Source organism: Acinetobacter sp. YH12239, assembly GCF_013417635.1.
In the GTDB taxonomy this organism is placed as follows: domain Bacteria; phylum Pseudomonadota; class Gammaproteobacteria; order Pseudomonadales; family Moraxellaceae; genus Acinetobacter.
This window is the reverse complement of sequence record NZ_VPDP01000001.1, coordinates 230,687-288,357: the sequence shown is the minus strand read 5'-3', so window position 1 is coordinate 288,357 and position 57,671 is coordinate 230,687. Positions and strand designations below refer to the sequence as shown.

Sequence of the window (57,671 nt, the reverse complement as noted above, 5' to 3'; positions counted from 1 at the left end):
CAATAGATTTTTTAATCTTTCAAATCACTCATCAAAAGGCTCATGAATGAGCCTTTTGATTGATAACTTACAAGGTTTTTCACTTATGAGTTTCTATCATTTGATTGTTTAACTGACATCAAAATCTATCATCAAGTACATGAATCGTTGCTCGACACTAAATTTTATCAAATAAATACATATTTTTAAAAATCGCTTTTTTTTGAATGATATTCATGCCAGAACAATCATCATTTAATCCTTATTGTTAAAATTTAGAATGATGTTGAAATCAATAATTTCATCAGCAATTTCTGTCGCCATACGTTCATGAGAAATCATAATAACCGTTTCAACTCGATCTTGAATAATTTTTAAAATTTTCGAACTTGTTTTCTCATCTAAGGCTGCTGTAGGTTCATCTAAGATCAGAAGCTCTGGTTGTTTTAATAATGCACGAATGATGTTCAATCGTTGTTTTTCACCACCAGAGAAGTTTTTATAAATTTCTTGTATATCATCGTCTAACTCAATTTTATTTTTTTCCAACAAATGAAGTAAATCAAACTCTTTTAGCCAATGTTTAAGCTCCTCATCAGAATATTTGATCTCAGTATTTTGAATCAAATTTTGTCTTAATGAGCTTGAATATACGATCGGAGTTTGGCTGACCACAGCAATCTGATCAAATATCTTTTCTGAAAATACTGAAGTGATCTCTAAATTTCTAAAGAATAGTCGTCCAGATTTGATCTTTTCTATTCCCACCAAATAATTAAGAAAACTTGATTTTCCAATACCTGTTCGACCTTGAATTAAATATATTTTTCCACACACGATGTCTAAATTAAAATTTTCAATCGTCTGCTGACCTAGATCAAATGTCACATTTTGAAATGAATACCCCACCTCACTTTCTTTCTGTTCCTCAGCTGTTAGATCATTCGTACTGAATGACTCATGTTCCAATTCAAAATATTCTAGGTACTGATCAATAGCCACAATATGACCCTTCAAATGAATGATATTTTGAGACATCATCATTAAAGGAATGGTTAAACCTATAATATAGGTACTGACTAAAACAAAATCACCTGAACTAAAACTTTGATATTCAAACATATAGACTGATAAAACCATGAATACCAAAAGAAAAAATGACACAAATAACAGTTGATATATCATGAGATACTGAAGTTTTTTATAGGTATCCTGAGTCTTTATTTTATAGTCATCGATTCTGCGGCTAAACTCTTCAAATTCGTAATATTTCGAATGACTGAGTTTGATATCATAAGTTTGTTGTAGTTTTTCAATCACAAATTGATTCAGTTGATTTCGAGCACCATACATAATCGTAAAGATATCTTGTGTCTTAAAGGTAATGATGAGCGATAAAGCAACTGTACAAGCTGAGAATACGAAAAAATACACACCAAATTCAAGATTGATCGTATTTCCGAGCACATACACCATACCTAAGATTTTAAATACCGTAGGTACAATAACAAAAAATATAGTAAAAATAATTGTACCAAGTGCTTCGCTGCCACGAATTAGATTTGCATTAAATACACCGATATCTTGTTGACGTTGATCTTTTAATTTCAAATCGAGAAAATTAAATACACCAGCTTTAAGCATGGATGCATCAACATTTCTGATCATCATAGACATGGCAAAATTATTTACATTCTTCATCCCCTCATTGATAAACCAAGCGAGTGCATAAGCCACGGCGAATAAATAGAGCAGATGAATTTGAAAAAAGTCTTGAATCGAATAGTAATGATCAGGCTCACTGGTCTGGTCAATCAGCAACTTAAACAAATACGGTAAACCAACACTCGTACCAATAATTAAAATTTGAAGTATGGCTAAAACGAAGAATACACTTAATCCATTTTCATCATGTTGACGGAATAACATCCACGCCTTTTTAAATTGTTTAATCTTTTCGGTCATCATTCTTGAAATTAGTTATTTTTTGTGATGATTATTTTAAACAATACTAATCAATAAGTTTGGATATTGATCGTAGAAGCTTTGTTCTTATAAGGTAGCTAATCGTTGATTCTAATGTCTAAACTAAGTTCAATCAGCCCAACTAACGATATTTACCATAAATACGCCACGTGTTGTTATCCGCCAATGGATCGCTATATGAGTCATTTCGTTGCTTACGTGGTTTATCGCGAGCATCAACCAACTCGAAATGAGGCTCAACACTTAAGACAATACCATTTACATAAAATCGTGTTCGCGTATATTCACTTTGTCCATGCTGAAATACATAAGTTCTTAAATCTATAAATTCGCGATGCGCAACTAATGCAGCAGTGTCATCATGATCCAACCAGCGACTCATTGCTAAAACTTGTTCAGGTTCAAACTGCCCACACTTCTCTAACACACTGGCAATACCACGAAAAGTCTTTGATTCCTTTGCACGTGTTTTATTAATGCGAATTCGATCTACATGAAAATAAAACAGCGGTAAATTTAGATGACTCGGTAAATGAATGGCATCTAAAACCTCGTCTTCCATAAAAGGTTGAAATAAATCTTGTGCCCTTTCGATTAGACCTGTCCACTGCTGGTAATATGCAGCAACTTGCTCTTTGGTTCCATAATAAATGGGTAGACCTTCGACATTCGCAAGATCGACAGGTGGCCAAATATTCTGTCTCAGTAACGCAATATCACTTTTTAAAATTTGAACTGCGATAGCATCTTGCATAGAAAGGCTCATGAAAATTACTTAGGCTATTTTTAGATTAAGTGAAAGGTTTAGTTTATGCAAGCCTTTGCCTATAATAGTGCTTGAATTAAGTTATTTATTAGGAACAATTCATGGTTCAAAAGATTCAAGCGACTGATGTCACTGAAGAAGAAGCATTGAATGCGATTTTCTTCGAACGTGCTGATGAATTTATTAAGCAAGCCAATGAATTTTGCCGTGTTGAAAAAGGTTCTACTGTTAAACCAGCCGATGCTCGTGGTCAAGTCAGTGCTGCGATGCTATTTGGTACTGCTCGTTTTAACACATGGGTTGCTGCCAATAACTTTAAAGATGGCAATGAAATGCGTGATGCTAAAGAACAAGTGATATCTTATATCATGCAACAGTTTCATATGATGCTTGAAGATAATTATGACGAATACTGCGAACAGTTTGAGAACTACCTTCGCTTCCGTCGTAATGAAGAGTTTCATGCAAATAAACATGACCACGAACATTAAATAGATTTGCATTGTGTGCATTGAGCCTCCTTTAGGGGGCTTTTTTAATGCTTAAACTCTAATATTCAAACGAAAATGCAATTCAAAAATTGATCAATTTCTCGTATGTTATTCTTATTGATGACTCAACTAAGGATAGCGATGAATCAACTCAACTTTCCCATCGTCGATGCTCATATACATCAATGGGATCCTTATCACACACCGCATGCTGCCGCTTTAGCTGTTAAGCTTTTTGGAAAACATCCGAAAATATTGGATAAAGTCGTTCGTCTCGTAAAACCTAAAGATTTAATTGATACAGTAGGACTTACAGATTACATCACAGCACCCTATTTACCAGCGGATTACCACAAAGACATTGGACACTATACTGTGAGCCGTGTTGTACATGTCGAAGCCAGCTGGCATCATCAAAAAGGGACTGGCGTTGTAGAAGAAACGCAATTTATTCAGCAGCTTCCTTTTTCTCAAGAAAATATCAAATTGGCTGGAATCGTTGCAACAGCTGATCCTCGCGAAAGCAATTTCAAAAAAATTCTTAAAATGCATAAAAAGGCATCTCCGCATTTTCGTGGTATTCGAAAAATGGCTGCACATCATGAAGATCCCGGAATTCATGCTTGGAACGATGATCCCCATCTCTACACTGATCGAAAGTTTTTAAAAGGTTTTGAAGCCTTAGCCCAGTACAATTTAAGCTTCGATGCTTGGGTTTATTCTAGCCAGCTTAAAGATGTTATTGCTTTGGCAAAACGTTTTCCTGAGACTTCGATTGTCTTAGACCATTTAGGCACACCAGTAGGTTTATTCGGCCCAGTAGGTAAACACACAGGAATCACCCAAACTGCGCGAGACAATATCTATTTCCACTGGAAAGAAGATCTTGCTGAATTAGCTCAATGTCCGAATGTATATACAAAAATGTCTGGACTCTTCATGCCAGTTTTGGGTCATCAATTTCATACACGACGAACCTTAGCATCTAAACAACAAATCATTGAATTGGTCTCTCCTATGATTATTCATGCTTTACAATGTTTTGGGCCTTATCGTGTCATGTTTGCATCCAACTTCCCGATGGATAAAGTGAGCACATCACTCACAAATATCATTGATGCCTTTAGCGACATTGTCGCTGCCTATAATTCAGATGTTGTTGAACAGATATTTTGTAAAAATGCGCAGCAATTTTATAAGCTTTAAAAAAAAGGCTCATTCACGATCGAATGAGCCTTTTTGAATCGTACTTTGTGGTTCTAAGTTTTAGGCTTTGAAATCATTTCAGGTTGTGGTTTACCATACTGATCTGCCATAACTTCAACCAAAAACTCAGGCTTAATATATTTTTTGATCACTGCATCTATATCTTTCTTTGTCAGTTTTGCAAATGCCTGATCTCGCTCTAGTCTTGAAAGCTGTGTTTTATTTTGCTCAAGCTGACTGTTCAATCCACGATGAATACGGCGCTCATCCTCTAAATTCGTGACACGCTGTTTCATAATATTGGCTTTAGCCGCTTCAAGCTCTTGCTCCGTCACACCATTCTTTAATAAGTCAGTGAATACTTTATGCACACCTTGAGAAACTTGAGCTGATTTTCCTGCTGCATAATTAGCACTTACACCTAGAGCACCAGCATTGATAAAATTATCCAAACTCAAACTACTTCCAAAGCTGTAAACCAACGCATTTTTTTCACGTAACTCCATGGCAAGGCGTGATGATAATTGTGACTCGCCTAGAATATGGCTCAACACATATAATGCTTCTGCATCAGGATGATTATTACCTACTGGAATGGCAATGACCGCTTGATAATTACCAAATTGACGCTGTTCAGCCAGCGCATGAACTTTTTGAGCAGGATAATCTATATGACTGCCCTGCAAACGTTGGTATGGTTCTTTTGTCTTAGACTGACCTAAAGATGAATTCAAATATTTCAGAAGGGCTTTGTCATCAAAATCACCAGTCACCGATATTTGACCATTTTGAGTTGTAAAATACTTTTGGTACAAAGCTTTAATTTGATCATTGGTGATGGTTTCAATTTGCTGCTTTGCTAGCTCAGGTTCAAAATGATATCGCAAATCACCTGGTTCATATCGTTCTACGATTCTAGCGATAGTCAGTCCCGCAACAGTTTCAGGCTCTGTATATGGTCGATTTAATGACGATAATGTTTGTGATTTGATCAGGTCAAACTGACTTTGCTCAAATTTCGGATTATTCATAACGTCGACAATAAACTTGAAGAATTCTGGAAATTTTTCTTTCTTCGCAGATACGTTAATCACAATACCATTATCAACAGCTGAAGCAGATGCTCGTCCACCAGCCTCGATTGATTTGTCTGCAATATCTTGCAGGCTATACTGCTCAGATGCTCTCAATAGCAAATAAGACATAAAGCCTAGTGCTTCACCTTGATGCTTGAGTGATTGTGCTGTCCCAAAATTTAAAGATATCGATGCGTAAGTTTTGTCATCGCGTGTTGACGTTGGGAATAGTGCATACTGCATCCCATTTTTCAAAGTACCACGCTTGATTTTTTTCTCTAACTTTTCAACATACTGTTTGGAATTTTTTAGGTGCTCAGCCACTTCAGCTTTATACACAGCTGGGTCTTTTAAAGGCTCTTCTTGAGTTGTCACTTGATCTAAAGTTTTTGATTCTTGCTCATGAGCGTCTAGCTCGAGTGCCTTTTTTTGATCCTCAGGCGTAGGTTGTATGTCTCCCGAAATGCGATGCTCAGCAACCAAGAATTGATTTATTGCCTGATTAACCTGATCGACATTTAAACTTTGTATCTCTGCTTGATCTTTAAAATATTTTGTCCAATCCCCATTGGATGAAACCACATAATCACTAATGAAACCACCCACAGAAGAGGCATTGGTCATCATGCTCTCTTGACCATTTTTAATCATGTTTTTGACACGATTTAATTCTGTTTCATTAAATTGATGCTTTTTCTCAATTCCTTTTTCTAGAGACAGGGCAACTTTTTTCTCGTCGTGATTAGGAGCATACACTGCCCCCATAAAAACAAGATTAAAATCAGGTGTTAACCATGTCGTCGATTGAACCTGTGTAGCTGTACCTGTTTCTACAATATCTTTGTACAAATGACCACTAGGTTGCATTGTAAATAAATAAGGTGCTAAAGCGAGTGCGGTCTGTGTTTTTTGCTGGGCGCCATTGAGATAAATATTGTATTTACCTAAATCACTTCCCTTTTGCACGATAAATTGACGCTCTTTAATCCTGGTCGAATCAAGCATTGGAACTTGGGTTGACTCAGGAATTTGACGCGCAGGAATTTGATTAAAATTTTTATCCACTGCTCTCAGAATATCCGCTTTATTAAATTTACCTGCAATCACTAGAACTGCATTATTCGGTGCATACCATTGTCGGTAAAATTGATTCAGTTCCTTCATGTTGATTGACTGAAGCTCAGTTAAATCACCAATCGGTAGACGACCTAGATACTGATTTCCGTAAGCAGATTTCCAAATTTGATCCATCAATACTGAAAAAGGTTGATCCATTCGAACCTCACGCTCTCGTTTTACGATTGCGATTTCTGACGGAACAAATTTTTCCTGAAGTACGAGCTTATCCATTCGCTCTGCCTCCAGATACAACATTTCATCAATGGCTTTTTTTTCTGGACGGATGACACTCATATACTGGGTAGAATAGTAGTCAGTCATCGCATTACTCATGAGCGTATGCTGATCTAGACGACGTTGAAACTCATCTCCTTTTACATTTTCTGTGCCTTTAAACGCGAGATGCTCAAGTAAATGTGCTAAACCACCTTTACCTTGTGGGTCATTCAAAGCTCCCGTTAAATACACCATATTCATAAAAATTTTATTTTCTTTAGGTATCGGTGCCAAAATTACCCGTAAACCATTTTCTAGTTTGTATTCTTCAATATTTTGTTCAGTCTTGACCAAAATAGGTTGTGCTAAACCGCTAGAACTGACCGCAACGATCATTAAAGTAAGTGAAAGTTTTTTAAAACGAGTTAGCATTGTTCTTCCAATTATTGATATAAAAAAATTGATCACACGACTGCTAAGGGTGTGATCAATAGGGTTTATGTTTTAAAGGTAAATTTCAGCTTTCATATAAAGTTTGGCATAGCCAGAAATTTCAATTCTTTGATTCTCTTTAAGCTGGCAATACAACACGCCACCTCTTTCTGAGCTTTGAAAAGCAATAAGTTCTGTTTTATTCAATTTCTCAGCCCACAAAGGTGCTAATCCTGTATGCATAGAACCTGTTACAGGATCTTCATTGATGCCTTTATGTGGTGCAAAATAACGTGCCACATAATCATATTGTTCTGAAGCTGCAGTTATAGCAATATCGGGATGATCGGATGCTGTAATGCAGGTACTGACCTCATATGCTTCAGCAATTGCATTAATATTGGCAAAATTAGGTTTGGCATCAAGCACATCTTGTTCACTTTCCAAGACTAAAATATAAGCTTGTTGATTTAGATAAATTTCCTTGATTGGGCGATCGACCACTTCTTTTAATAATTCAGGAAACTCTTCAGTTAAATGAGGGATTCGAACTGGGAAATTCATTGTGATTTTTCCATCGTCTTGTCGCGTGATGGTAAAAATTCCTAAATCTTTAACATGAAATTTAATGTTTTTCGCTTGAGTATACTCATTAAAAAGTACATAACTGCTCGCTAAAGTGGCATGACCACAAAAATCGACTTCAACTTTAGGTGTGAACCAACGGATTTCATAATTTTCATCATCAATAATTTTAACAAAAGCCGTTTCAGCCAAATTATTTTCAAATGCAATATTTTGCATGAGTGATGTATCAAGCCATTCTTCATTGACCACTACAGCTGCAGGATTCCCCTTAAACAACGCTGTAGTAAAGGCATCAACTTGATACATTTTCATAAATACACCCTAATATTTCCAAACTTCTAATTGAGAATAATAATCTTTTATTATTTCAAATCATAGATTAATTTCACTCTTGACTATAAATTATTGCTTCACAGAGATTCGTTCATGAACTGTATATTTCTAATGATCTTCCATAAAAAAACCCTCACATGAGGGTCTTTTACTATTTACGCTTTTTGAGCGCTTTCTTTAAATCTTTTAACTTAGATTCATGTTTAGAAATTTTCTTAAGTCTCGATTTAATTTGATCTTTTAAATCTTTAATTTTTAACTTGGACTTATTCGCCATATCTTATCTTCCTCGTGTCATTCACTTTAAATTGTTAATGCTTGAATTTACTGACAAGAATGGGGTTTCATCCCTAAATTCCCATTCAATTCATGATTAATGGATTAACTATTTTGTTGATCTAAATCAGATTGCTGTTGTGATTGTTGACGGGACTGTTGCTGATTCTGCTGCTGTTGATCTTGTTGCTGTTGCTGCTGATTCGGTTGTTGTTGATGTGGCTGTTGACCTTGTTGACGTTGCTGGTGATTTTGTTGCTGTTGCTCATTTTGATCTTGATTGTATTGATTACTCATTTCATATCTCCATGATTATCAGTTTTTTGATACTGATCTTAAATTCTTTTTCACTTGAATTAGAATTAGACCAGTACAAATAACCATAAACCTTTTGCACGAAACTGCGAGCATAGAGCTGTATCAAAATACTGCATCGTAACTTCCATTGTGTAAGCTATTTAAATTTCAGAGGATTAAAATTGATATATGTTACGAGGCTTACAAGGCTCTCTAATTTGTTTACTTGTATTAACGTGACTTATTCCTCTAGTTTTAAATAAGGATATGGATTTGTAGCACCACTCGTTAAATAAATCCCATAATGTAAATGCGGAGGTGTATTGATCGCATTGCCAGTATTTCCCACATATCCTAATACTTCACCGACTTCAACCCAGTCACCTTCTTGGATGTGTGCTGCATATTCATCTAAATGTGCATAGTAATGGCGACTTAACTGAGGTCCTACCACCCAGACGACTTTACCTCCCAAACTATTTGTGCCGATACGACTTACAATACCTTGTGTTGCACTCAATACAGGCGTACCTCGTTTGGCAAAAATATCAATTCCTTGATGTGTACGACCATTTGAACGTGCCGCGCCCCAAGTATCTGCTAATTGAGTTTCTTTTACGCCTTCAACAGGTATCGCTAATGGCACTGTCAACGCTTGCTGTTGAAGTTTCCAGTATAAATATGGATATTGTATTCCTGCTGTTTCGCCTGAAGTTGGGGGCTGACAAGCAGTAAGCATCCAACTGATTGCAATGAGTGATCCGATACTCCTTTTTTTCATATACAACCCAACATCTTAAATTGATTTAAATTTTAGCATCTGATCGACGTTTGCATTGTATTGATTAAATTAAAAGCACTTGTCAGAAACCAATAAAAGCCTGCTTATACCGATTAAATCGTCAGAATTACATATTTTTTTTGATCAATACGATACTTTCTTTTTTGAATCACGCATAATAGTCACCAATTCCCCTATTTATTTTGTTTGACTTCATTGATCGAATCCTCAGATCAATTCAGGATGTTCATAAATTCTTGATAAGTCAGACCTTTCACTATTTGCACATTATTGAAGTTTTTATATGAAAATCGTCATTCTCAATAAACCTTATGGCGTTCTCTCCCAGTTTCGTAAAGACGAAGCACATATGACAATGTCTGATTTCGTTAACGATCCGACTTTACGTCTTGCTGGACGTCTAGACATGGACTCTGAAGGTCTAGTGTTTTTAACCGACCATGGTGGTTTAAATCAGTACATTACCAACCCTGCCAATAAGAAATTTAAAACTTATTTGGTTCAAGTTGATGGTGATGTGACTGAAGAGGCTTTAGAACAGCTTCGTAAAGGTGTAGAGCTTAAAGACGGTATGACTCTACCTGCAAAAGCTGTAAAAGTTGAACAGCCTGAGTGGTTATGGGATCGTGATCCTCCTGTTCGTTTCCGTGCTTCTGTACCTACTTCTTGGGTTGAAATTTCGATTTGCGAAGGTCGTAACCGCCAAGTTCGACGTATGACTGCAGCAGTGGGTTTCCCAACTTTACGTCTTATTCGTACTAAAATTGGATCAATTGACTTAGTACAGATGGGTCTTGAATCTGGCGAAACTAAAGAAATTGAACCATTACTTTATCCTGACTTTCAAAATGTTCCTGCCGAAGAGCCATACCGCTCACGCTCTTATGTGAAGAAACCAGGCGGTACAGGTGGCAAGCCGATTAATAAGAAAGTCAATAAAGATGGTACTAAGAAAAAATCGGGTACTAAACGTATTTGGCAAATGGAAGAACATGAGAAACCACGTCGTAAGACCAATGGTACTACTCGCCCAAATACAAAAGCTCCACGTGGACGCGCACGCTAAGCTCAAGCTATTGTATAAAAAGTAAAAAGGATGCGATTGCATCCTTTTTTTATACATAAATTAACTTAAATAATCTCTCGTTTTAAGTACACTTTTTCAATTATTTGCTTACTGTGAGTTGATATTTATGAAAAAATTTACACTTGCTCTTTCAGGTTTTGCATTTTCAACATTCACTTTGGCAAATCCTTTAAGTGTTCATGTGCTTAATCAAGAAACTGGTCTTCCGTCTTCTAATATTGCAGTTACACTTGAAGCGCAGCAGGGTGAAAAATGGATAAAGCTCAACGAAGCAAAAACGGATGAAAATGGTCGTATCAAGGCTCTATATCCAGCCGAAACAGATCTTCAAAAAGGTATTTACAGAGTAACTTTTAAAACTGGCGACTGGTTTAAAGCAAACAACAAGCGTACTTTCTTCCCAGAAGTGCCAGTGGTTTTTGTAATTGATGGTAGTTTAGATCATTACCATATTCCGTTGTTACTAAGTTCATATGGTTATTCAACCTATCGGGGGAACTAATGTTTTTTGTTAATCATTTATGACACAAATTTAGCTCACATTATGTGAGCTTTTTTTTTCTTTATTAATTTTAAAAGTTTAATTATCCTATTCAAAAGAATAAGGATTTCTTATGAACATAAAAAAAGCTTTCCTAAAGGCTATTACGCTTCTTTTATTTTTATCAATTCTTTACTACTTCTTTTATGCATTGAATGAAAACAAGTTATCGCACTATTGTGATAACTATATTTGTCTTGAAATCTTATCTTTAGCTGAATTTCTTGGGATAATCACAGCTTGGATCAGCCTATATTTCGTACTGAAGTCCCTAGAATCATGGAAAGATGCCTATAAATTCAATAGAACAATTGAAACTTTATCCAAGTTTGAAGAACTCAAGATTATTTCAAATCAATATCACACCATCTTATACCAATTAAAAAACTCACTCATCCGCGCTAAAGGTCATGAATTACACAGCTCATTTGATTTAGAAGAGCAAAAATACGAAGATAAATTCAATAATCTGTATTACTACGACAAATTAATAAATCTTCAACAGTGGCTTAATCAAGAAAAAAATGTGAACAAGCATAAAGATTTTAAAGAAGTTTTAAGAACTTTTGAAACTGCTATAGATTCTGCTCATAGACTTGTTTCAGAAGCTCATTTAAGTGAGGTAAATTATGGTCAAAATTACGCTACAGAAACCGACATAAACAGAAGAAAAGAATCTATAAAAAAGGTTCAAATTGCTTTTGAAAAATACACAAAAGACAAAACAATATTTGAAAAGCGTTTGGAAGTTCTAAGACGAAAACTGGAGTTATGAAAAACCCATAGCTAAGCATGGGTTTTTCATGAACTTTATAGTCTAAGTAAATTAAGCTTTAAGCCATTTCTCAACTTTAGATTGATCCGAAACCTTAAGATCTACTTCAGTGAGTTCACTAGCACCCGATTGAACTTCAAATTGCATTAATTCATCACGACGGAAAGCATGCACATTAAAAGTACCTTCCAATTTTGCATACTTGTCGAGTTGCTTAGTGGTCGCCTTTAAACCATCAACTGCGATGATAATATCATGAGCAGAAAGCCCAGCTTTAACACCAGCGCCATCACGACGAGCAGACTGAATTAATACACCTTCAGGTTTATCTACAAGTTTTAAACCAAATGGTAAAGATTTATCATGCTTTAAAACATAGTCTAAGCCAAATTCAGGGAACAATTGATCAAGCGGTAACTCATCCGTGGTATTAATCAAATGATTAATTTGTTCAGACCAATCATCACCTGTTAATTCTTGGCATAGTTCATAGATGGTACGTTCATGAACCTGTATACCCTTTTGCGCATTTTCATACAGCTTACGCATTAATGCATCAAGACTTGAACCTCTTAAACGTAAACCTAAATCTAGACACAGCGCTACTAAGCAACCCTTGTTATAGTAACTTGTGCCAGCATTGTTAGAGTTTTCATCTTGACGATAGAATTTGACCCATGCATCAAAACTTGACTCTGCAACAGTTTGAACAAAACGACCTGGATTTTGCAAATAACGATCGATCTGCGCCTTTAACAACTTCAAGTAAGATTCCTGAGAAATCACACCACTACGAAGTAGAATCAAATCATCATAGTAGGACGTAAAGCCTTCAAAAATCCATAACAAAGAGGTATAGCCTTCTTTGTCTAAATCATAATTCACAAAATTTTCAGGGCGAATAAATTTCACCAACCATGAATGAAAATATTCATGGCTACACAACCCTAAGAAACGCTGATAATCAGCGGAAGGTTCAAAAGGCTCATTGGACTTAGGTAGATCATCACGTGGAGAAATCAAACTGGTTGAGTTCGGGTGCTCTAAACCACCATAACTGTTACCCGTCGCGATGGTCATAAAAGTGTAGTTTTCAAATGGTGCTGAACCAAACATGGATATTTCTGTCGCACAGATTTTTTCAATGTCTTGTTTCATACGTTCGACATTCATCGCATGTTTGCCAGAAACCACAAACTCATGCGGAATACCATTTGCTTCAAAAGCAAAACGAGTTTGATTTGCAAGCTCAAACGGTGCATCAATCAATTCAGCGTAGTTTTTTGCCTTAAGCGTATAGCGACCACGCACTAAACTTTTAGATGCCAATCCTGTAGCGAGTTGGAAATGTTTCAATTCATCTGGCAAAAATAACTCAACTTCTACCGCTTTATCTTCTTGTCCTTCTAAACCTAAACATGCACAAGCAGGATTCACATATAAGCGTGTTTCATCAACATAAGCACCACGTACTGAGAGGTCGTATGCATAAACGTCGTACTCAACCGTAATCAGCTCAAAATCAGTATTAAATAACTGCCACTTATTTTTTTCATTTTTACGAATCTTGAGTATTCGACCATCTTCATCATAGGCACGAACAGACTCAATATGTTTAGAAAACTCTCGAATGAGATAACTTCCAGGAATCCAAGTTGGCAAGCTCAATACTTGAGTTGGTTGAGCAACGAAACGAACAGTAACGTGAATGAGATGCTGACGAAAGTCGTCAAATTCGATCTGATAATGCAACATAATGTCTTAATTGAGAAACTATAGAACCAACTTGTATTTAGATTAGCATTTTTTTACTTGGAGTTGCGCGATTCGTATTAATTGTCTACAAATCTGACTAGAGTTTCAGAAAAAAAAGGCATAGCATGCGGTGTGCTTGATGATCTATGCCATTGGATTGGCTTATATAGGTAAACCCGTTGAAACTCTACTCTGCTCTACTCATAATTTTTAGTTTTTTTATAGTAAATATCACACATGCTTCCTTGTTCGAAGTTGCACCAGAAAGTTTAGAAGCTGAAGCATGGACTGTCTTAGATCCACAATCAGGTCAAGTCATTACTGAACACAATAGCCATGTCCAACGTGCACCAGCTTCGTTAACCAAAATGATGGTGGCTTACATCGCGCTGAAAGACATTCAAGCGGGTAAAATTAGCAAAAATGAAGTTATCACTGCCACACCAGTTGTCAATGTAGTTCAATGGGATGAGTCTCAGATGTATCTGAAGCCGACTCAACAAATTACGATTGATCAGCTTTTGGCAGGCTTAATTATCATGTCTGCCAACGATGCTGCTGTCACATTGGCTGAACGAATTTCAGGATCAGTGCCTGCATTTGTTCAACGCATGAATCAAGAAGCCAAAGCACTTGGCATGAAAGATACAAACTTTGCCAATCCCGCGGGCATTACAATGGATATGCACTATTCAACAGCGCATGATTTATCCGTGCTCGCACAAGCACTCACCAATGAAACACCCGATTACCTTGACTACTCGAAACAGCAGAGTTTTACTTACAATCAGCATTTTCACCGTGCAACGAATATCTTACTTAAACAAGATGCTACTGTTGATGGTTTAAAAACAGGGTTTACTCGTGCTGCAGGCTATAACCTTGCACTTACAGCCAACCGACCAACTCAACAATTTGACCTCAATCAAAGGAGACTTATTGTTGTGGTACTCGGTGCTCAAAGTGGCTTTAAACGCGCTGAAATCGCACATCAACTTTTAAACCTATCCTATGCCTATACACGCAATGAAATTGCAATTAAAAATAAGCAACTAATTGCTGAACTCCCTGTAGTCGCATCTACCTTAAAAATGTTCAGAGTCGAAACTAAAAAGCCAAGTATCGTGACGACCTCTTTGTATAACGCGAATCAAATGATTGATATGCGTAATTTTGACAATCAAACTCATCGTTTGATTCAAGCAGATGCTTTTGGATTCACTTCAGCTCTTGAGCCTTTACAGCAAACTCAAACGCATATGAACGTCGAGCTACTAACACAATCATTAACCGCACCTATTGCGCAAATTCAGCAGTTGGCACGTATTCATATCTATCAAAATAACCGGCTCATTCAAACGGTATTGATTGAGGATGAACTTCAAATTGATGAATCATCATGGTTTGAAAGTATTTTGAATTGGTTTAAACAATTATTTAGTTTCGGATCTAGCAGTGCAAATCAAGCAAAAATCTATCCTTTAAACTGATTGCAGTTTTTTATTGTAAATCTGTAACTTGTAATACAAAAAGAACAATTCTTTTAAAAAAGAGATGGCATATTAAACCCCATCTCTTTTTTATTTATGACGCTATAAAAATAGGAATATTAAATGTCGAATCTTCATCATATTGTCATTGTGGGTGGTGGTGCTGGTGGCTTAGAACTAGCAACACAACTGGGTGATACGCTGGGCAAATCTAAAAAAGCAAAAATTACATTAGTTGACCAAAAGCTTACACATATTTGGAAACCACTCTTACATGAAATTGCAGCAGGTACGTTAAGCCCTAGTGATGAAGAAACAAACTATTTTGGTCATGCTGCGAAGCATCATTATGAGTTTGTATTGGGTAAATTCGAACAATTAGATCGTAAAGCCAAGACCATTCAATTGCTCAAACCTGTTGCATCGACCTATGACCAATCTACTGATCATTTAACGCTAAGTTATGACACTCTTATTCTGGCGGTTGGTTCGGTTTCCAATGATTTCAATACTTCAGGTGTGCAAGAACATTGTCACTATTTAGATAATCCGAAACAGGCTGAACAGTTCCAGCAGCATCTACTTCATCTTTATATCGAAGCTCAAAATAATAATGACCATCGTGAGCTGCATATTGGCATTATAGGTGCAGGTGCAACTGGCGTTGAGCTTGCAGCGGAATTAGTTCAAGCCAAACAAAACTTCTTTAAATACGGTCTTAATAAAATTGACCCTAAAAACGTCAAAATTTCACTAATTGAAGGCGCGGATCGTATTCTACCGGCTCTTTCTGAAAAAATGTCAGACCACAGCACTAAGCAGCTTAAGCGCATGAATGTGGATATTTTAACGTCTAAGCGTGTCGAAAAAGTGGATGCTGATCAAATTTACTTTAATGATGGAAGTTCAATTCCAGCACAATTAAAAGTTTGGGCTGCAGGCATTAAAACTCCAGCAGTGATTCAAAACCTAGAAGGCTTCGAAAAAGATCGTATGGGTCGCCTACACGTATTTGCAACACTCCAAACAAAAGCAGATCCGAATGTTTTTGCTTTCGGTGATTGCGCATACTGTATTTTAGATGCCCGTGAAACAGCTTTAGGACCGCGTGCGCAAGTTGCAAGTCAACAGGCTGCTTTCCTCGTTGATGCAATGAAAGCACGAATTTCAGGAAAATCACAACCGATGTTCAATTTTTCTGACAAAGGTTCACTTGTATCTTTAAGTGAGAATAAAGCAGTCGGTGAATTACTTGGTCAGGTCAATGTTCAAGGATTTGTGGCGAAGTCGATGTATGTATCGCTTTACCGACTGCATCAAGCCACGATTTATGGTTATGCACAGGCAGGGTTACTCACAGCCAAAGATTTTGTGACCAGAAAAATAGCACCTAAAATCAAATTGCATTGAAAAATCTCAAAGACGCCCCAATGTAATATTTAAGCGTTATAAATTATCGAAACTGCATTTTTTTTAGAAAATTGTCTACAAAAATTGGTTTTCACTTTATGATGTACCCTTAAAATATTTGAATGGATCATTAACATGACAGTTATTGCAAATGACCTTGTGGTTTTATTTAACTATAAATTGACTAATGCAGAGGGTGAAACTCTCGATCAATCTCAAGGTGAACCACTTGCATATTTGCAAGGCGCTGGCAACATTATCCCTGGCTTAGAAAAAGCAATGTTAGGTAAAACGACTGGTGACAAATTCACAGTAACGATTCCTGCTGCTGAAGCTTATGGTGAGTACAACACTGATTTAGTTCAAGAAGTACCTAAACAAATGTTCCAAGGCGTAGACAACATCGAAGCTGGTATGCAATTCCAAGCACAAACTGATGATGGCGTTCAAATTGTGACTGTTAAAGCTGTTGAAGGCGAAAACGTAATCGTTGATGCTAACTTCCCGCTTGCTGGTCAAGACTTAACATTTGATGTTGAAATCGTCGAAATCCGTGAAGCAACTCAAGAAGAGTTAGATCACGGTCACGTTCACGGTGTAGGTGGTCACCACCACTAAGATCTACGGATTTTAGGACAAAAAGGTGAAGCTTCTGCTTCGCCTTTTTTTTATGCAAAAAATTACAATGCTTAACGATTTAAATGATTCAAATTCTTATAATTTCCTGAGGATATTTGGATATTAATCATATGAATCTCATTTGGTTTCGTCAGGATTTAAGAGTTAGGGATAACATGGCGTTAATGGAGGCAAACCGGCATGGGAATACTTGTGCATTGGTGATACTTTCGCCTGAACAATGGAAATTGCATGATGATGCAGTGATTAAAATTGACTTTTATCTTCGCCAACTTAAATCACTTGAAAGTGAGTTAAAACAATTCAATATCCCACTTGTGGTGGAAATCGTGCCCCGATGGGACGATGTACCAGCTAAAATATTAACTTTCGCAAAAAAATATCAAATTACTGCGATACACGCCAACATCGAAATCGGCGTGAATGAGTTGAATCGTGATGCGCAAGTCCAGACCTTATTAGAATCGCATCAGGTGACTGTCGAGTATTATCATGACCGCACAATTTTCCGACTTGGATCAATTCGTAATAAGATGTGCCAGCCTTATCAAGTTTTTGGTGCTTATAAACGTGCATGCTATGAAATCTTGAGTATCTCTGTTCCTCAACCACTCGCTGTACCGAAAGTACAACCTCATGAGCTTATACAACGCTTTCTTACCTCCAAAATTCCATCGATATATGATTTTTATCCTGATGCTCAGGTTAAATATCAATGGCCTGTTGGAGAGTCATTTGCACTACAGATGCTCGAGAAATTTGTTGATGAGAACTTAGAGCCCTATAAACTACAACGCGACTTTCCAAACATTGATGCTACCAGTCAATTATCACCGTATTTAAATCTAGGAATTATTTCGATTCGACAATGTTTGGCTGCAATTTTTAGTCGCTCAAATGGCAGTTTTCATCTCTACTCTGATGGTCAACAAACTTGGTTAGATGAGTTATTATGGCGAGAATTTTATCAACACATCCTATTTGATTTTCCAAGATTATCGAAATATCAACCATTCAATTTAAATACGTCTAATGTGCCATGGCGTGATGCACCCGATGAATTAAATGCTTGGAAATTTGGACAAACGGGTATTCCAATTGTGGACGCTGGAATCCGTCAAATGCTTCAAACAGGTTGGATGCACAATCGTGTCAGAATGATTGTCGCCATGTTCCTTAGTAAGAATTTGCTCATCGACTGGCGTAAAGGCGAACAATGGTTTATGCAACATTTGATAGATGGGGATTTAGCGGCAAATAATGGTGGCTGGCAATGGTGTGCTTCAACAGGTACAGATGCTGTACCTTATTTCCGTATTTTTAACCCCATTAGTCAATCACAAAAATTTGATAGTCAAGGTGATTATATTCGCAAATGGGTACCTGAATTAGCTCATCTTGATGCGAAAATCATTCATGAGCCTTATGCTAAAAATCCGAACCTTAAACTCAATTATCCAAAACCTATTGTTGATTTAAAGATGAGTCGACAGCGCGCATTAGCTGCTTTCAAATCAGCCTAACGAATGCTCGCTCTAAATTTTGTTTGGCTTGATTTTCTAAAGTGTCATGAAAATATGCTGTTTTATAAATGGATTCCATTTGATAAAAGCTATTAAGAACTTCATTTCGTTTTAGTGTATAAATTTCAGAGGGTACCCAACTGAATTCTTGATGAATTTGCTGCTGATATTCTTCAAAACGTTTGGCGTTTGAACCGAGAATTGCAAGATCAATATCAAGTAAATAGTTAAGGTCTGAATCAACTGAAGCACGATGCTCTTTGGTCGCTAATATCCACTGATAAATTTTCTCACATCTCCTCATCTCCATGTGGGGAGATATGATGTTCAACATCATATCAGCACTTTGTTGTTCATTATCGTGTGCCTTAGGCTCATAAATGACATCATGAAACCAAAGAGCTATAGAGACTGATAAAGGATCTTTTAAATTTGGTAGAACCAATTGTAAGTGATCCATACATTCAACGATATGCTGCACTGTATGATAGTGACGATGAGGCTCACTGTAATGAACTTCTAATCTATCAAGAATAGATATGGAATCCTCTGAGGATAGTTCAAGCTGTTGTGCAGTAGCGGCCCAGTATCTTCTCAACTGGTTTAAGTATGAATCAATCATCAGACACCTTGCCCCGCTACCGCCTATTTATTTTTAAGCCGCCTGCTCATCACGTTTAAAAATGAGCTCACCTTTCAAAGAACTTTCAGCATCGAAATAATAGCCGTCTGTATTGAATGATTTAAGATCATCCACAGTATTAGGTTTATTTTCGATAATATAACGTGCCATCAATCCACGCGCTTTTTTAGCATAGAAGCTTATCACTTTATATTTCCCATTTTTCTGGTCTAAAAACACGGGCTTGATAATTTCAGCTTCAATTTTGCTTTCTTTCACCGATTTATAATATTCATCGGATGCGATATTGACCAATAAATCACTCTTGGCTTCTGATAAATCTTGGTTGATCAATTGGGTAATTTCATCTCCCCAAAATTCGTAAAGATTGTGACCGCGTGGATTTGCTAATTTCGTGCCCATTTCTAAACGATAAGGCATCATCAAATCCAGTGGTCGAAGTAATCCATAGAGACCCGATAGCATTCTTAAATGGCATTGAGCATATTCTAAATCAGCTTGCGTAAGCGAATACGCATCCAGCCCTGTATAAACATCCCCCTTAAAAGCAAAAATTGCTTGGCGTGCATTTGATAAATCAAAATCTGATTGCCAATCTCTAAAACGCTCCACGTTAAGATTCGCAATCTTTTCACTCACACTCATTAACTTGGCGATTTCTGAAGCAGACAATTTACGACTTACGTCTATAAGCTGTTGTGAGTGGTCAAGCAATCTTGGTAAAGTATGTTCATCAGTTGGAAGTGTAGATTCATAATCTAATGTCTTAGCAGGAGAAATTAAGGCAAACATAGAAACCTGATCAAAAAACAATTAATCAAACTATAACAGTAGACTTATTTTATTTCCAATTGTGTTTTTTTTAATTATTGACGTTAAAATATACGATTCTCCTGCACGTTAATCGGTATTTTTATGTCTGAACTAATGTTCATTCAAGGCCCTGTTGGCAAAATTGAGGTTTTTGTAGATTATCCTCAGTCTGAAGTAAAAGGATTTGCGGTCGTTTGTCACCCTCACCCGCTTCAAGGTGGTACTCCTCAGCACAAAGTTCCCACTCTGCTAGCTCAAATGTTTCTTGAGCGTGGTTATATCGTTTATCGTCCAAGTTTCCGTGGATCAGGTCAAAGTGAAGGGGTTCACGATGAAGGATTTGGTGAAACAGAAGATATTTTAGAAGTCATTCGTCAAGTACGTGCAAAACACCTTACATTGCCTTTCTATGTTGGAGGCTTTAGTTTTGGTGCACATGTGATGGCGAAAGCATATCATGCACTACCTCCAGAAATTCAACCTGAACAAGTCATTCTATGTGGTTTACCAACAGCTACAGTTGCTGGTATCCGTCACTATGTTACTCCGGCAATTAAAGGTGATATTCTGTTTATTCATGGTGAAGCAGACGAAGTCACTTTATTGTCTGATTTAATTGAATGGGCAAAGCCTCAACGCCATATTATTACAGTGCTACCAGGTGCTAATCACTTCTTCACAGGTTATTTAAAGCAACTTCGCGTCGCGATCACTCGCTTCCTTACGGCTTAATATAAATATTACGTGTTTCAGAAAAACCCAGTGTAGATTCTTTACATTGGGTTTGTTTTATTCCTCGTTAGGATTTCCACTCTAGCGATTGGAACGACTCGTCTTCTCTTAATGTCTGCTCTACTGCTTGCGCAAGTTGCTTAATCACACTCTGCGTCTCAATTTTTTGGAACCAATCCTGTTCCTCATCTGCATGCGCACTTATTTCACATACAAAATGTCCTTCGCCATCTGGTTGATTACAGTTCACTCCTAAAGCGATTGGGTGATCAGAGATACTGACTTCCAATTCATGCGGATTCGTATTTTGAGTGTGAAATCCATGTTGCACTAACTGTTCAGATAACAATGCTGTAACGTAAGTTTGTGCATTATCATGAGAATGACTTGAATGAGCCTTAGCGTATTTCGTTTGATCAACTAAAAATTGTAATTTTTTCATTTCCTCGTCCAAAGGCTTTTTAATTATATAGAATTAGAATAAGCAATATAAACAAAACAGCCAAGCTTTTGCTTGGCTGTTTGAAAAGAAATATACAAATCTTTGGTCGTATTATTCACTAACTTGAATAGATAAACCCGCTTGTTCAGTGAGTTGAGTAAAAGTTGGGAAACTTGTTGCAACGGTTTCAGTTCCCACAATTTTAATTGCGCCTGAAGTACGCAGACCCGCAATGGAGAAACTCATGGCAATACGATGATCATGATGTGACTCAATTTCACCACCTGTAAAGATAGCAGACCAATCACCAGACTTACCTTTACCTTCAATAATAATGCCATCATCCGTAGGCGTACAATCAACACCCATTGTTTTCAATCCATCAGCCATCACTTGGATTCGATCGGACTCTTTTACACGAAGTTCAGCTGCACCAGTTAACACTGTTTGACCTTCAGCACAAGCTGCAGCAATAAATAATGCTGGGAATTCATCAATCGCTAAAGGTACTTGATCTTCAGGCATGTGGATGCCTTTCAAAGTACGAGTGCCACGAATTCTAATATCAGCGATTGGTTCACCACCTGCAATTCGTTCATTCTCGACTGAAATATCAGCCCCCATTTGCTTCAAAATTTCGATCACCCCAGTACGAGTAGGGTTAATACCCACTGCCTCAAGTGTTACATCTGAATTTTCAGTAATGGCAGCACCCACCATAAAGAACGCAGCAGATGAAATATCTGAAGGCACTTGAATATTCGTGCCAACTAACTTACCACCACCTTGTAAAGAAATACGATTACCTTCAGTTTTCACATCATAACCAAATGCACGTAACATACGCTCAGAATGGTCACGTGTAGGTTCTGGCTCAGTCACCGACGTTTCACCGTCTGCCCATAAACCAGCGAGCAGAATGCCAGACTTCACTTGTGCAGAAGCCATCGGTAAATCGTAATGAATACCTTTAAGTTGCTGATTACCTGTGATCGATACTGGCGGTGTGCCACGCTCACCCGTTGTTTGAATTTGAGCACCCATTTCACGGAGTGGCTTTGCAATACGTTCCATAGGACGTTTGCTCAACGATGCATCACCAGTCATTACTGAGTCAAATTTTTGCGCAGACAACATCCCTGACAGAAGACGCATTGAAGTCCCAGAGTTACCCATATAAAGCTCACTTGCTGGAGCTTTAAGGCCATGCATTCCTACACCATGAATCGTGACTTCACCATTTTTTGGACCTTCAATATTTACACCCATATCACGGAATGCTTGAAGTGTTGCTAAGGCATCTTCACCTTCTAAGAAACCAGTAACATGTGTTGTACCTTCAGCGATCGCACCAAACATGATTGAACGGTGTGACACAGATTTGTCACCTGGCACGCTAAATTTTCCAGAAAATGATTTAGCACCCGGCAGAATAGTAAATTGCTGTGTCACAGTTTTGTTCTCCATTAAAGGTTTCTTGGCAAGCATATGGTTAAAATGTCGGCGTGCTGCTTGAGCATGTCCAAGCAATCCCATGAGTGCTTTTGAATCTTCGTTTTCAATGAGCTGTCGAATATGAGCCAATTGGTTCTCAAAGCCATCAACAGCATTCAAAATCGCTTTTTTATTGGCAAAGAATATGTCATGCCACATTTGTGGATCACTCGCCGCAATGCGAGAAAAGTCTCTGAAACCACCAGCTGCATAGCGGAAAATGTCCAGATTATCTTCACGATTTGCCAGTTGCTCAACCAAATTGAATGCCATTAAATGTGGCAGATGACTTGTATGCGCAAGCACTTCATCATGCTTTTCCACATCCATACAAATTACTTCAGCTTGAGCAGCTTGCCATAAATGAATCAGTTTTTGCACTGCCCACTCAGCACTTGTTGCTAACGGCGTTAATATCACTTTGTGGTTAGCAAATAAATCTACTTTACCTGCATGAACACCAGTATGTTCAGCACCAGCTATTGGATGCCCTGGAACAAAACCTACGGGTAACTGCTCACCAAAAACCGCAATTGCAGCCTCAACCACATTGCCTTTGGTACTGCCCACATCTGTAATTATGGTATCAGGAGTAATCACAGATTTGATCGAGTTTAATACAGATTGTGTAGCTCTCACGGGTAAAGCAAGAACAATTAAATCTGCATCAATCACTGCATCTTTGGCATCAGCATATCCGTCACTAATCAAACCTAAAGCTTTAGCATCTTCTAGCGTTTGAGCAGATCGCGTAGATGCCACAACATTTTCAGCAAGACCATGTGCTTGAATGACACGTGCTAAACTTGATCCAATCAAGCCTAGCCCAATAAATGCAACTTTTTTAAATAAAGGTTGAGACATATCTAAGTTTCAACTCTTTTTAAAGTACCGCAATCGGGTATGAACCAAGAACACGGATTTCTTTGACTAATGGACGAATTTCTTCGACAGCCGCACGTACGTTCTCTTGTTCGATATGCCCTTCTAAATCGATAAAGAATACATAAGCCCATTTTTCAGGCAATGCGGGTCTTGTTTCGATACTGGTCAAGCTAATGTTATGTTTAGCGAACGGTGCTAAAATTTCTAATAACGCACCTGCACGGTCATGTGCAGAGATCAATAAAGAAGTTTTATCATTACCACTTTGTGGTACTTTTTCACGCCCAATAACTAAGAAGCGTGTTGTATTTTCTGGATTATCTTCAATATTGCTATGTAAGATTTCTAAATCATATAAGCTCGCAGCTGTTTCAGATGCGATTGCCGCAGAATGCCATTCATTACGAATACGGCGAGCAGCTTCAGCATTCGAACTCAAAGCCACACGTTCAACACCTGGATAATGCGCATCGAGCCAGCCACGACATTGAGCTAAAGTTTGTTGATGCGCATAGATTTGTTTAATGCTGTCTTTACGCGTATTTGAAGAAATCAAAAATTGATGATGAATACGTAATTCAACTTCACCAATTACATTTAAATGTGACGCTTTAAAACAATCAAGCGTATGGTTAACCACGCCTTCTGATGAGTTCTCAACAGGAACTAAACCATAGTGTGCGCTGCCTGCTTCGACTTCACGAAACACTTCATCAATTGTAGGAAGTGGGCGCACAACCGCATCATGTCCAAAATGCTTCAGTACTGCCGAATGGGTATAAGTTCCTACTGGACCAAGGAAAGCAATGCTTTGTGGTGCTTCTAAAGCAAGGCACGCAGACATAATTTCTCTAAACAAACGCGCCATCGTCACGTCAGATAAAGGACCTTCATTACGCTCCATCACATTACGCAAAACTTGTGCTTCACGCTCAGGACGATAAAACATTGGATTTTCTTCAGAAGCAAATTTTGCTTTTGCTACAGCTTCAGCAAGTCGTGCTCGACGGTTAATCAGTTGTTGGAGTTGTTGATCTACTGAGTCGATATCTTCGCGGATTTTAGCTAAGTCTAAAGAATTCGTCGTGTTTTGATCATCGTTGATCATTGTAATGTCGCCTTACAGAATCAGTTATGTAAACAGTATAACAATAGTTAGCTTTCAAATGTTAAGCAACCAAACTTTATGGCAATAAGACTTAAAAATATACAGTTGAAATAATCATCAATCCAATATGCGCTATAAATTAAAAAAAAGACAAGAACATTGAATAGGATAGCTTTAATCTTTTTTTTAAATCAGTTCGTTCTATAAGTTTTAAAATTGAAAACACATTTGAATACATCTCGCTTGTATTCCTCAAGCGAGATGTAAATATGGATAGAAAATTAACGTCCTAGCATGCCACGTGCTACGATTTCTTTCATGATTTCGTTTGTTCCGCCGTAGATTCGTTGAATACGTGCATCCACAAAGAAGCGTGAAATAGGGTATTCCGTCATATAGCCATAGCCACCAAAGAGTTGCAGTAGGTTATCCGCCACTTTCATTTGCATATCTGTACTAAAACTTTTTAATGCAGCTGCTGTTTCAACATCCAATTTCCCTTCTTTATACAATGCTAGATTTTGATTATAAAAAGCGGCTGTAGCCAGTTCATCGATTTTCGCTTGTGCTAAAACAAAACGAGAATTTTGGAATTGTCCAATTTTTTGACCAAAGGCCTGACGCTCTTGGACATATTGAACTGTCACATCAATTGAACCTCGAATTGCTCCTAATGCTGTCGCAGCAATCGCTGTGCGCTCACGTGGTAATTCTTGCATCAAATATGCAAATCCCTGACCCGCTTGACCTAAAAGCTGATCAGCTGGAACTTTGACATTATCAAAAAAGAGTTCCGAGGTATCTTGCGAATGCAAACCGATTTTGTCGAGATTTGTGCCTTTTTTAAACCCTTCTAAATGAGTATCAACCAATAGAAGTGAGACGCCTTTAGCACGTGCCTGAGGATCTGTTTTAACGGCAAGCACAACCAAGTCTGCATGCTGACCATTTGAAATAAAGGTTTTAGAGCCATTCAAAACATAATGATCACCATTCAAAATGGCATTCGTACGGATGGCTTGTAAATCAGAACCAGCACCTGGCTCTGTCATTCCAATTGCCCCGACCACTTCACCAGAAACCATTTTTGGCAACCAGTATTTTTTTTGTTCTTCGTTCGCGATATGTAGAATATATGGTGCTGCAATTTCTGAGTGACATGAAATACCTGTCGATAATGCGCTATAACCTGCACGTGCCGACTCTTCAACCAACATTAAAGAATATTCTGTTGGAACACCATAACCACCATATTCTTCAGGAACATCTACGCACAAGAAGCCATTTTCACCAAGTGCATTCCACACTGAACGTGGCATTTTTCCCTCACGTTCCCACTGCTCATAATGAGGAGCAACGTGTTCACTCATAAAACGTTTGAAATTATCACGGAATAATTCTAAATCTGCATCATATGCCAACATTCTTGTGTTCCTTACACTTCGTTTTTTTATAAGTTTTCATGCTATCCCCTTTTTTTCCAGTTGTCATGGACAAAAGCGCTTGAAAATTCATACAATTTGGTCAGTCTCAACAGCTAAAAATAATGCTTGATCATTAAGTTTTATATTTAGCTTTTATTCCAAGCATCATTCCACGTTACACTGTCATTAAGAACATCCAACTGCATTGATCATGAATACAAAACGTAATTTATATAAAGACTTTGAACACCCATTTGCGCAATTTGTTCGTATTCTTGGCAAAGGTAAAAATGGTGCGCGATCACTGACCTATGAAGAAGCCTATCAAGCATTTGAGATGATTTTAAAAAATGAGGTATTAGACGTTCAGCTGGGTGCTTTTTTAATGCTCTTACGAGTGAAAGAAGAATCTGTAGATGAACTGGCTGGCTTTGTTCAAGCGACTCGTGATCAACTTAAATTTAGAGCTATTGATGTCGACCTAGACTGGTCTTCTTACGCGGGGAAACGCAAACACTATCCGTGGTTTATCTTATCGGCGTTAAGCTTAGCAAAACATGGTCATCGTATTGTAATGCATGGGGCTTCTGGACATACCATCAATCGATTATATACAGAGCAAGCTTTACAGTATTTAGGTTATACCATTTGTCAAAATGAAAACGAAGTGGCATCAGAACTTAATCAGCATAACTTTGCCTATATACCACTCGAAGTCATTTCACCGACCTTGAGTGATTTAATTGCATTACGCAATATCATGGGCTTACGCTCACCGATTCATACGCTTTCTCGACTCATCAATCCCTTCAATGCCAAAGCCACTTTGCAAGCGATATTTCACCCTGCGTATCGCAGTTCTCATCAACAGACTGCTGCCAAATTAGGTTACGTTAACAGTGCGGTGATTAAAGGTGAAGGCGGTGAATTTGAACGAAACCCAGATGCAAAAACCTTAATTTGCGGTATACGAGACGGTGAACTGTATGAGCTTGAACTTCCGAAACTCACAGCTGTTCGTTCAGCAATTGAAGAAGAGTTGAACTTAGATACTTTCAAAGCCGTATGGTTAGGTGATGCCCACCATAGCTATGGACAGGTGGCTATTATTGAAACTATGGCAATCGCACTCTACACCATGAATTTGGCTGAAACATTTACACAAGCACAGACCTTGGCTCAAGAATACTGGCAGTCACGTCATCGAGTTTAAATTCGGATTAAAAAAGACACCATCAGGTGTCTTTTTTTACATAGAAGATTATACAAAACGTATAGGTTGAAATTCTGGCTCTGGAACATGTGAATCACATTCATCACCTTCCTCTTTATGACCTTTATCTATATAGCCTGATCTTTCTGTTTCTGGCAGATTTTTAGCTTCCCAAGCAATGACTGCTTGCATTGAAATCTGACACTGCTCTTGAGTTAAAGCTACACCGTTTGGCCATTTACCGATTTCAACGGCAGTTCTTAAACGAGCAACGATGTCTGCATCCAAAACTGATAACATTTGTTCAATATTCATGTTTAGTCCTGCTGATGAAATGAATCGTAATCTTGATTCCATCCTAGTTTGGTACGACATGCCATATAAAAGTCGTATCCAGGTGGATGTAATAAAGTAAGTTTGAAAGGATGTTTGCGAATATGCAACCAATCACCTTCATTTAAAGAAACACTGTGTTGCCCATCAGCACTCACCATTGGCAACACGCGATTCTTACGAATTTGAATTTTAATTTCACTTTGACCACCCACCACAATCGGACGAGAAGAAAGCGTATGCGGGTGCATTGGCACTAGCGCGATCGCATCCATACTTGGGTGCAAAATTGGACCGCCACCAGAAAGTGCATATGCTGTTGAACCCGTAGGTGTCGATACAATCAAACCATCACTGTGTTGACGATAAACATACTGACCATCAATATGAAGATCAAACTCAATCATATGGACTGACTTACCTGAATGCAGCACCACATCATTCAATGCTATTGCATCATAAATTAGTTCATTTTTACTACGAACTTCGACTTCTAATAAAAAACGGCGATCTAGCTGAAACTCACCTTTCAAGACTTGATCTAATTTAAATAAAACTTCGGTTGGTTTGATATCTGTTAGGAAACCTAAACGCCCACGGTTTACCCCGATGACGGGAGTATTGTATTTCACTAAAGATCTAGCCGCTTGAAGCAATGAACCATCACCACCTACGACAATCACCAAATCTGCAACTTCGCCCAATAAAGCTCGACTGACCGTTTGCGAATTTTTATAAGGGACCAATTTAGCGGTTTCTGAATCAAAAACTGGATGCAAACCTAAACTAATCAAATGGTCATGAATTAGACTTAAAGTCTCAACCACAGATGATTTATCTGGTCGTCCAATTAATCCAATATTACGAAATGACTTTGCTGAAAGTTGCACGTATGCTACGGCTCCAGATGAATTGTTGAGTATCATATCATCATCATTCTGTGACTTACATATTTCAAGCCTGTTTCATGTTATGAATTTCACGAATAATTTCACATTTACCCAACTTAAAATCTTAATTTTCTCCTTAATATTGAATTAGATAAATCATTACATTTATCTAAAAAGGCATAAATTCACAGTTTAATTATTGCAAATTATAAAAAAGCTTCGCATGATGAGCGCAATAAAACAGGGTTTTGCTTTTTGATCTATGAAGTTTGAACGTGGTATTGGCTTAATTGCATTGATTTTCTCAGTGCTGGTGATTTCTGCATTTGTGGCTTTTAGTATTTATCTAATCCGTTTAGATAATATTATTCGCGATAAATTTGAAGGCAATCGTTGGGATATTCCAGCGAAAGTATATGCACGCCCCTTGGAAGTTTATGCTAATGCACCCGTGGAGCAACAAAACTTCATTCAAGAGCTAGGTCTGTTGGGTTACAAAAACGCTGAAGACTATACCAAACCAGGTAATTTTTTGGTTCAAGGCAATACTATATATGTCCACACGCGTGGTTTCGATTTTGGTGATAGTGTAGAACCAGAACAAATCCTCCAAGTCAGTTTTGGTGCTAGTCAAATTTCAGAGATTAAAGCAACAAAACCATCGAGTACGGGGATTGCCCGTCTAGAACCAATGTTAGTTGGGGGAATCTACCCTCAACACAACGAAGACCGTGTTCTCATTAAACTCAATCGTGTTCCTAAACCTTTAATTCAAGCGCTTATTGCGACTGAAGACCGCAACTTCTATCATCATCACGGCGTCTCATTTCGTGGTACAGCACGCGCAGTTGTAAGCAACGTTACTGGTGGTAAGCGACAAGGTGGTTCTACACTCACGCAGCAATTGGTTAAAAACTTTTATTTGACCCCTGAACGCACAATCAAACGTAAAGTGAATGAAGCATTTATGGCGTTGTTGCTTGAGTTTCATTATGACAAAGATGAAATTCTGGAAGCATATTTGAATGAAGTTAATTTAGGACAAAATGGTAATTATTCGATCAATGGCTATGGTTTAGCGTCTCAATTTTATTTTGGTTTACCACTTAGAGAATTGAGTATAGCGCAACAGGCTTTCCTTGTCGGACTCGTTCAAGGTCCTAGCTTATACAATCCTTGGAGAAATCCTGAAAGTGCATTAAAACGCCGTAATGTTGTTCTAAACAATATGTTAGTCATGGGATATTTGACTGAAGAGCAATATGAAACTGAGTCAGCTAAACCTTTAAACGTGATTAAAAAACCGACTTTAGGTCCAGCTCGCTTCCCTGACTTCCTAGACATCGTTCGTCGTCAACTCAAAACAGAATACCAAGAAAGCGATTTAACAAAACAAGGTCTTCGAATTTTCACCACATTAGATCCAATCGCACAAATCAAAGTACAAAAATCGTTTACAGATTCAGTAGCAAGACTGTCTAAGGCCAATCCTGCACGCTTGAAAGAGCTTCAAGGCGCGGTATTAGTTTCTCACCCTGAAAATGGTGAATTGATTGCGGCCGTAGGTTCAGTATCTGACTTCACAGGCTTTAACCGCGCAGTTGATGCAAAACGTCAGGTAGGCTCATTATTAAAACCTGTTATTTTCCTAACTGCTTTGGAATCTGGTCGTTATAACTGGGCAACAGCAATCGAAGACTCGCCAATTAGTGTGCCAGTCGATCGCAATCAGACTTGGACACCCAAAAATTATAGCGGAACTTCGTATGGTTACGTCCCAATGGTTCAAGCTTTAGCCAATTCGTATAACCTATCTACAGTTCGCTTAGGACAAGAATTTGGACTTTCTTCATTTACCAATCATTTAATGAAGTTTGGCGTGACTTCACCTATTCCAAATTACCCATCGATTTTCTTAGGGGCTGTTGAAATGTCGCCTATGGAAATCATGAATATTTATGGCAACTTTGCAACTGGAGGGTTTAAGTATCCTACAAAATCTATCCGAACAGTTGTTGATACCAATGGGCAGCTCATTAATCGCTATAGTTTAAATGTTCAGCAAACGATCGACCCATCGGCTGCTTACATTTTAAACTACGGATTACAACGTGTGATGTCGGCAGGTACAGGACGTGCTGCTTACAATGGCCTAGCTCCGAATCTAAATCTAGCAGGTAAATCAGGTACGACCAATGATACAAGGGACTCGTGGTTCGCGGGGTATTCAGGTAATCATTTGGCAGTTGTCTGGCTTGGATTAGATGATAATAAAGTGACAGGCTTAACGGGCTCATCTGGCGCTTTACCCGTGTGGACCAATGTAATGAAGCAACTGAAGCAAAAACCTGTCAATTTACGTCAACCTGATGAAGTACAGTGGCATTGGATTGATTCAAATAGCGGCGAGCTTTCAGCACAAGGTTGTCAAGGTGCGCTCTATGTACCGATACTTAAATATACTGTTCCTCGTCGCGCAACAGCATGTGGCTTACCACACTACCAAGTAGAGCCGACTTACGTTCCTGAAACGAATGCAGAAGAAATTCCAGCAGAAGACAGCATCGACCAATATATTCGTGAGAGCGAAACAGAAATGGAACGGGATTTAAATACGAATGCCACTCGAGTACTTTCAAGTGGAAGTTATAATCCTTAAAATAAGTTTAGGAGGAGTTAAGGTTAATGACAAAACTGAATTTTAGCGTACTATTCGCCAGCATATTACTCTTAGGCGGTTGCCAAACTTTAACCTCCTCTCAAAACTCACAACCGTCTCAGGAACCTAAACAAGCCGAGACTAAAACAACACCATCCCAAAAAGATGCCGATGGTATTAAAATTACGCCTTACGATCGACCTGAGATTAAACGGGAACAATTACAAATTGTTATTCCTGAACAGAAAAGCTCAAATCAAAAATTCGATGATGGCCGCGAACTTCCCGCATTTAAAAATTTAATGCAACAAACCCATGATGCATTTCGTCAAGCAAAATGGAGTGAAGCTGAGAAAGCCGCACTCCAAGCACAAAGACTTGCCCCTCAATCTGCAGAGACCTATATGTATCTCGCGATGATTGCCAATCAAAAAAATGAAGCAAAAAATGCTGAATCATTGGCAAAACGAGGTCTCAGTTATGCTAAAACAGCAACGATGAAACGACAACTTTGGCAAATTATTTTGAAATCAGGTCAACTCCAAAAAAATCAGAAACTTATCCAAGAAGCACAAAATCAAATCAAAAAGTTTTGATTTAAGCATGAATTCTGCTTTTTAATGCCTTTTAAAAAGCACGAATACCAGCAATTCCATAAGCTCCATGCTGTATGGCCTGATCTAATAACTCAGGCTTCATACCGCCTAGCGCATAAACCGGTATATGAATATCTTTTGTTAACAATTCAAACTGCGTCCAACCTAAGGGTTCTTGCTGAGGATGCGATGTTGTACTCAGTACTGGACTTAAAAATATTGCATCAAAACCTAATGCTACAGCACGACTGACACTAGAATGGTCGTGACAAGATGCGATGCGTTTAATGCCCTTCCATTCCTGCATAAATAAATCAGAATTTAATTGCATCAATTGTTCATGTTTAAATTGAACAGCAAATACTTTTTTCTGATTTGATTCTGATAATCCCATCCACACATCACGATTGATAATGAGCTGATCCAGTTGATTATACTGGTTGAGTTGCAGCACAAAATCTAAAACATTTTCAGCTCTCAAATAACTAACTTGATTAAGATCAACAGACGTATCGAGATGATCTATATTTTTTATTGCAATTTTTTTCGGCCAAAGTAGGCGTTTAACAATGGCATCATTGGCTTTAGGAAAGTTCAAAATGCTTAGTACTGAACGATCATGCCATGTCCAAGGACTTTGAATACGATCTAGTAGAGACTGATCAACATAAGCCTGATAAATATGCAATTTTACGATTAGATCTTCATATTCATGCGTAATAACATCAAATAAATAGACATGATCTAGAAAAATTCCCACCTCTTCTTGAACTTCACGCTGGCAAGCTTGTTCAGGAGTTTCTCCTAACTCCACTTTCCCTCCAGGAAACTCAGCTTTACCCCCCTGATGTAAAGAGGCTTCTCTCCACCCGACAAGAACTTGATTTTTATGGAATAACAACGCTATAGAAACATTAATCGTTTTTTTTGACATGATTATCTTTCAAAAAATGAGTGCTTAATTGTAAGCATTTTATGTTTTTTTATAAATGAGAAAAATTATCGTTGACAGCTCTATTCGATAATGATTATCATTTAAATCGTTCACCACATACCACGGAGTCCAAGGAATGAACGCACCATTTAGCTTATTCACACGTAATAACGAAAACCACCAAGCATTACCAATGCTTCACTCAAATAATCTATTTGCTCTAGGCAGAGAAATTCGCATCATGCATGCAGGAGAAGAATATCGCCTTCGTCTCACACGAAATAATCGACTCATTTTGACAAAATAAAAATTCTAAAATTTGATAATAATAATCGTGGAACTAAGCAGTATGAATCAGCACATACTGCTTCTTTAATTTTATTTCTTCAAATTTATTGATAATTAATTTTAATGAAATTTTATTTCAACTTTTAACCCACCTAACTCTGATTTCTTAAATACAATCTCGGCTTGATGCAATTCGACAATTTTACGGCAAATTGATAATCCTAATCCTGAGCCCGTTGTACGTGTGCCTAACTGACGATAAAATCTTTCTCCCAGCCGATCAATCACTGTTTGCTCAATGCCGTGACCTTCATTTTCAATCACAAATAGAATTTCATTATTATTTTGTTTGATTAAAATATCAACGATTCCATTCTGTGGCGTATAGCGGATTGCATTATCGACTAAATTTCGAATGCAGCTAAACATTAACTCAGGATTTGCCTTAATCGCATGGTTTCCTAACTCAGTTTTAAACTGAATATTTTTTTCTTGGCTCAAAGGTTGTACTGAATGTAAAACCTCTTTCGTCAAACGGTCTAAATCTATGGACTGTATCGGTACATCTTGCGTTGAAGACGGATCAAGTCTGGCCAACAAGAGTAAATTTTCTAAAATATTTGAGCCCCTACTCACATCTTTTAGAATCTGCTCTAAGTCTTGTGACAAATCCTCATGATCAGACTGGTATTTTCGTTTTAAAAGTTGTAACCGCATTTGAATCGCGGAAAGTGGCGACCTTAATTCATGGGATGCATCAGCTGTAAAACGTTGTTCCGCAGTAATTGCCCGATCTAAACGCTCCATCATTTGGTTTATTTGACTCACAATAGGTTGCAGTTCTTTTAGTTCTGGTTTTGAAGGTGTAATCGGTGATAAATCCTTAACAGTCTTTTGCGATATTAATTTTGAAAGTTGGTGAATAGATCGAAACTGACGTCGTATAATAAAGTGTAGAATAAACCATTGAACGCCCCATAAAATAATGAGAACACCACCGTAGCCCAGCAAACTTTTGAATAACTGATCAACACGCGCTGACATGGGTTGAAGCATAGTTAGAATTTGCTGATCACTTTGCTCACTGTAATAACGAAATAATCGCCCTTCTAGCCAAACAAAGCCAAAGTGATCATTCTGAAAAAACACCTTGGAACCAATTTGATTGAAAGCAAGGTCTTGCGATTCAATCAAAATAAGTTCATCGAGCTTTAACTCATATTTGATATCAAATTGTTCACTTAAATCATCTAACTCATTTCCCACATGACTTGAAATATCACTGACCAGAATTAAATCGGCGATTTCATCCATCATATTGTCATGGGTCTGCATGTTCTGGTAAAGCGAGATCACCAATAAAAGAATTAATGCGACAACGCCCGCCAACATCGAACTGAGCATTGAAGACTTAACAAGACGATTTTGTAAAGAAATAGGGTGCTGATGCAACGCTGTTCTACCTTAAGCCTGATCTAAATTCATTCTATAACCTAATCCACGAATCGTTTTAATCATGGTTGAGCCTATTTTTTTCCGAATCTGATAAATAAAAACTTCAACTGCATTACTTTCAATTTCATCACCCCAAGCATATAAGGACTCTTCTAGTTGCTCACGTGTCACAACACGTTCAGGATGTTGCATTAACTTATATAAAATTTGGTACTCTTTCGCTGTGAGATTGACAATTTCTGAATTTAATTTAACAACCTTGGCTTGGGGGTCCAAACTCACGGATCCAAACATTAGGATTTGAGACGTGCCTTTGTGCTGAGTACGTAATTGTGCTCTAACTCTCGCCGAGAGCTCATCTAAACTGAATGGCTTAACTAGATAATCATTAGCCCCCAAATCAAGTCCTCCGACACGATCTTGGATACTGTCTTGAGCTGTAATAAAAATTACTGGTGTATTGTGTTGATGTTTTCTTAAATGTGTCAGAATTTCATCACCAGTTGCTTTCGGCAATCCACGATCGAGTAATAAACAATCATATTGATGCTGCTCAATTGCTAATATCGCATGATCTCCACGCTCGACCCAATCGACACTATATCCATCCATTTCTAACCAAGCTTTGATACTTTCAGCTTGTGACACATCATCTTCTGCTAATAATATACGCATGTCTCTCTTCACTAAGCCACAATTCATTCACTATAAAGTTTTTCAAAAAAAGATGCATAAAAAAACCACATTTCTGGAGAATGTGGTTTTTTTGGTTTGAGTACTTGAAAGCCATAAATCAAATACTCAATTTAGTAGATAGCTCATTAAAATTGAACTTGATCTACATCAATTTCTACACGCTTAGCAGGCTTATAATCAATATCCACCTCACCAATTAATACCACAGGTGTTTTTGCGGAGATTGGTTTACCTTGCCAGAGTTCATCATCAATATCCACAGTGATCACACCCGTGCTATCGCGGAATTGATATTTTTCATCACCAGTTGCCTTAACAATATAGCCTTTTAATTTCACTGGGGTATCATCTTTGGCAGTTAACGCACTTTTAACAGTCGTTATTGCTTGCGGTGCAATTGCTGCATGATTAACAGCACTTTGGTTCACTGCCGTATTAGCCATTGCAAATGTAGTTGCACCGACTAAAGCTGTCGCGATTAAAGCTTGATTTAACATTTTCATTTTCTATACCTTTTCAAGTGATGTTTGTTTCGATGAAGCTATTAAAACAAACAAAGCTGAAGCGAATCTTAAGAAATATGAATATTTATTAATCGTTGACAATTAACTTAGTGGTACGACTCTTAGCACCTCTTCTAATGTCGTTACCCCTTCAAGGACTTTTCGAGCACCCGCAATACGCAACGGCTCTACACCTTCTTTTTTTGCGTGAGCACGTAATTCATCTAAATTAAGATTAGCACTGATTTTTTGTTTTGTTTCTAGAGACACAGGCATAAACTCATATATACCCACCCGCCCCTTATACCCTGTGTGACGACAATGTTCACAGCCTTTGGCATGATACACTTGAGCAGGCATCTTCACTAAATAGCCATAGGTCAGATGCTCCCATTCTTGAGCATTAATTTCCCGTTTTTCTTTACAATGAGAACATAATTTTCTGACTAGCCTTTGCGCTAAAACCCCTAAGATTGTTGCCGCTGTTAAAAATGGCTGCACCCCTAGATCATGTAAACGAGTCAAGCTTGAAGGTGCATCATTTGTATGAAGTGTTGAAAGTACGAGATGACCTGTTAATGCAGCTTGAATCGCCATATTCGCTGTATCTTGGTCTCGGATTTCCCCTACCATAATAATGTCTGGATCTTGGCGCATGAGGGCACGTACACCATCGGCGAAATGAAGATCAATGGCAGGGTTTACCTGCATCTGATTGAAGCTCGGCTCTATCATCTCGATAGGATCTTCAATCGTACAAACATTTAATTGCTCAGTCGCAAGTTGTTTCATTGATGAATACAAGGTTGTTGTTTTACCTGAACCAGTTGGACCTGTCACTAAAATGATACCGTGACTATTTTTGGTAATGGCATTCCATTGTTCTAGCAGTTTTCCTTCAAAACCCAGTTGTTGGAAACTCCTCACTAATACTTCAGGATCAAAAATTCGCATTACCATTTTTTCGCCTGCTGCAGTAGGCAGAGTTGATAAACGTAGTTCAGTTTCTTGACCCTTAGGTGTACGCGTTTTTAATCGCCCATCCTGAGGACGTCGTTTTTCTGCAACGTTCATACGACCCAGAATTTTAATACGAGAAATTACTGCCGTGAGTGTATTGCTAGGCATGTTATAAATCGTGTGCAGCACACCATCGATACGGAATCTAACGCGTCCTTTCTCCGAACGAGGCTCAAGATGAATATCACTCGCACCCTGTTCAAAGGCAAATTGAAGCAACCAGTCGACTAATTTTACGATGTGCTGATCGTTGGCATCAGGATTTTGACTATCACCCAATTGTAAAAGGGATTCAACACCTCGGCTCTGTCGGTCGTAAGCTCCTGAATATTGAGAGGAGTTTACTGCTCGGCTCACTTGATAATATTCAATCAAGTAACGTTGTAACTGCTCTGGATTCAATAAAACCTTAACAATTTTTTTAGGACTTAAGCTCTTTTCTAAATTCTTGACCCAATCATCCAAGAATGGTTGATCTGTACCAATTAAGATCTGATCAGGATGCACTTCCACAGCAAGAATTTTATTTTTGAATGCATATTCTTGTGACATGACCTGAGTCAGTGCTGCAACATCTGCTTTAAGCGGGTCGATCACATAATATTGGAGTTGTGTTTTTAATGCTAACCACTCGCATAAACGTTGCAGTGTTAACTTATGTTGAGGTTGAACTTGATCTACCAATTCAAAATGAGCAATCCACTGCAATGGATGCCATTTAAATTGATCTTTTTGGCGGTGTCGGGTTTGTATGAGCAACTTATCTCGCTCTAAAATACGACCATCTTTTAGTAGTTGTTCTAAACACCATGTTGTATCAATTTCAAAATTAAAATTCATTCAAATTGCCCCATTCCTTGAGCACAACTATAGCAAATTCTTTATTCAACATTAGCCTTTAGCCTATTCAGAATTTACAATTAAATTCATTAGATCAAATTCAGCTTTAAATACATCAGTCCAACAGTTTATTCGTTTGCACAAAGTTCCAGTGCAACGATCTCAACCTCAGTATCCACTTTAAATTTGACATTTAAGAGGCCGAAACTTAGCCCATAAATTCGCTCAGGATCATTTTGATAAGATGGTCTTGGATCAAATGACAAAACCTGTTCTAATTCCTTGATTAAACTTTCAGCGACACATTGTTGATCCAACAGTTGATTTCGCTGAATTTCAGCAGTTTTTGACCAAACAACATTTTTTTGAATTGGCTTATCCTGTGCATAACCGCTCGTCGCCTCAACCACGGCATCAGAATATAGAATATATGGTTTGATATCGATAACGGGTGTTCCATCTAATAGATCGCTGCCTGACACATACAGCCTCAAAGAATCACCTTCTTTAAAAAGTTTTTTGAATTGTACGACTGACATGCCGATAGGTGCTGGACGGTACATGCTTCTTGTCGCAAAGACTCCCACTTTTTTATTTCCACCTAAACGTGGTGGTCTAACTTGAGGCTTAAATTTTTGATTATCCTGATTTTTATTATCGTGAAACTGCCAAATCAGCCATAAGTGACTGAAATCATGTATACCTTCAAAAGCCAGTTCATCATTATATGGCGCCAATAGTTCAATATAACTTTCAACATTTACTAAATTTGGCTGACGTGGAATACCAAACTTTTCTTTGTAGGGAGATCTCATTATACCAATCACAGGTAAAGTCAGCTCATTCATAATCACTTTTTTTGATAAGTTCAATTAAATATATTCAGTTTATCGAGAATGGTTTTAGTTTAGAATAGCAAGCTGTTCTAATTTGATAATTTATTGAGACCTTTAATGGCTGCTTTTAACGTCGAAAAGATTACTCACGTACACCACTGGAATGACACATTATTCAGTTTTAAAACGACTCGCGATACAGCATTGCGTTTTAAAAATGGTCAATTTGTGATGATTGGTTTAGAAGTCAATGGCAAGCCTTTAATGCGTGCATATTCGATTGCTAGCGCGAACTATGAAGAAGAACTTGAGTTTTTCTCTATTAAAGTTCCAGATGGTCCTTTGACATCAATCCTACAAAAAGTAAAAGTTGGTGATGAAATTTTAGTTTCTAAAAAACCGACTGGTACACTTGTTCTTGATGATTTAAATCCTGGTAAAAACTTGTATCTTTTATCATCAGGTACTGGTTTAGCTCCTTTCCTTTCGACTATCCGTGATCCAGAAACTTATGAGCGTTTTGAGAAAATCATCGTTGTACACGGTACACGCTATATCTCAGAACTGGCGTATCAAGACCTTATTCAAAATGAAATTCCAAACCATGAGTTCTTTGGGGAACTTGGTGCGAAAGAAAAGTTAATTTATTACCCAACAGTTACACGTGAAGACTTCCATACTCAAGGTCGTGTTACAACTGCGATTGAAACTGGTGCTCTTTTCGAGAAAATCGGCTTACCTCGTTTTAATCCTGAAACTGACCGTGCAATGTTATGTGGTTCTCCTGCATTCCTCGACGATGTAGCTGCACTTCTTGATCAACATGGCCTAAAAGAATCTCCACGTATGGGTGTTCTTGGTGATTATGTGATTGAACGTGCTTTTGTTGAAAAATAAAATTACGTACAATAAAAAAACCGAGCTTTTTTGCTCGGTTTTTTTATTGAGTGTTATATTTACCCTATTATTTAAATCGATTTTATCTTGATTTAACTCAGTAGTAACTTTATTCAGCAATGCTGAACTAGAAGCAATATCGTCATTTCAGATATTCAACATTCACAGTAATCACTAACACTTAGTTTCTAATGTATTAACTTTAATACTAGTAAACAATAGGGTTCTTTCATAAATCATTTTTTACTCAGTTCTAAATTATAAATCCCTGCGATTAAACTGAATCTCAATCCCAATCTTTTGCCACGGTTGCGATATCGCTCAGCAAGGATTTTGAAGGTTTTCGTAGTCCCAAATACATGCTCAATCCCAATTCTTCTTTTATTGATTTCTTGATTGTAAACTTTTAACTCAGGTTCTAGTTTACAGTGCTTTTTTGCTTTTAATGGCAATAGACTATTTGGATACACCGTATAAATCCCTTGATAGCTTTTATCTGCAAGGATAAAAGACCCTTTAGGAATTTGATTCAGGTTACGTTTGAAGAGCTCGAAATCATGTACTGCACCACGACTCGTGCATAAACTTAGAACTTGCTGTGTTCTATAATGGATGATGGCTTGTACTTTGAAAGTATGTGCCTTCTTCTTACCACTATAGCTTTTCTTCTGTTTTTTTAGGTCTTTGTATTGGAATTTCTGTGGCATCTACGATCACCACATTCCAGTCGATACCTTCGCCTTCAGGCAAACTCTTGGGTAAATTAAATAGATTGGACTTGATCAGGCAATCCTCTACGTGGCGGACGATTCTTGAAGCAGTAGGCTCTGACACACCATAACTCGTTGCGACATGAAACAATGTTCGATATTCACGCCAATAACTTAAGCACAGAAGGATTTGATCTTCTACACTTAACTTAGATGGTCTACCTTTAGCAGGTACAAGCATTTTTAGCTGTTCAGCCATTAAATCAAAGGTTGACCATGAGATGCCTGTATATCGCTTAAACTGTGTTTCAGAGTGCTTCTTTGAGTCGATGTATTTCGTTCGCAAATTATGCATGAATATTTAAAATTATTCGGTACAAATAGTCAGCAAGGGATAGATCTTTTTTTGATTTATGAAAGAGATCTAATAGAGCTATTATTTTCTAATAATATATTTTCCCAATAATTTATTGAATCCTTATCTTTTTTATTAAGACTTTCATAACCCTTACTCATTTTAAATTTTTTTATTTTTAGAATTAAATTTGTATTATCCCTCTTTGATAATAATTCATTTAAAAGCAACAAACCACCACCATTATACTCTAAATTTTTTGAGCCCAATATTATTATTGAATAGTAAAAATCATCTTGGTCTTTTTGATTTTTTCTTTCAATTTCTAATGACTGCTTTTCTAACCCACCAAATAAATAAAAATCTTTAAGGAAAAAAGAAATTAAAACTTTAGATGACTCTAATTGAAACCTCGAATCAATCGATTTAAATTTATATAATAAAGCTAAATATAATATCAATATAGCCAAAATTAATACAAAAAAAATGTAAGAAATTTTTTTTAAAATCATAACATATTCCATTCTAATTTATTTAACATGTAATATTCCATAAAGTTTAAGCTGTCTATTCTTTCTGTACCATTTATCCTCATACTCAATCGTTGAAGTCGATGTTTTGTCAAGCATTTCCTTTAATTTACCCCAACTCTCTCTCCCTTGTTGATCAAAACTACTGATTGTTACACAACCATGACTAACAGTACCCGGATGAAGGCGAAAACCGAATCGTTTATTACCATATTGGTCTATAGTCTCATCATCTATTTTTTCATCAATTTTTAATAACCCGTACCAATGATTATTATTGGGTCTGTCTGGATTAGGATATTCCGTTATATAATATGATCCTGGTGGTATTGGTTTTTCGAAATTATTTCCATTAGCGTTAAATACTCCCTCTTGACTAATATGACCACCAGTGAAAGCACCTATCCTCATTGATTCTTTCGTATCAACATCTGTAATAATCATTGTATTATTTTTACTACTAAATCCTATTCCAACTTGCAACCCCATTGGATCGACCCATTGATTCGGATCACTTACATAAGCTGAGTTATTTAAACCACCTAATAGACCAATCGGATCTTTACTTATATACCGTGCACTAAATGGTTCATAATATCTGTAACGGTTGTAATGTAATCCTGTTTCCTCATCGTAATATTGCCCTTGGAAACGGATATCACTTTTTTCTAATGGATTCTCTTGGTTCTTTGTTTTGATCTGTTGTGTTTGTCCCCATGTATTCAGGGTTAACTCCCAGATACATTCACCTTGTTCATTACTTAAGGCTTGAGGTGTTCCTACTTGGTCACAGTGGTAAAACGCAATCCGTTCTAACTCTGCTCTATTCTTTCTTGTATCTGTTCTCCATACTGGATCTTTATGGATGGAATACGGTTCCGTTTTAAATCTTTCGTAATTCGGTGTTTCTATCAATTTAATAAAACTTTGATATCCTGCTTGTAAGAGCGGTACAAAGCTATTCGGCTCATAGATATAGTGTTTGGTATAGCTCTGATCTGTATTGTTTATATCTGTTGGATTTGAACTAGTTTTTGATTCCCAAATCATTAAATCACCATCCCAGCCAAATAAGGTCAGGCTGTTATTTGATTTATTGGCTTTATAAAGGCGTCGTCCAAATACATCGTAGCCATATTCAGTGATTTGCCCGTTGTGGTCGCTTTCGATTAAGCGATTTAAATTATCCCACTTCAGTTTTAGTTCATGCCCCACCTGTTGGGTTTTAATTACATTACCTTGGGCATCATATTTATAGTGCTTACCTTGGTAATGTTTTACTAAATTATTTTTGATTTCTGCACTTTGCGTTGCAATTGGGTCTATTAAGTTGCCCGCTGGGTCAAAATGGTAACGTTCAGTTTGCTTTGAGCTTTGCGCTTGTATTAAGCGACCAATCGCATCGTATTGATAACTAAGTATGCCTTTTTGACTGTCTTGAACTTGAGTCAACAAGTAGTTGGCATCATAAGTGTATTGGCGTTGTGCCTGATGTTGTGTTCTATTGGCTGTTTCTTGTTCTACGTGTATATGCTGTGCAATCAGCAATCCAACGTCATTATATTGGTTGCTTTGGATTAAACCATTGGCAAGGTAACGTTCTGTTTCTCGGTGTAGGTCATCACGTTTAAAACCAACCATGTCTTTTTTATTTAGGGCAATACCGTAGATATGTCCTGATCCATAAGTTAAGTGGCTAATTTCCTGACCATCCGGACGAACAGTTTTGATGAGATTGCCGAGTTCATCGTATTCATAGCGTAGTACTGCAGTCATTGGTTTCAGATTTGGCACTTGGTAGTGTTGGTGTTCTCTAACCAATTGTCCTATCGCATTATGGTAGAAGTCATTTTGGCTCTGTTGGTTCTTTGCTTGAATTAACTGCCTATTCAGATTGTAAGTAAACTCTTCTGTTTGTTGTTGTTTACTTTCGCGGTGAATGTAGATTTTTGACGCAATTTGTCCGTCTTCATAGTAGCCAAATTGTGTGATGATATTCGGTTGTTGAATGTGGCTAAGTCGACCAAGCTCATCGTAACTATAGTGCTTTTCTTCGCCATCAAAGGTTTGTTCTCGTGTGAGATAACCATAACTGTTGTATTCGAATACATATTCTGCATGGTTTTGGTTGATAAGTTTCTGTATACGCCCTTGTTTATCCCATTGATAAGCAATTTGGTGTTTGTTGGCATCAAGGCGTTTTTCTAATAGCCCCACTGCATTGTAGTGATATTGAGTCACCAGTCCTTTGGTATCAATGTGTTTGAGAAGGCGTCCTTCTTGGTCATGTTCAAAGTGTTCTTTTTGTTCATCTGGGTAAATGATCGTTTTGAGTTGGCCTTTGTCTATACCTTGATCACTATAGATGTATTGCACACCTGTTTGATCTGCGGCTTGTTGTTGCTTAAGTAGCCCTTCCTCATCATATTGCCAAGCACTTTCTTTATCCGAACAATCGATATAGGAGATCATTTGTCCAAGGTCGTTGTATTGGATTTTCTTAACACCACCTTTGGCATCAGTAATTTCAATCAATTGACCTTCGGCATTGTAATTATATTGTGTTGTGTGACCCAATGGATTGATTTCTTTGGTCATCAAGCCATCTGCATTGTATTCGCGTTTCCAAATATGACCTTCAGGATCTTTTATTTCAGTTAGATTTTTATGTTCATCATAAGCAAATCGAATCACTCCGCCATTTGGTTGAATGATTTTACTCAGCTGACCTTCTTCATTGTATTGCTGTTGAGTTTCACGACCACTGTAATCAATCTCTCGAGTGATACGTTTTTGTTGATCACGTGAATACCATTTTTCACGACCATCTGCTAATCGAATACGATAAGTAAAACCATCTAAATCAAAGTAGTAATAAGTCGGTACGTTGTAAGCATCATACACAGCGACTTGGCGCAGACGAGGATGCCATTTTAAAGTTGTTTTAAAGCTTCCATCATCCGCCCATTCTTCAATGGCTTTTGCATTTGGTTCATTCGAATCATAACGAATATTTTGACCACGACCTGATCGATCGGTATAACGTGTTAATTGATGATACGCATTGTATGAATACTGACGAGCGTGACCATTCTCATCATATGCTTCTACTAAATTTCCGTCATGATCGTACCCATAACGAGCAAGTGGTTGTTCTTGATCATCCACAAATATAGCAATAATTTTTGCTTGATCATTGTACGCAAATTTCAAAATTTGCTGAGTCTTCTTAAAATTAAAATGGACGGTTTGTAAATAAGCTTTGCCATTTAGCAAGATATAACGAAGATCGACTTGTTCTTGAGTTGATGAATTTCTCTCTTGCGTAAGCTGATAACTTTGACCTTGATCGAATGTACTAAATTGATAATCCCATTCTGTTCCAAAATTTAGGACTAATTCACCCTGTTCATTTAGATGTGTTGCAATACCTTGGAATGGAACTTCATAGGATTCACTCATAATGATCGATGGCAATTGTTGTTTTCTGCCTTTCGCATCAATAAACAAATACCCCTTTTCATTTGGAACAATCAAATTAGAAAAAGGCATTAACCAACGAGCACCCAAAGCACCGTTATCGAATTCCGCCATTTGGGAGTTATAAAGTCGATTGAATACTAATCCCAGCTTAGGTAGGCTGAAGTCTACATGGGAAACTCGTTCAGCACCTATAGAATAGCTAATACTATGAGCAGTATTGGTTTCAGCACTTGTTGTTGGTTCAGCTGGATTCAAACATGGAGGATCCATTAATGCATCTGCTTGCAAACTGACAAATTCAAGGATATCGCCATCAGTTTGACGCTCAAATTCACCAGTTTGATTAATCGGAACACTGGCATTTCCCCTATTTTGATTATCTTGAATAGCCTTAAGTGTTTGTTGAATGAGCCAACTAAGACTGTATTGCAAGCTTGGGTTTGTCTGATTCTGCAAATCGTTACTAATCGAAGTAATCGCCTCTACAAGTAAAGTTTCAAAATGACTTGGAGTTGCTTCAATTTTAGGTGTTAAATCTGCTTGAGGCTCAACACTGAGTAAATCTATTAATGGTATTGCCCAATTTAGAAATTGTAAATTTGGATCTCTTTTTTCAGCTGATGCGCTCGATGTTGTTTCCGTTGCAACAGACGATAATGAAGATGATTGAAGAGATTTTAGAATCTGAACAGCCAAGGCATTTGCATTCGTTAATAAGTCCGCTAATTTAGTTTGTGTCTCTTTTAGATAGGTCTCTAAATTCCCTGCCATTCTTGCATTAAGATGTAATTCCATACGTCGAATGTCAGTTGACTTAATTTTACCATTTTCAGGATATAGACATTCAGCCATTAATCCTAAAATGGGACGTAAACCCATCCTTGCATGTGCTTCATGTTTAGGCTCTGCAAACAATCCAATTAAATTCGCACCAAGCAAAGCATTTCGTTGTATTGAAAGCACTTCTGTTTGAGGAGACATTGTATACAACAATAAATCAAGCACACTTCCACTTAAAGCATATATATTAGCTACAGTAGTTATATGGGCATTTGCTTTGACTTTAAGTAATGATGTTTGGCCACAGACCACAAGGAAATTTTCAATTTGATTAGCAATAACTTGTAAGTCAGCTACACTACTCACACTGTCTAAATTAAATACAGCAAGTTCAACACTCGATTGTGCATTATTAGAAACTTGTTCGTTTTCAGTTGCCATGACTAACCTATATATTTTTAATCTTTTAAGTTTTTCGCGTTATATTGTTCTAAATCAGGACGATCATTACTCGTTTTTAATCGAGTTGTTTCCGTATATTTAATGCCGCCAGATTGATAATATTTTTGTGAAATAAACTGATCATCTGCTGATGTTGCATTCTTTGTACTCACATCTACTTTATTCACTTGTATAGGCTTATTAACCTCAACAGTCTTTTGATTTGTTAACAATGGAGCTGGATTCGATTTCGTACTGATTCTTGTTGTTTCGGTATACGTTAATCCGCCAGATTGATAATATTTCTGTGCAATGTAGTCATCAGTTACAATGACCTTTTCAGATTGATTCGTAATATTTTCCTGATCCAATGCTGTATCAAAATTTGTATTTGGCATAAACCCAGTTGAATTCATAAAATTCGGAATCAACTTCGATGTGGCCTGCTGAGTTATAAAATCAACGCCTTGCGTACGAATCATATCTAGTGATTGAGAAGGATTTACTGCCATTTGGCTTATAGTCTTCAATTGATCAGGACTTAAACCTAAATTTAATTTTTCTGAAATTCCACCTAAGGTAGAACTTGCCACTTGATTTTTGAGTTGGCCAACAGTTTGGTCTGCTAGACCTTTTAAAGCATTCTTGCCTATATCCTTTAAATTCATACTATCAAGTTGAGTCAAATTATTTTTAACTTGAGCCATTAAATTCTGACCCAGCTGATTTAAGCTCGAGTTCATAAAATTAGATGCACCAGGAATTACTGCATCTGCCCAATCATAACTTCGCGAAAAATGACTTGATAATGCCCAAGGACTTCGCTCATCTTTATCAAAAATGACTTGTGCACCACCAGGAGCAATTCCTGTTACTTGAGCAAAACCATTCGCATCTAATTTCCCTGTTATTGTCTTACCAAGAGAGTCAATAACTTTATATCCAGCTCCTTTAAAGAATTCACTTCCACCATAACTTCTTAAAAGATTCAATGCGCCTTTTAACGGTTGCATTGTTGGCAATTGAGCTGAAGTACTTACACTCGCTCCCGGCTTAAATAAATGTTGTCCAGCCTTGACTTCAAACTTACCAGCTGTGGTCGGTAAAACTCCCGAACTGCTAATTTCAATCTGTGAGCCGCCACCGATCAACACTATTTTTTTTGCCGCTTTAATTTCAATTCGATCTTCCGTCGAAATAATCTGCACACCCTTTCTTGCAATCAGATCAGCACCATCTCCTTGGGCTTGAATCTCGATCTTCCCTTTGCCTGCATACAGTCGCACTCCTTCTTGCGCGGCAAATAAACTGATCTTTTTGCTGGCATGTCCGATGATACTGTCTTGGGTGCTGGTGTTGATGCTTCCTTGTGCAATCTGGTTGATCTGCCCATCTGCACTGAGGTGGATATCTTCGTTACTTTCTACGGCAATTGAACTTGGTGAAGCCAAGAGCATGATCGCTTGTTTAAAAGCCGCGGCTTTGCTTTGGTCTTCGCTCTCTAAGTTTTTGAGATAGCCCTGTAGGTTTTCGAGTAAGCTCAGTGGATCAGTTTGTTGATTTTTTGCCACTTCACTTAAGGCTTTGGCGTTGTTTAAGCTACTTTCGAGTTGTTGTTTGGCTTCGCTTGCATCGAGATGGTTTGCTTTTGCTTGTTCTTGTTTGTAGGTGGAGATGAGTATGCCTTCGCCCGCTCGTACTGCACCCCATTGGTCAGTTCTAAGTTCGAAACCTTCGCCTCGTCCTTCACTTTCTGCAGTTGCTTTGGGATGACTGAGATTCCCTAGGTTGAGTTGGCTCGCCCCGTGGGTGTTTTGCAGTTGGGTGGAGATTTGTCCTGTGGTGTCATCAAAGCGGAGTTGTCCATAGCCTTCGCCTTGGACTTCTTTACTTTTAATCCCTGCGAGTTTTTTGGTGTCCGGCAGTTGGCCTTGACTGTCAAATCGGGTTGGGCTGCGTTGGGCTTCATGTAGGCGGCCCACCACAAAGGGACGGTCGATGTTGCCGTCAAAGAAGTCGATGACCACGATTTCATTGATTCGAGGGAGGAAGCGTGCACCATAGCCTTCGCCTGCCCATGGGGTCAGTACATCGACCCAAGCTGAATCGGTGTCGTTGTTGTTACTGCCGGCACCACCATCAAATTGGTGGTCTTCTGCTCGGGTAAATAGGAAGCGTACTTTGATGCGTCCCCATTCATCGACATGGATTTCTTCTCCTGCAGGCCCCACCACTTTGGCGCGTTGCGGATGGGTGCTAGGTCGATGTTGTAGTGGGTTGTATTCGGGTACGGTTTTGATGTTGCGTCGTTGTAGGATGAGTTCGCTGGCTTGGCGTTCTTGGTCCGTGTGGGTTGCTTGGTTGGTGTTTGTCTTGTGTTTTGGCGTCCATTGGCTGCGTTGTAGCAGTTGTTGGACTTGTTGATCTAAGTCTTTGGGTAGGTTGTTTTGGTTGTAGTAGCGTTTGCCTACAATGAGGAATTCTTGGTCAGCTCCGCTGTGTTGTTCAATTTCTGGGTGTCCATCGAGTTTGAACCAGTAGCCGACCTGGCTGTCTCTGACGCTGGCTTTGGCGATGAATTGTTTGCTTTGTCCAGCGTAGTAGTCGCTGAGGTGTTGGTTGAGTTTTTCAACTTGGCTGTTGCCTGATGCGGTGGCTTGATCTTCGCCTTTGAGGTCTTGGATCCATGCAGGGCTGATGTGCCATGCTTGTTCGAGGCCTAGGCTGGCATTGTCTTGGTGGTCACTGTGTTGGTGTTTGCTTTGGACTGAGCCTGCGCCTTCTTCTTGTTCAAGGGCTGTGGCTTGCCAGCGTTGTAGGTGGACTGCGGTGGGTTGTAGGCTGCGTTGTCCGATAAAGCTGGTGATGCTATCAAATTGTTCTGTCGCATCACTACGATGGTAGCGGATGTTGCGTCTATTAAGGGCTTGGTATTGGCTGTTGTCGTCAATCAGGCGGAGCTTTTGTGCTTCAATCGGGCTGTTGTTGCTCGGTACAATCGGTTGGGCTTCATCGATCAGCCAGTTAATGCCTTCACTGCGTAGTAAGCGAGTCAGAAAGTCGTAGTCGCTTTCGTTGCTTTGCATGATGAAGGGTCGGATGTCGTATTGTTGTTGCAATCCACTGTGGTCTAGGCTGAGGCTCGAGGCAAAGAGTGGGCTTTTGTTTTGCCATTCTTCAAAGAGGATTTCCACCACTTCGACCACGGATTTGTTCATAAATACGCGGCTGTTGCGGCGTTTGTGCCACAGGCTGGTTGCATCGTTGAGCGTGAGTTTGTAGAGGGTCAGTGCCCCATCGCTTTGTCCTTGTGAAGCTTCGGTGATGATGCCTGTGGTTCTAAACAGGGTGCCTTGATCAGTGACTTGATCCACAGCGACTTGTGTGCCGATGAATTGTTTGAGTGGAATTAAGGCATTGGTCGAGAGACAGATGAGTTCTGCTTGCACGCCTTCGTTAAGGACATGGCTGCCATCGATGCGTTGTAGGAAGACTTGGCTATTCAGTTGTGAATGACTGAATTGGATGTGGAGGGCTCTGTTTTGGGCGGTTAGGCCGAGCTGTTCCAATGCCGAAAAGATGTTGGCAAGCATGGTTATTATCTGTCTTTTATAATTTAATAAGGCTAAAGAATTCCTTAATATTTAAACAAAAAACAGACACGATAAACAGCTCCTGTTACACAAAACACCCATTTATTGTGAAATAAAATTACAAATAAAATACAGATTTGATTTAATAAATAATATATGTCAATTGAGTGATTACAAAAAAAAGAGGCTGAAGTGTTAGCATCTTCAACCTCTGTAAACTACAAAACTAAGAACTTCTTATTTAAAGAATACGATTGAACTACTGTCCAGAACGAATGATGTAATCAAACGCTGCCAGTGATGCTTTCGCACCTTCACCAGTGGCAATGATGATTTGTTTATAAGGTACTGTTGTACAGTCACCCGCAGCAAATACACCTTTTACATTGGTTTCGTTGCGATCGTTAATCACAATCTCACCACGGTTGGTTAATTCAATTTGGGTTTCTTTTAAGAAATCCGTGTTGGGTAACAAACCGATTTGTACGAAGATCCCCGCCAATTCGACTGTGTGTTCTTCATCCGTCGCACGATCTTTGTATTTCAGTGCAGTCACTTGTTTGCCATCACCCACAACTTCTGTAGACAACGCATTTTTGATGACAGTGGTATTTGGCAAGCTGTTAAGTTTGTCTTGTAATACTTGGTCAGCACGCAGCTTAGTATCAAACTCAACCAAAGTGACATGCTCAACAATACCAGCCAAATCAATCGCAGCTTCAACACCAGAGTTACCACCACCGATCACAGCCACACGTTTGCCTTTGAATAATGGACCATCACAGTGTGGGCAGTACGCAACACCACGGGTTTTGTATTCTTGTTCACCTGGTACATTCATTTCTCTCCAACGAGCACCTGTAGACAGGATGACTGTTTTCGATTCAAGTTTTGCACCATTCTCTAAAGTCACTTCAACTAAACCGTTGGCAGTTTCATCCGCACCTTTAATGTCAGACACACGTTGTAAGTTCATGATGTCGACACCATATTCACGAACATGTGCTTCCATTTCAGCAGCAAACTTAGGACCTTGCGTCTTTTGCACTGATGTAAAGTTTTCAATGTCCATCGTGTCCATGACCTGACCACCCATGCGCTCAGCAACGATTCCTGTACGGATACCTTTACGAGCGGCATAGATTGCAGAAGTGTTCCCTGCAGGGCCACCACCGATCACAAGCACATCAAATGCATCTTTGGCATTGAGCTTTTCAGCATCTTTCGCTGCAGAGTTAGTATCGAGCTTCGCAACAATCTCTTCCAATGTCATACGACCTTGACCGATATGTTCGTTGTCTTGGAACACCATTGGAACTGCCATGATTTTGCGTTCTTCAACTTCGTCTTGGAAGAATGCACCATCAATCATGGTTGCAGTTGTGCCAGGGTTGTAGATTGCGATCAAGTTAAGTGCTTGAACCACATCCGGACAGTTATGGCAGCTTAAAGAGACAAATACATCAAAGTCAGATTTGATTTCTAAAGCTTTGATGGATGCCAATACTTCATCAGATACTTTTGGTGCATACCCAGAAGTTTGTAGCAATGCCAAAATCAAAGAAGTGAACTCATGACCCATTGGTAAACCTGCAAAGAAGACACGCGGTTCTTCACCTGCTTTTGCAATACCAAAGCTCGGCGCACGTTTATTTTGACCATCAAAACGGGCAGTCACTAAATCAGAAAGTTGAGCGATTTCCTCAACCAGTTCTTTGATTTTGGCTGATTTGTCAGAGTCATCCAGAGTTGCCACTAATTCAATCGGGCCTTCCAAACGTTCAAGTAGTGTTTTTAATTGAGCTGAAGTATTTTGATCTAACATTGCTAACGTCTCCAAAGGAGTAATATTTGTTTGATAAAGCTATATTAGAAGAAATACAAAAATAGGTAAAACAGTTAGTTTACATAAAGACTATCGAAAAATTGAATTAAAAAATCATCCATTTAAAAATGAATGATTCTTTTATGATGATCGTAACAGTACAAACTTTAACTATATCTCCAAACGTTGAGTGATCGTTTGAATTCTGCTTTTAAAACTACGAGCTAATCCAAAGAAAATAAACATTGCCAATAACATGATAGCTGAGAGCAGCATGAACATCATCTTGACGACTTCTGAGATTTGTCGTGCCTGATTTGCCCGAGGATCTATCGCTTTTGCCCAAGGAGTAATAGATTGACCATACACTTGTTGCTGCATTGACCATAACTGCTCTGCATCAAAGCCATATTCGACAAACTGTTTTTCATTTCTTTCAGCTTGCGCAAGTCGAGCTAAATATACAGTTGCTAGCTTGGTATCTTCAGGTTTGTGAATCAAAGCCACTTGCGCAAGGACGTAGGCTTGAATAATTGGATTGACCTGTTGTTCACTCATGATGACAGCAATCTGACTTTCATGAATCGATTTATCATAATGACTTAATTGATATTGTTGTTCTAAAGCTTCATCATTCAAGTCATATTGAACATAGGTCAAACTTGACCAAATTAAGATGACAGCAATTAACCAACCTACAAACTTAAGCACAAATGATTGAAAGCGCACATAGAAAAAACGTATTTTCTTTAAAAAATGAACAATAAAAAAAGCACCAATGACTGAGCTAAATACTTTTAGAATGAACCAACCTAACCAAGATATTAAATTAAAAAAATAGTCAGGCTGATGTTGGTACACGTTTACGACTTCATCTAAACTATGTGGCAAATGAAGCTGCTGAACAGTTTCACTCATGCCCATAAAACCATAAATCATGTCCTGATGAATAAAAAGCGACACAACTGAAATAATGAGTACGCTGGTACTCAAAAATCCCCATAAATTAAGTATGCGATTTCGTCTGTACAATTCAGGCAATCTTTTCTGAATCTCAGTCTGCGCCACAAGATATTCATTGGTTTTATTCAAATTTAAATCTCAAGAAATTAGTGTTTTGGCTGATTTTGACTCGAATCCAAAACAAGTTGTTGAAGATTTCCTTGCAAAGCCTTAATACGAATTGATGCCTCTTCACGTTTTTGCATCCCTTCTTTCTGAATACTAATAACATCATTCACTGTTTTAATGAGGGTATTTTGAACATGTTCAAGTGTTTCAATGTCAATCACTGAGCGTTGATTTGCTCGAGCAGTATCTACTGAGTTCTGGTGCAATAAATCTGCATTTCGTTTAAGTAACTCATTCGTCGCATCATCAATAGTATTGGCCAATTGGACACTATTTTTTTGTTCCTGTAATGAAATCGCTAAACTAATTTGATTTTTCCAGGCAGGAAGCGTGATATTTTTTATCGCATAAAACTTATCAACCAACATTGAATTATTTGATTGAATAATTCGAATCATCGGTAATGTCTGCATCGCAGATTGTTGCAATACCTGTAAATCACTCACTCTTTTTTCCAAATTGTTTGCTAAGTGATTTAAGTCGTAGATTTTTTGATTGGTTTGCGCATCTTGTTCTAGCGTACTCAATTCAGCTATTTGCTCTTGAACTTCTTGTTGTTTAATTTTCCCTGCAGCAATATAAACCCCTAATTGTTTATATTCATCCTGCACACCATCAAACATACGATCCAATGTATTTATACGGTCTTTTAAACCTTGTTGAGAGGTTTCAATTTCTTTAACTAAAGCATCTATTTGTTCTTTAGTGGAATTGAACTTTTGATCAAAGCTCTGCTTCGCACCTTTAAATCGATTTAAGATACTGCCCAAGAAGCCTGAACTTTTAGCAGGGCTTAAAATACTGTTTGTATTGAGCTGTTGAGCCACTGTAACGACTTCATTTAACTTTTGACCTGTTGCATCCAAATCTTTATTTTGGACTAAATCCAGCAGTTCATCCGTATAAGTCGCTGTTTTAGTCGCGATATTTTTCCCATATTCAGCAACCGTTGCATGATTCATATCAGCTAGTTCTTGGTGAACTGATTCGACTGCTACAAGGTCTGACGTCGTCAACCCAATTTCTTTTAAATCTAACTTGGAAAACTTTTCATCCGTAGAAATTAAGCTTAACGATTCATTTTTCTTTTGAATTGGTAAATCAGACATAACACACCTTATTCTTTAATTAATGATTTTTTTAGAGATCGAATCAATTGTTCACGACTTTGATCTAACTTTTCAATATCGACTGCGCCATTTTTAATTTGAGTTTGCTCAAGATGATATTGCCAAGCTGGGATTAATACTTGTTGCGCTTCGCGAAAACGATCCGTCAGAGTTAATGAAAGTTGTTGAGTCAATTGCATTTGCATGAGAGAAATATCATTGTTTGCTTGTACCGACTCTAATGTTTGTATTTTTTTAGCCAATCGCTCCTCAAAGTTATCAAGTGGATGGCGCTGATGAGAAAAATCTGGGTATTCTGTTAAAAATTGTCTTGCTGCTTGAATGTAGCGCGCCATTTGCTCTCTTAAACCAATTGCTTGCTGAAATCGAGAACTAGACTTTTGAATTTCAATGTGAATGCGTTGGGACAACTGATCAGCATCTAGAATGAGTCGGTCTAAATAACGAATATAAGAAATTTGACCAGCATCGAACTCCAAATCCAGACCTAACCACTTTTGGAGAGCATTAAATTTTTTTTGTTTTAATTTCTTTTTGGATTGATTCAATTTTTGAATAATATCTGAAATTGTTTCGCTTAATTTTTTATTTAAAGTGGGGTCTATACCTACCAATAGAGCATTTTGTGCCTGCACAATATGTTCAGCATATAAATTAAGTTTAGACGAATCAGTCAATAAAGGAACAAGATCATGCCTCTTAATTGAGAGCAAATCCGAAGGATTAACTTCAATTTGATTTAAGGGTATAAGCTCATTAAAAGATGACATTGGTGTAATTTAAGAAAGTGATCAGCAATCCTTAAATGTAGCAATAAACTGTTCAAAATATACTAATTTTTTGCAAAATATTACACAAAATCAAACACAAAAAAAGCCAGCAAATGCTGGCTTTTTTATTAATGAGGTTTAGATTTTCTCATTCTAAGCCAACTTAAACTAATGAGTCCTAAAAGCCCAAACCCACCTAGGCTACCCCCTCCACTCGTACGAGAACTTCCAGGCCCCGTTTCCGTATTTAGAACAGCTAATGTTCCCTCACCTGATGAAGCGCCGTCTGCGTCCAATACTGAGTACTTAAGATCATAGGAAAAGACATCCAAATTATTGTTCAACTGAACTCGAATGTTTCCACCATAGCACTTTTTAAAACGGTCATTAGCACATGGCTCTACCCGATCCGCGATAATTGAAACGGGATTTGGCACTCTTGCAAAATAAATTGATACCTCATCCCCATTAGCATTATGGTAAAACTCTTTTTTATTTGGAGGATTAATTGCATTTCTGTTTCCATCACCAGCATCACTCGCTTCGGCCAGTAAATTGACACTGATTTGAGTCGATTTTTTTGGATTGATTGTATATTCCACGCGTTCAGGAACAGTTGGCACGATATTGATAAAATTACCAATTAAATATGCACTTGATGTTTTTTTACTGTCACTTTTTGAAGTAAGCGTATATGTACAGAATTCAGAGTCTCCACTCGGTGTTATGCGACCATCTGTTCTATACATGACTATCTGCTTAAGCTGCGGTTTCCACTCACATTTCAACCGATCATCAAACTTACCTAAGAATGTTTTATCGATATCTAATTTCCCAACTCCCAAAACCTCAACTTTGACATCATAATTATCAACATTAAGATGCTCAATTTTTCGCACCTTACCATCAAGAGAAACAAATTCATCTGGTAAATTCAATTTAAATGGATCGAACAAAATTGGACGATATTGATTAAGATTATTTAACTCATTAAAAAATGCTTTTTGATCGGTGAGCTCCTTATTATAATAATCAATCACTTCTTCTTTGGTTTCAGGATCGGCAATAGCATCTTCGAATGCTTTAATTCTATTCTCAGTTGATTTCTTTATTTGAATTAGTGATTCATTTGCTTTACTTAAATTGGAAACAGTCAACTTTAAGGTTTCTATCGCACCAATATCGCAAGTATTGGGAGTCGCATCTAAACTGTTGAGCGAGTCCAATCCAATCCGATTAATACCTCGTTGATCAAGCAGCGAACAACCATCAGTACCAAAATCAACTAAATCTTTACCGCTAGAATTAATCTTCGGAAAAAAGACAGGATGAAAGTTAGTATTCTCATCATTAACCGGTAACGATGTTGAAAACAGATCATTGATACTCAATTGACTAACATCAAGACTATTTTTTTGTGCATTTTCTGACGCTTTTGCTGGTAGATCACAGTCTATAGATGGATTACTCAGTGGAATAGCATTTGCCAATAATTCAATACCTGCTGACTCAACTTGGCTCACATCACCGTGACTATATATACAGGCTTTAGCCTGATTAAAACCTATCACATTATGATTTAAGGCTTTTGCACCTGTATTTCCATACCAAAGCACAGATCGCGCGGTATTGGCGATAATCGTATTACTATCGAGCTTCAAAATAGAATTGGGACTCAAATTTATTTGACCCCCATCTGTTAAACGATCACTAAATTGAAAAATTTGACCTTGTATATTATTTAATACATTGGAAGAGATTGTATTTGCTTGCAATTGTGCTGTAGGTTCACCACAAAATGAGAATAAACTGTTTGAAGCTGTATTTCCATTTTCGGTAATAGACATACGGGATAAATCAATCTTACGACGTGTGAACACAAGATTATCCAAGCAAGACATTGCTATAACAGCGCCTTGCTGAGCTGTATTACCACTCACCCACCCGACCGAATAACTTAAAGAGCTATCACTGTCATTCAAAAATATCGCTCCACCTCTTAATGCAGAAGAGCTATTGATATTTACATTATATAAATCAGTCTCTCCTCCCAATAGCAAAGCGCCACCGTTGGTAGATGATTTACCATTTCTCAGCTCTATATTTCTTAAACTCAAACTTGGTCGATTTAGATTGGTCGTATTGAAAATGCGATGTGTATTTTGACCATTAATTATAGTTTGAATTTTAGTTTGCGCAGGATAACTATTTGAAATGACATTCGGTTTGGAATAATCGACAGGCTCTTTACCCCTAATAATCACTGAAGAAGTTGGCTGAAGCTCTGCATTCAAGCTATAGGTACCAGCTTCAAGCTGAATAATGTCAGTTTGTACTCGATCCGTATTACCTTTAACACAACCTCCATAAGCTCGATTAGTCGAAGCAGCCGTCAACGCTTCTCTGAGTGAACACTTTGCATCATTAGTACCGTCTTCATCATCAAAGGTAGTGACATAAATTATTGTATCTTCAGCAGCCATCAAGGACATTGCAGAAAGGACTGCTAAGGTCAAAAAAGCTTTTCTACTTTTCAACATACGATTCCCTTATTATTTTTTTCTACGTATCGCGATTAAAGTCATCAGACCTAATACGGAGATTAGACCTAGCCCCCCACCAGAAGTTTTTACTTTATCGCTTGTATAAGTATCTCTGGGGTCTTGTTTAATGACAGTTGGAATTTCGATATAAGGATTCATTGACTCATTCAATTGACGTGTAGATACAACTACCAAAACTTTAAAATCATCAGTTCCGTGCCAATTCCCTTGAGGCGTATAAGTAAACTCCCCATTTTGGAGTAGTTCTGCTTTACCTTTACTTGGAGAATTATTTTGTTGGATGATCATACAGCCCGCTTGCCATTCTTCTTTTTTCGGATGAGGTCCGACTAAGGCATCACATTGACTAGCAGGTATTAGCTCACCATCTCCTAGAAAATCATTAATATTTAACTTAACAATTTCTCCGTAAAATATATCTTTGCCAAATCTGCCTGAAGACGTACTTGACTGAATAAGTTCGATTGCGCCTCGATCACACAAAATACGATCCTTACGTGCGTTGCCACGCTGATCAACTGTTTCACATGCTGTACCATTTGAATCTGGTCCACGATTAATGATCGGAGAATCTGTTAATTGTCGATAACTAGGCAACACTCTTGGGCGGAAATATCCTAAAGCATAGCCAGAATAGTCCTTGAACGGACATAAAATGCCAGATGAATTAACATCACATTCACCTTCTACATCAGTCCCAGCTAATAATGTGCGCTCGCCCAGTTTTTCTGAAGCTGTGCCCTCACAACCAAAACCATATAAATTATTGTTTAAATTTGATTGATCTATTGCAGTCTCTACACGACAGTCTCGATTGCCATTTTTTGCAATTATATTGTTAGTAAGCGATGCCTTCTTAAACGGTGCATTA

48 protein-coding genes (1 of these 48 cut by a window edge) are annotated in these 57,671 nt (G+C 38.0%); 15 read left to right on the top strand and 33 right to left on the bottom strand.

What is annotated here, in order from left to right; translation table 11 throughout:
• Nucleotides 1-234 precede the first annotated feature (234 nt).
• Together FTV17_RS01325 and FTV17_RS01320 are read right to left on the bottom strand one after the other, a co-directional pair.
• Nucleotides 235-1,944, bottom strand: coding sequence for an ABC transporter ATP-binding protein (locus tag FTV17_RS01325; protein WP_179997847.1), 1,710 nt, complete (start codon nucleotides 1,942-1,944; stop codon nucleotides 235-237).
• A 142-nt stretch (nucleotides 1,945-2,086) separates the two neighbouring features.
• The gene (locus tag FTV17_RS01320; protein ID WP_179997846.1) at nucleotides 2,087-2,719 is read right to left on the bottom strand and encodes a hypothetical protein; all 633 of its coding nucleotides are present in this window, start codon (nucleotides 2,717-2,719) and stop codon (nucleotides 2,087-2,089) included.
• A gap of 113 nt (nucleotides 2,720-2,832) precedes the next feature.
• Here FTV17_RS01320 and FTV17_RS01315 point away from each other — a divergent pair, with 113 nt between their 5' ends.
• Together FTV17_RS01315 and FTV17_RS01310 are read left to right on the top strand one after the other, a co-directional pair.
• Nucleotides 2,833-3,222: a DUF3144 domain-containing protein gene (locus FTV17_RS01315; RefSeq protein WP_179997845.1), complete on the top strand. Its 390-nt coding sequence runs from the start codon at nucleotides 2,833-2,835 to the stop codon at nucleotides 3,220-3,222.
• Nucleotides 3,223-3,363: 141 nt separating this feature from the next.
• The gene (locus FTV17_RS01310; protein ID WP_179997844.1) at nucleotides 3,364-4,428 is read left to right on the top strand and encodes an amidohydrolase; all 1,065 of its coding nucleotides are present in this window, start codon (nucleotides 3,364-3,366) and stop codon (nucleotides 4,426-4,428) included.
• Between the two features lie 53 nt (nucleotides 4,429-4,481).
• On the opposite strand, the gene FTV17_RS01305 is transcribed toward FTV17_RS01310, so the two are convergent.
• The 5 genes from FTV17_RS01305 to FTV17_RS01290 all read right to left on the bottom strand — a co-directional run bounded on the left by FTV17_RS01305 (nucleotide 4,482) and on the right by FTV17_RS01290 (nucleotide 9,546).
• On the bottom strand, nucleotides 4,482-7,271 hold the full coding sequence (locus tag FTV17_RS01305; protein ID WP_179997843.1) for a pitrilysin family protein: 2,790 nt from the start codon (nucleotides 7,269-7,271) through the stop codon (nucleotides 4,482-4,484).
• Nucleotides 7,272-7,343: 72 nt separating this feature from the next.
• Entirely contained in the window at nucleotides 7,344-8,171 is an 828-nt protein-coding gene (locus FTV17_RS01300; protein WP_179997842.1) for a PhzF family phenazine biosynthesis protein, read from the bottom strand.
• 172 nt (nucleotides 8,172-8,343) lie between these two features.
• Entirely contained in the window at nucleotides 8,344-8,469 is a 126-nt protein-coding gene (locus FTV17_RS15460) for a hypothetical protein (RefSeq protein ID WP_257219857.1), read from the bottom strand.
• A 104-nt stretch (nucleotides 8,470-8,573) separates the two neighbouring features.
• Entirely contained in the window at nucleotides 8,574-8,765 is a 192-nt protein-coding gene (locus FTV17_RS01295) for a hypothetical protein (protein WP_179997841.1), read from the bottom strand.
• A 241-nt stretch (nucleotides 8,766-9,006) separates the two neighbouring features.
• Nucleotides 9,007-9,546: a M23 family metallopeptidase gene (locus tag FTV17_RS01290; RefSeq protein ID WP_179997840.1), complete on the bottom strand. Its 540-nt coding sequence runs from the start codon at nucleotides 9,544-9,546 to the stop codon at nucleotides 9,007-9,009.
• 304 nt (nucleotides 9,547-9,850) lie between these two features.
• Between FTV17_RS01290 and FTV17_RS01285 the strand changes: the two genes are divergently transcribed.
• The 3 genes from FTV17_RS01285 (at nucleotide 9,851) to FTV17_RS01275 (ending at nucleotide 11,970) form a co-directional block, all read left to right on the top strand.
• Nucleotides 9,851-10,633 carry an rRNA large subunit pseudouridine synthase E gene (locus FTV17_RS01285; RefSeq protein WP_179997839.1) on the top strand — a complete coding sequence of 261 codons (783 nt, stop codon included), beginning with the start codon at nucleotides 9,851-9,853 and terminating at the stop codon, nucleotides 10,631-10,633.
• A 127-nt stretch (nucleotides 10,634-10,760) separates the two neighbouring features.
• The gene (gene uraH / locus FTV17_RS01280; protein ID WP_179997838.1) at nucleotides 10,761-11,156 is read left to right on the top strand and encodes a hydroxyisourate hydrolase; all 396 of its coding nucleotides are present in this window, start codon (nucleotides 10,761-10,763) and stop codon (nucleotides 11,154-11,156) included.
• Nucleotides 11,157-11,268: 112 nt separating this feature from the next.
• A complete protein-coding gene (locus FTV17_RS01275) occupies nucleotides 11,269-11,970 on the top strand; it encodes a hypothetical protein (protein WP_179997837.1) in 702 nt (233 codons plus the stop codon).
• Between the two features lie 51 nt (nucleotides 11,971-12,021).
• Here FTV17_RS01275 and FTV17_RS01270 read toward each other — a convergent pair whose 3' ends face one another.
• Nucleotides 12,022-13,725, bottom strand: coding sequence for a M61 family metallopeptidase (locus FTV17_RS01270; protein WP_179997836.1), 1,704 nt, complete (start codon nucleotides 13,723-13,725; stop codon nucleotides 12,022-12,024).
• A 179-nt stretch (nucleotides 13,726-13,904) separates the two neighbouring features.
• Here FTV17_RS01270 and FTV17_RS01265 point away from each other — a divergent pair, with 179 nt between their 5' ends.
• The 4 genes from FTV17_RS01265 to FTV17_RS01250 all read left to right on the top strand — a co-directional run bounded on the left by FTV17_RS01265 (nucleotide 13,905) and on the right by FTV17_RS01250 (nucleotide 18,787).
• Nucleotides 13,905-15,215 carry a D-alanyl-D-alanine carboxypeptidase family protein gene (locus FTV17_RS01265; RefSeq protein ID WP_179997835.1) on the top strand — a complete coding sequence of 437 codons (1,311 nt, stop codon included), beginning with the start codon at nucleotides 13,905-13,907 and terminating at the stop codon, nucleotides 15,213-15,215.
• A 123-nt stretch (nucleotides 15,216-15,338) separates the two neighbouring features.
• Nucleotides 15,339-16,625, top strand: a complete 1,287-nt coding sequence (locus tag FTV17_RS01260; RefSeq protein WP_179997834.1) for an NAD(P)/FAD-dependent oxidoreductase — start codon at nucleotides 15,339-15,341, stop codon at nucleotides 16,623-16,625.
• Between the two features lie 135 nt (nucleotides 16,626-16,760).
• Nucleotides 16,761-17,243: a peptidylprolyl isomerase gene (locus FTV17_RS01255; RefSeq protein WP_092767151.1), complete on the top strand. Its 483-nt coding sequence runs from the start codon at nucleotides 16,761-16,763 to the stop codon at nucleotides 17,241-17,243.
• Nucleotides 17,244-17,374: 131 nt separating this feature from the next.
• Nucleotides 17,375-18,787 (top strand): deoxyribodipyrimidine photo-lyase, encoded by a 1,413-nt coding sequence (locus tag FTV17_RS01250; protein ID WP_179997833.1) that lies wholly within the window; start codon nucleotides 17,375-17,377, stop codon nucleotides 18,785-18,787.
• On the opposite strand, the gene FTV17_RS01245 is transcribed toward FTV17_RS01250, so the two are convergent.
• Both FTV17_RS01245 and yaaA read right to left on the bottom strand, forming a co-directional pair.
• Nucleotides 18,774-19,409: a metal-dependent hydrolase gene (locus FTV17_RS01245; RefSeq protein WP_179997832.1), complete on the bottom strand. Its 636-nt coding sequence runs from the start codon at nucleotides 19,407-19,409 to the stop codon at nucleotides 18,774-18,776. The two genes, FTV17_RS01250 and FTV17_RS01245, sit on opposite strands and share 14 nt — an antisense overlap.
• 33 nt (nucleotides 19,410-19,442) lie before the next feature.
• Entirely contained in the window at nucleotides 19,443-20,222 is a 780-nt protein-coding gene (yaaA, locus tag FTV17_RS01240; RefSeq protein ID WP_179997831.1) for a peroxide stress protein YaaA, read from the bottom strand.
• A gap of 123 nt (nucleotides 20,223-20,345) precedes the next feature.
• On the opposite strand from yaaA, the gene FTV17_RS01235 reads away from it, so the two are divergent.
• Nucleotides 20,346-20,975, top strand: a complete 630-nt coding sequence (locus tag FTV17_RS01235; RefSeq protein WP_179997830.1) for an alpha/beta hydrolase — start codon at nucleotides 20,346-20,348, stop codon at nucleotides 20,973-20,975.
• A gap of 67 nt (nucleotides 20,976-21,042) precedes the next feature.
• On the opposite strand, the gene FTV17_RS01230 is transcribed toward FTV17_RS01235, so the two are convergent.
• From FTV17_RS01230 to FTV17_RS01215, 4 genes are all read right to left on the bottom strand, one after another.
• The gene (locus tag FTV17_RS01230; protein ID WP_179997829.1) at nucleotides 21,043-21,417 is read right to left on the bottom strand and encodes a hypothetical protein; all 375 of its coding nucleotides are present in this window, start codon (nucleotides 21,415-21,417) and stop codon (nucleotides 21,043-21,045) included.
• 111 nt (nucleotides 21,418-21,528) lie between these two features.
• Nucleotides 21,529-23,775 (bottom strand): bifunctional prephenate dehydrogenase/3-phosphoshikimate 1-carboxyvinyltransferase, encoded by a 2,247-nt coding sequence (locus tag FTV17_RS01225; protein WP_179997828.1) that lies wholly within the window; start codon nucleotides 23,773-23,775, stop codon nucleotides 21,529-21,531.
• Nucleotides 23,776-23,794: 19 nt separating this feature from the next.
• Nucleotides 23,795-24,904, bottom strand: coding sequence for a prephenate dehydratase (gene pheA / locus FTV17_RS01220; protein WP_035267321.1), 1,110 nt, complete (start codon nucleotides 24,902-24,904; stop codon nucleotides 23,795-23,797).
• A gap of 281 nt (nucleotides 24,905-25,185) precedes the next feature.
• Entirely contained in the window at nucleotides 25,186-26,328 is a 1,143-nt protein-coding gene (locus tag FTV17_RS01215; RefSeq protein ID WP_035267322.1) for an acyl-CoA dehydrogenase family protein, read from the bottom strand.
• Nucleotides 26,329-26,539: 211 nt separating this feature from the next.
• Between FTV17_RS01215 and FTV17_RS01210 the strand changes: the two genes are divergently transcribed.
• A complete protein-coding gene (locus FTV17_RS01210) occupies nucleotides 26,540-27,541 on the top strand; it encodes a glycosyl transferase family protein (protein ID WP_179997827.1) in 1,002 nt (333 codons plus the stop codon).
• Between the two features lie 48 nt (nucleotides 27,542-27,589).
• Here FTV17_RS01210 and FTV17_RS01205 read toward each other — a convergent pair whose 3' ends face one another.
• Together FTV17_RS01205 and FTV17_RS01200 are read right to left on the bottom strand one after the other, a co-directional pair.
• A complete protein-coding gene (locus FTV17_RS01205) occupies nucleotides 27,590-27,856 on the bottom strand; it encodes a YeaC family protein (RefSeq protein WP_179997826.1) in 267 nt (88 codons plus the stop codon).
• A 2-nt stretch (nucleotides 27,857-27,858) separates the two neighbouring features.
• The gene (locus tag FTV17_RS01200; RefSeq protein ID WP_035267328.1) at nucleotides 27,859-28,800 is read right to left on the bottom strand and encodes an NAD(+) kinase; all 942 of its coding nucleotides are present in this window, start codon (nucleotides 28,798-28,800) and stop codon (nucleotides 27,859-27,861) included.
• A 226-nt stretch (nucleotides 28,801-29,026) separates the two neighbouring features.
• Between FTV17_RS01200 and mrcB the strand changes: the two genes are divergently transcribed.
• Nucleotides 29,027-31,423, top strand: a complete 2,397-nt coding sequence (gene mrcB / locus FTV17_RS01195; protein WP_179997825.1) for a penicillin-binding protein 1B — start codon at nucleotides 29,027-29,029, stop codon at nucleotides 31,421-31,423.
• A 26-nt stretch (nucleotides 31,424-31,449) separates the two neighbouring features.
• The gene (locus FTV17_RS01190; RefSeq protein WP_179997824.1) at nucleotides 31,450-32,019 is read left to right on the top strand and encodes a tetratricopeptide repeat protein; all 570 of its coding nucleotides are present in this window, start codon (nucleotides 31,450-31,452) and stop codon (nucleotides 32,017-32,019) included.
• A 31-nt stretch (nucleotides 32,020-32,050) separates the two neighbouring features.
• Here the strand turns inward: FTV17_RS01190 and FTV17_RS01185 are convergent, their stop codons facing one another.
• Nucleotides 32,051-32,953: a thiamine phosphate synthase gene (locus tag FTV17_RS01185; RefSeq protein WP_179997823.1), complete on the bottom strand. Its 903-nt coding sequence runs from the start codon at nucleotides 32,951-32,953 to the stop codon at nucleotides 32,051-32,053.
• 136 nt (nucleotides 32,954-33,089) lie between these two features.
• Between FTV17_RS01185 and hemP the strand changes: the two genes are divergently transcribed.
• Nucleotides 33,090-33,260, top strand: a complete 171-nt coding sequence (gene hemP / locus FTV17_RS01180) for a hemin uptake protein HemP (RefSeq protein WP_035267337.1) — start codon at nucleotides 33,090-33,092, stop codon at nucleotides 33,258-33,260.
• Between the two features lie 101 nt (nucleotides 33,261-33,361).
• On the opposite strand, the gene FTV17_RS01175 is transcribed toward hemP, so the two are convergent.
• The 5 genes from FTV17_RS01175 to tsaA form a co-directional block, all read right to left on the bottom strand.
• Nucleotides 33,362-34,645 (bottom strand): HAMP domain-containing sensor histidine kinase, encoded by a 1,284-nt coding sequence (locus FTV17_RS01175; RefSeq protein ID WP_179997952.1) that lies wholly within the window; start codon nucleotides 34,643-34,645, stop codon nucleotides 33,362-33,364.
• 60 nt (nucleotides 34,646-34,705) lie between these two features.
• Nucleotides 34,706-35,371: a response regulator transcription factor gene (locus FTV17_RS01170; RefSeq protein ID WP_179997822.1), complete on the bottom strand. Its 666-nt coding sequence runs from the start codon at nucleotides 35,369-35,371 to the stop codon at nucleotides 34,706-34,708.
• Between the two features lie 146 nt (nucleotides 35,372-35,517).
• Nucleotides 35,518-35,889, bottom strand: a complete 372-nt coding sequence (locus tag FTV17_RS01165) for a NirD/YgiW/YdeI family stress tolerance protein (protein ID WP_373687176.1) — start codon at nucleotides 35,887-35,889, stop codon at nucleotides 35,518-35,520.
• A 108-nt stretch (nucleotides 35,890-35,997) separates the two neighbouring features.
• Nucleotides 35,998-37,755 (bottom strand): GspE/PulE family protein, encoded by a 1,758-nt coding sequence (locus FTV17_RS01160; protein ID WP_179997820.1) that lies wholly within the window; start codon nucleotides 37,753-37,755, stop codon nucleotides 35,998-36,000.
• Between the two features lie 128 nt (nucleotides 37,756-37,883).
• Nucleotides 37,884-38,603 (bottom strand): tRNA (N6-threonylcarbamoyladenosine(37)-N6)-methyltransferase TrmO, encoded by a 720-nt coding sequence (tsaA, locus tag FTV17_RS01155; protein ID WP_179997819.1) that lies wholly within the window; start codon nucleotides 38,601-38,603, stop codon nucleotides 37,884-37,886.
• A 105-nt stretch (nucleotides 38,604-38,708) separates the two neighbouring features.
• On the opposite strand from tsaA, the gene FTV17_RS01150 reads away from it, so the two are divergent.
• On the top strand, nucleotides 38,709-39,488 hold the full coding sequence (locus tag FTV17_RS01150) for a ferredoxin--NADP reductase (RefSeq protein WP_035267346.1): 780 nt from the start codon (nucleotides 38,709-38,711) through the stop codon (nucleotides 39,486-39,488).
• A gap of 236 nt (nucleotides 39,489-39,724) precedes the next feature.
• Here the strand turns inward: FTV17_RS01150 and FTV17_RS01145 are convergent, their stop codons facing one another.
• The 11 genes from FTV17_RS01145 to rbtA form a co-directional block, all read right to left on the bottom strand.
• Entirely contained in the window at nucleotides 39,725-40,195 is a 471-nt protein-coding gene (locus FTV17_RS01145; protein ID WP_179997818.1) for a transposase family protein, read from the bottom strand.
• Nucleotides 40,143-40,553 carry a transposase family protein gene (locus FTV17_RS01140; protein WP_179997817.1) on the bottom strand — a complete coding sequence of 137 codons (411 nt, stop codon included), beginning with the start codon at nucleotides 40,551-40,553 and terminating at the stop codon, nucleotides 40,143-40,145. Before FTV17_RS01140 ends, FTV17_RS01145 begins: the two co-directional genes overlap by 53 nt.
• A gap of 56 nt (nucleotides 40,554-40,609) precedes the next feature.
• The gene (locus FTV17_RS01135) at nucleotides 40,610-41,065 is read right to left on the bottom strand and encodes a hypothetical protein (protein ID WP_179997816.1); all 456 of its coding nucleotides are present in this window, start codon (nucleotides 41,063-41,065) and stop codon (nucleotides 40,610-40,612) included.
• 18 nt (nucleotides 41,066-41,083) lie between these two features.
• Nucleotides 41,084-45,787 (bottom strand): RHS repeat-associated core domain-containing protein, encoded by a 4,704-nt coding sequence (locus FTV17_RS01130; RefSeq protein ID WP_179997815.1) that lies wholly within the window; start codon nucleotides 45,785-45,787, stop codon nucleotides 41,084-41,086.
• 17 nt (nucleotides 45,788-45,804) lie between these two features.
• Complete coding sequence (locus tag FTV17_RS01125; protein ID WP_179997814.1) at nucleotides 45,805-49,380, bottom strand: type VI secretion system Vgr family protein; 3,576 nt, start codon at nucleotides 49,378-49,380, stop codon at nucleotides 45,805-45,807.
• A gap of 259 nt (nucleotides 49,381-49,639) precedes the next feature.
• Nucleotides 49,640-51,205: an alkyl hydroperoxide reductase subunit F gene (gene ahpF, locus FTV17_RS01120; protein WP_179997813.1), complete on the bottom strand. Its 1,566-nt coding sequence runs from the start codon at nucleotides 51,203-51,205 to the stop codon at nucleotides 49,640-49,642.
• A gap of 171 nt (nucleotides 51,206-51,376) precedes the next feature.
• Nucleotides 51,377-52,297 carry a hypothetical protein gene (locus tag FTV17_RS01115; RefSeq protein WP_179997812.1) on the bottom strand — a complete coding sequence of 307 codons (921 nt, stop codon included), beginning with the start codon at nucleotides 52,295-52,297 and terminating at the stop codon, nucleotides 51,377-51,379.
• 17 nt (nucleotides 52,298-52,314) lie between these two features.
• Entirely contained in the window at nucleotides 52,315-53,445 is a 1,131-nt protein-coding gene (locus FTV17_RS01110) for a toxic anion resistance protein (protein WP_179997811.1), read from the bottom strand.
• An 8-nt stretch (nucleotides 53,446-53,453) separates the two neighbouring features.
• The gene (locus FTV17_RS01105) at nucleotides 53,454-54,236 is read right to left on the bottom strand and encodes a tellurium resistance protein (RefSeq protein ID WP_179997810.1); all 783 of its coding nucleotides are present in this window, start codon (nucleotides 54,234-54,236) and stop codon (nucleotides 53,454-53,456) included.
• 128 nt (nucleotides 54,237-54,364) lie between these two features.
• A complete protein-coding gene (locus FTV17_RS01100) occupies nucleotides 54,365-56,719 on the bottom strand; it encodes a CSLREA domain-containing protein (RefSeq protein ID WP_179997809.1) in 2,355 nt (784 codons plus the stop codon).
• A 69-nt stretch (nucleotides 56,720-56,788) separates the two neighbouring features.
• A protein-coding gene (gene rbtA, locus FTV17_RS01095; RefSeq protein WP_179997808.1) for a rhombotarget A crosses the window boundary here: on the bottom strand, nucleotides 56,789-57,671 show its 3' end. It continues 908 nt past the right edge of the window; the window shows 883 of its 1,791 coding nt (coding positions 909-1,791); its start codon lies beyond the right edge, outside the window — the gene reads right to left on this strand; the stop codon is at nucleotides 56,789-56,791.

Excerpts from the sequence above, each read along its gene's own strand:
- FTV17_RS01255 (WP_092767151.1), top strand. The coding sequence starts at position 16,761 with ATGACAGTTATTGCAAATGACCTTGTGGTTTTATTTAACTATAAATTG.
- FTV17_RS01300 (WP_179997842.1), bottom strand. The coding sequence starts at position 8,171 with ATGAAAATGTATCAAGTTGATGCCTTTACTACAGCGTTGTTTAAGGGG.
- FTV17_RS01320 (WP_179997846.1), bottom strand. The coding sequence starts at position 2,719 with ATGCAAGATGCTATCGCAGTTCAAATTTTAAAAAGTGATATTGCGTTA.
- FTV17_RS01205 (WP_179997826.1), bottom strand. The coding sequence starts at position 27,856 with ATGAATATTGAACAAATGTTATCAGTTTTGGATGCAGACATCGTTGCT.
- FTV17_RS01170 (WP_179997822.1), bottom strand. The coding sequence starts at position 35,371 with ATGCGTATATTATTAGCAGAAGATGATGTGTCACAAGCTGAAAGTATC.
- FTV17_RS01215 (WP_035267322.1), bottom strand. The coding sequence starts at position 26,328 with ATGTTGGCATATGATGCAGATTTAGAATTATTCCGTGATAATTTCAAA.
- FTV17_RS01305 (WP_179997843.1), bottom strand. The coding sequence starts at position 7,271 with ATGCTAACTCGTTTTAAAAAACTTTCACTTACTTTAATGATCGTTGCG.
- FTV17_RS01190 (WP_179997824.1), top strand. The coding sequence starts at position 31,450 with ATGACAAAACTGAATTTTAGCGTACTATTCGCCAGCATATTACTCTTA.
- FTV17_RS01275 (WP_179997837.1), top strand. The coding sequence starts at position 11,269 with ATGAACATAAAAAAAGCTTTCCTAAAGGCTATTACGCTTCTTTTATTT.
- yaaA (WP_179997831.1), bottom strand. The coding sequence starts at position 20,222 with ATGTTTGCCTTAATTTCTCCTGCTAAGACATTAGATTATGAATCTACA.
- FTV17_RS01135 (WP_179997816.1), bottom strand. The coding sequence starts at position 41,065 with ATGATTTTAAAAAAAATTTCTTACATTTTTTTTGTATTAATTTTGGCT.
- FTV17_RS01315 (WP_179997845.1), top strand. The coding sequence starts at position 2,833 with ATGGTTCAAAAGATTCAAGCGACTGATGTCACTGAAGAAGAAGCATTG.
- pheA (WP_035267321.1), bottom strand. The coding sequence starts at position 24,904 with ATGATCAACGATGATCAAAACACGACGAATTCTTTAGACTTAGCTAAA.
- FTV17_RS15460 (WP_257219857.1), bottom strand. The coding sequence starts at position 8,469 with ATGGCGAATAAGTCCAAGTTAAAAATTAAAGATTTAAAAGATCAAATT.
- FTV17_RS01235 (WP_179997830.1), top strand. The coding sequence starts at position 20,346 with ATGTCTGAACTAATGTTCATTCAAGGCCCTGTTGGCAAAATTGAGGTT.
- FTV17_RS01295 (WP_179997841.1), bottom strand. The coding sequence starts at position 8,765 with ATGAGTAATCAATACAATCAAGATCAAAATGAGCAACAGCAACAAAAT.
- FTV17_RS01245 (WP_179997832.1), bottom strand. The coding sequence starts at position 19,409 with ATGATTGATTCATACTTAAACCAGTTGAGAAGATACTGGGCCGCTACT.
- FTV17_RS01110 (WP_179997811.1), bottom strand. The coding sequence starts at position 53,445 with ATGTCTGATTTACCAATTCAAAAGAAAAATGAATCGTTAAGCTTAATT.
- uraH (WP_179997838.1), top strand. The coding sequence starts at position 10,761 with ATGAAAAAATTTACACTTGCTCTTTCAGGTTTTGCATTTTCAACATTC.
- FTV17_RS01290 (WP_179997840.1), bottom strand. The coding sequence starts at position 9,546 with ATGAAAAAAAGGAGTATCGGATCACTCATTGCAATCAGTTGGATGCTT.
- hemP (WP_035267337.1), top strand. The coding sequence starts at position 33,090 with ATGAACGCACCATTTAGCTTATTCACACGTAATAACGAAAACCACCAA.
- FTV17_RS01130 (WP_179997815.1), bottom strand. The coding sequence starts at position 45,787 with ATGGCAACTGAAAACGAACAAGTTTCTAATAATGCACAATCGAGTGTT.
- FTV17_RS01125 (WP_179997814.1), bottom strand. The coding sequence starts at position 49,380 with ATGCTTGCCAACATCTTTTCGGCATTGGAACAGCTCGGCCTAACCGCC.
- ahpF (WP_179997813.1), bottom strand. The coding sequence starts at position 51,205 with ATGTTAGATCAAAATACTTCAGCTCAATTAAAAACACTACTTGAACGT.
- FTV17_RS01325 (WP_179997847.1), bottom strand. The coding sequence starts at position 1,944 with ATGACCGAAAAGATTAAACAATTTAAAAAGGCGTGGATGTTATTCCGT.
- tsaA (WP_179997819.1), bottom strand. The coding sequence starts at position 38,603 with ATGAATGAGCTGACTTTACCTGTGATTGGTATAATGAGATCTCCCTAC.
- FTV17_RS01145 (WP_179997818.1), bottom strand. The coding sequence starts at position 40,195 with ATGCCACAGAAATTCCAATACAAAGACCTAAAAAAACAGAAGAAAAGC.
- FTV17_RS01250 (WP_179997833.1), top strand. The coding sequence starts at position 17,375 with ATGAATCTCATTTGGTTTCGTCAGGATTTAAGAGTTAGGGATAACATG.
- FTV17_RS01150 (WP_035267346.1), top strand. The coding sequence starts at position 38,709 with ATGGCTGCTTTTAACGTCGAAAAGATTACTCACGTACACCACTGGAAT.
- FTV17_RS01200 (WP_035267328.1), bottom strand. The coding sequence starts at position 28,800 with ATGATACTCAACAATTCATCTGGAGCCGTAGCATACGTGCAACTTTCA.
- FTV17_RS01140 (WP_179997817.1), bottom strand. The coding sequence starts at position 40,553 with ATGCATAATTTGCGAACGAAATACATCGACTCAAAGAAGCACTCTGAA.
- FTV17_RS01210 (WP_179997827.1), top strand. The coding sequence starts at position 26,540 with ATGAATACAAAACGTAATTTATATAAAGACTTTGAACACCCATTTGCG.
- FTV17_RS01105 (WP_179997810.1), bottom strand. The coding sequence starts at position 54,236 with ATGTCATCTTTTAATGAGCTTATACCCTTAAATCAAATTGAAGTTAAT.
- FTV17_RS01310 (WP_179997844.1), top strand. The coding sequence starts at position 3,364 with ATGAATCAACTCAACTTTCCCATCGTCGATGCTCATATACATCAATGG.
- mrcB (WP_179997825.1), top strand. The coding sequence starts at position 29,027 with ATGAAGTTTGAACGTGGTATTGGCTTAATTGCATTGATTTTCTCAGTG.
- FTV17_RS01225 (WP_179997828.1), bottom strand. The coding sequence starts at position 23,775 with ATGTCTCAACCTTTATTTAAAAAAGTTGCATTTATTGGGCTAGGCTTG.
- FTV17_RS01230 (WP_179997829.1), bottom strand. The coding sequence starts at position 21,417 with ATGAAAAAATTACAATTTTTAGTTGATCAAACGAAATACGCTAAGGCT.
- FTV17_RS01260 (WP_179997834.1), top strand. The coding sequence starts at position 15,339 with ATGTCGAATCTTCATCATATTGTCATTGTGGGTGGTGGTGCTGGTGGC.
- FTV17_RS01160 (WP_179997820.1), bottom strand. The coding sequence starts at position 37,755 with ATGAATTTTAATTTTGAAATTGATACAACATGGTGTTTAGAACAACTA.
- FTV17_RS01270 (WP_179997836.1), bottom strand. The coding sequence starts at position 13,725 with ATGTTGCATTATCAGATCGAATTTGACGACTTTCGTCAGCATCTCATT.
- FTV17_RS01165 (WP_373687176.1), bottom strand. The coding sequence starts at position 35,889 with ATGTTAAATCAAGCTTTAATCGCGACAGCTTTAGTCGGTGCAACTACA.
- FTV17_RS01100 (WP_179997809.1), bottom strand. The coding sequence starts at position 56,719 with ATGGCTGCTGAAGATACAATAATTTATGTCACTACCTTTGATGATGAA.
- FTV17_RS01285 (WP_179997839.1), top strand. The coding sequence starts at position 9,851 with ATGAAAATCGTCATTCTCAATAAACCTTATGGCGTTCTCTCCCAGTTT.
- FTV17_RS01175 (WP_179997952.1), bottom strand. The coding sequence starts at position 34,645 with ATGCTCAGTTCGATGTTGGCGGGCGTTGTCGCATTAATTCTTTTATTG.
- FTV17_RS01185 (WP_179997823.1), bottom strand. The coding sequence starts at position 32,953 with ATGTCAAAAAAAACGATTAATGTTTCTATAGCGTTGTTATTCCATAAA.